Genomic DNA, 56314 nt, shown 5'->3' on the forward strand with positions numbered 1-56314 from the left:
CCGACTGATCGAGATCATGGCAGCGCTGCGGGCGCCGGAAACCGGCTGCCCGTGGGATATCGAGCAGGACTTTTCGACAATCGCGCCGTACACGATCGAGGAAGCCTACGAAGTGGCGGACGCCATTGCGCGCGGCGATCTGGACGATCTGCGGGATGAACTCGGCGATCTCCTGCTGCAAGTGGTCTACCACGCGCAAATGGCCGAGGAGGCCGGCGAATTTTCATTCGGCGATGTGGTCCTGGCCATCACCACAAAACTGATCCGCCGCCACCCCCATGTCTTCGGCGACGACAAGGCGCGCAGCGCCGGCATGGCCAAGGGCATGTGGGAAAAGATCAAGGCAGAGGAAAAGGCGGAGAAGCGCAGTGCGCGCCTCGCCCGAGGGCTCGACCCGGAAGACCATGGCAAGGGCTTTCTCGACAGTGTGCCGGTCGCCCTGCCCGCACTGACCCGAGCGCTCAAGCTGCAGGAAAAGGCCGCCCGCGTCGGCTTCGACTGGAGCGAGGCGGCACCGATCCTCGAAAAGATCGAGGAGGAGATCGGCGAATTGCGAGAAGCGCTGGCCAAAGGCGACAGCGCGCCGATCAAGGATGAGTTCGGCGACATGCTGTTTGCGGTCGTCAATCTCGGCCGGCACCTCAAAATTGATTCCGAAGCGGCACTCAGCGGCACCAACGAAAAATTTCGGTCGCGCTTCCACTATGTCGAGCGGACGCTGCAAGCGTCGGGAAACAGCCTTGAAGAGGCAACGCTGGACGAGATGGAAGCGCTCTGGCAGCAGGCAAAAAGCGCGAAGTAAACGCCTCTACCCGTTGTTTTGACGGCGCAATCGGCTTTCGATCTCCTGCCGAGCGCTGTGTGTAGCCTTGAGCGCGACGGTTACGCTGCCATCCTCATTGTCGTCGCGCGAGACGATGTCGCCGTTGCGGTAAAGCCAGTCGACGACGCCGAGTTGGTCGGGCTTGAGTGTGACGGTGAACGTCTCCAGTTCGCCCGACATCATCGTCTCGATGATCGCCTTCAGCGCATCGATGCCCTCGCCGGTTACCGCCGATATGGCGATCGGCGGTGCCTTCTTGCCGTCAGCACCATCGGCAAGCAGCCGCGCCCGGTTGCCCTCGTCGAGCCGGTCGATCTTGTTCCATACTTCGATGACACGCTTGCTATCGCGGGCATCGACGCCGAGATCGGCAAGGATGCGCTCGACATCTTCGGCCTGCGCGGCCGTATCGGGATCGGAGATGTCGCGCAGATGAATGACGAGGTCTGCCTCGACCACTTCCTCCAGCGTCGCCCTGAAGGCCGCGACCAGATGCGTTGGCAGGTCGGAAATGAAGCCGACCGTATCGGAAAGGATGATCGGCGTGCCGTGCGGCAGGCGCACGCGGCGCAGCGTCGGGTCGAGCGTGGCAAACAGCATGTCTTCGGCCAGCACCCCTGCTCCGGTCATCCGGTTGAACAGAGTTGACTTGCCGGCATTGGTGTAGCCGACGATCGCCACCACCGGAAATGGCACCTTCTTGCGCTTGGCGCGGTGCAGGTCGCGGGTGCGGCGCACAGTTTCGAGCTCGTGCTTCAGCTTGGTGATCTTGTCCTGCAGCACACGCCGATCCGACTCGATCTGGGTCTCGCCAGGGCCGCCGAGAAAGCCGGCGCCGCCACGCTGGCGCTCGAGGTGGGTCCAGCTCCGCACAAGGCGGCCTTTCTGGTAGTTGAGATGGGCAAGATCGACCTGCAGCGTGCCTTCCTTGGTGCGGGCGCGCTCGCCGAAAATCTCCAGGATCAGCCCGGTGCGGTCGAGCACCTTGGCGTTCAACTCTTTTTCGAGGTTGCGCTGCTGTACCGGGGTCAGCGGATGATCGACAATGACCACTTCCGCGTGGCCCTCTTTGACGATCTCAGCGAACTCCGCCACCTTGCCGCTGCCGAGCAAGGTCGCCGGGCGTGGATCGTTGACGGTCACCACCGCCGTGTGGACCAGGTCGAGGTCGATTGCGCTGGCGAGGCCGACGGCCTCGTCGCGACGAGCCTCGGCGGAACGGGTCAGGCGGGGGCGGTTGGTGTCGTCGTCGCCACGAGGCTGCCGGGTAAGCACCGGCACGATAACCACCGCCCGGGTCGGGCCGTTGGCCTCTGTCCCGGTCTGATGTGCTGGTTTTCCGCGAACGCTGCGGTCCGCGTCTTTCTCACGTGCCAATCAGGCGCCCTGGCTTTCCTCACCATCGAACATCTGAACCGGCTGGCTCGGCATGATCGTGGAAATAGCGTGCTTGTAGACAAGCTGGGAATGGCCGTCGCGACGCAGCAGAACGCAGAAATTGTCGAACGAAGTGACCACGCCGGTCAGCTTCACGCCGTTGATGAGAAAGATGGTGAGTGGATTTTTGCTCTTGCGAACTGAATTCAGGAACAGGTCCTGAAGATTTTGCGATCGTTCCGCCATTGTTCTTGTCTTTCGCCGATCCCCTTCGGTTTGCAGGCCAATGCGCCAAATTAGCCGGCACATGTCAAGCACGCAAACACCATCTTGCCGTCAGTAACGACAAGCAGAACGAGATATATTGATGTTCATTCCATCTGTGCGGTTATCAGGCTGGACTTTTTTCCGCAACGTCAAAAAAGGCCTGCCGTAATGAAACTGTTATCGAGCCCGGGTGGCCGTTGGCGACGGGAGCGCCATCGATCGCCACCACCGGCATGGCAATCGTGGTCGCGGAGCTGATGAAAACCTCGCGCGCGGCCTTGGCTTCGGCCACCGAAAAACCGCGCTCCTCGATCTTCAGGCCGAGCTTGGCGGCCACGTCGAACAGCGTCGTACGAGTGATGCCGCGCAGGATGCCGTGCTCGGCCGGCCGCGTCACCAGCACGCCATCCCCGGTGATGATCCAGGCGTTCGACGATCCACCTTCCTTGACGGTGCCGTCGACATCGACGAACCAGGCCTCCTGAGCGCCGGCTTCCTTGGCTTTCTGCTTGGCCAGCACGTTCGGCAGCAGGCCGACCGACTTGATATCGACCCGATCCCACCGGTTCTCCGGCACCGTGATAACCCGGATCCCGCTCTCGGCCCGCTTCGCGGCAGCTGCAGGATCGGCTTTTTTGGCAGTCACCACCAGCGACGGCTTCGTCTCCGCCGGCGGGAAGAAAAACTCGCGGCTGGCGACGCCGCGTGTCACCTGGACATAGACCAGGCCGTCGACGACATGGTTGCGGCGCACCACCTCGCGCATGACGAGCGGCAGCACGCCGCGCGTGATCGGCCAATCGATCGAGAGTTCGGCAAGTGAGCGGTTCAATCGGGCGAGATGGCGGGGCATGTCGACGATGAAGCCTCGTGCCACCTCGCAGACCTCGTAGACGCCGTCGGCGAATTGATAGCCACGGTCCTCGATATGCACGGAAGCTTCGGCGTGAGCGACGTAGCGCCCGTTCACATACGCAATGCGCGGCATGGCTAATCCCTGAGAGAAGTCCAGCTTTCTTATGCGATTCCAAGACCGCCGTAACCGATAATTGCGTGGGCCACGACTGGTTTGGCTGTCAGACGCCCAGCGACTTCAGCTTGCGGTGCAATGCAGAGCGTTCCATGCCGATAAACTCTGCCGTCTTCGAGATGTTGCCGCCAAAACGGTTGATCTGGGCGATCAGATAGTCCTTCTCGAATTGTTCGCGCGCTTCCCGCAGCGGCAGCGCCATTATGTGCTGATCGGATTTGTTTGGAGTGCGCGGCATGACGTCGCCGATCTCGGCAGGCAGGAGATCGGCGGTGATCGGCGCATCGACATCGTCGCCGCGCGCCAGGATCATCAGCCGCTCGACATTGTTGCGCAACTGGCGAACGTTGCCCGGCCAGTTATGCGCCTGCAGCACCGCCAGCGCGTCGTCGCCGATGCGGCGCGGCTTGATGCCGGCCTGGCGAGCGATCTGCTTCATGAAATTGTCGACCAGATAGGGAATGTCCTCGCGACGCTCGGCCAGTCCCGGCACCATGACCGGAACCACGGCCAGGCGATGATAAAGGTCCTCACGGAAACGGCCGTCGGCGATCATGGCTTCCAAGTTCTGCGAGGTCGACGAGACGATGCGCACGTCGACCTTGACCCGCTTGGTGCCCCCTACCCGCTCGAACTGCTGTTCGACCAGCACGCGCAGGATCTTGTTTTGCGTCTCGCGCGGCATGTCGGCCACTTCATCGATGTAGAGAATGCCGCGATGGGCTTCCTCCAGCGCGCCGACCTTGCGTTCGACGCCGTTCGATTCGGTGCCGAACAGCTCGATCTCCATACGCTCAGGCGTGATGTTGGCGGCGCTCAGCGTCACAAACGGTGCACTCTTGCGCGCCGACAGTGCGTGGATGGCGCGCGCCGCCAGTTCTTTGCCCGAGCCGGAGGGGCCAATGATCATGACGCGGCTGTTGGTCGGCGCGACGCGCTCGATGGTCTGGCGCAATTGGCTCATTGCCGACGACATGCCGATGAGGTCGAAAGTCTCGCCGCTGCGCAGCTTGAGATCCGAAACCTCGCGTCTCAATTTGGAGGTTTCGAGCGCCCGTTCGGCAATGAGGATCAGCCTGTCGGCCTTGAATGGCTTTTCGATGAAATCATAGGCGCCGCGGCGGATGGCCGAGACTGCCGTTTCGATATTGCCGTGGCCCGAGATCATCACCACCGGCAGGTTCGGGTGCATCGTCTTGATCTCGTCCAGCAGGGCCAGGCCATCGAGCCGCGAGCCCTGCAGCCAGATGTCGAGGAAGACCAGCCTGGGTGCCCGGTCGGCAACCGCCGCAAGCGCGCTGTCGGCGTCAAACGCCGTGCGTGTTTCGTGACCTTCGTCGCTCAGGATACCGGCGACGAGTTCGCGGATGTCTTCCTCGTCATCGACGATGAGAATATCAGACGCCATTACCGACCTTTTCAGTTTCTTTTTCGTGTTCCGTCTTGTCCTCGCCGCGTACCGGAACGGTGGCGGCAACCGGCAGGATGATGCTGATCATTGCACCCCGCCCATCGTGGAAGTCCGCTGGTGCATCGTGCAATTCGAGTCGCCCGCCATGGTCCTCCACGATCTTCTTGACGATAGCGAGGCCAAGCCCGGTGCCTTTCTCGCGTGTCGTCATGTAAGGCTCGAGCAAGCGCTGCCGGTTTTCGCGCGGCAAGCCCCTGCCGTTGTCGATGACGTCGATTCGAATCGCGCCATTCTGACGCCCGGCTTGAATCCGGATTATGCCGTGCGGTCGATCCTCTGCATCAAGTCCGTCGATGGCTTCGGCAGCATTCTTGATGACGTTGCCGAACGCCTGCGCCATCAGCCGGCTGTCGAACGTGCCTTTGAGCGGCTCATTGCCGAAGACGCGCTCGAAGGTGATGTCGGCGCGGCTCACTTCGACCAGGAACGAGGCCTCGCGCAACGAATCGCGCAGATCGATTGCCTTCATTTCCGGTTTCGGCATGCGGGCGAACGCCGAGAACTCGTCGACCATGCGGCCGATGTCCTCCACTTGCCGGATGATGGTGTCGGTGCATTGATCGAAAACCTCACGGTCCTCGGTGATGACCTTGCCGTAACGGCGCTTGATGCGCTCGGCCGAAAGCTGGATCGGCGTCAGCGGGTTCTTGATCTCGTGGGCGATGCGCCGCGCCACGTCGGCCCATGCAGAGGAACGCTGTGCCTGGACCAGATCGGTAATATCGTCGACTGTCACGACGTAGGATTTATCCTCCGAACCGTCGTCGCCGGCTTCGATCGTGATCTGCACGTTGAAGGTCCGTTCGGTGCCGGCACGATAGAAGGTGACTTGTTCGCGATAGACCGGCTTGCCCGACTTGCGGCCGATCTCGAAGACGCGGCCGACATGCGGCAGCACGGCCGAAAGGTTCTGCCCAAGCGCTGCCGTGGCGGATATGGCCAGCATCGTTTCGGCCGAACGGTTGACGATGGTGACGATGCCATATGGATCGACGCCGATGACCCCGGCGGTGACGCCGGCAAGCACCGCCTCCGAAAAGCGTCGCCGCTCGTCGATCAAATCCTTGGCCGACAGGATCTCGTTACGCTGCGATTTCAGCTCCATCAGCATCTTGTTGAAGGTGTCGCCGAGCGAGGCGACGTCGCCGTCGGAGGGGCGGACTGGCACGGCCACATCGAGATTGCCGGTGGCGACCTCGTCGGCCGCGCCGATGAGCTGACGAATCGGCCGCACCAGGCGGTCGGCCACCGCAATGCCAGTCCAGATGGCGGACAGGATGATGATCAGCGTCAGCGACAGATAGGGAAGCGCGAAAGCCACTTGCGAGGTGCGGCGATTGTCTTCGAGACCGCGATATTCGGCGGTGTTGGATTTGACGATCTGCCGTGCCTTGATCACCTCGGGATCGACGAGGCGGATGGTGTAGAGATAGAGGCCGTCGATCTCGCGCAGCTTGACGATCGCACCCATGATGTTGCGGGTGCGCGGCTCTATCAGCACCGGCTTGCCGTCGGCAGCGCTTGCCACGGCGCCCTCCGGCGGCTCTGGCATGGCAAAGTCCGCGTCGGTCTTGGCGCTCATAACGAAGGAACCATCGGGCTTGATGAGTGCTGCGTGTGCCAGCGAACGTCCCACCGCCTCCTTGTTCATGAGATCGAGGAACCCGGTGCGATCGAGGCCGTAGAGCGTGCGCGAAGCGTCGAGGTCGTAAGCCATCGACAACGTCGTGCCCTGAAGATTTCGCGCGTTTTCCTGCACATAGGCGTCAGCGATCGACAACGACGAATTGACGATCGTCTTGGTGCGGATCTCGAACCAGCGATCGAGGCCGATGTCGAGCGTGATCGACGCGATGATCGCCACCATGATCGCGGGGATGGCGGCGACCAGCGCAAACATCGCCACTATGCGCACATGCAGGCGCGACGCAGCCTTGCCGTGCCGGCGTGCCATCAGGATGCGATGCACCTCGCGGCCGACCAGCAAGATCAGAAACAGGACGAACGCCGCATTAAGCGCAATCAGCGCCAGCGTCGTCCTCGCGTCGGGCGTGATCGGCGTCGCGCCGACCAGAATGGCGAAGGAGATCGCCGCCGTCACCAGCGCACCGGCAACGGCGATCACGCCGGGCAGCGCAAGCAGCCGGCGACCGTCTCGCGCGCCCGTATTGCTGAAAAGCGATTTGCTCAGTGTCGGTGCGTGCAGGGCCATGTCGCCGTCTAGAGCCAGTGATTGCGTCGGATGTATGCAACGCATTGTGGCGATTATGCAACAAGTGTGGCCGAGACGGAAATCTTTCGGCAATCGATCCCCTGGAAAGCGCTCGTAAAGGGATTCGTCTAGACCTGCCTGGACGATTTGTAGACGTTGACGCCGAGTTCGCGAATCTTTTTGCGCAGCGTGTTGCGGTTGAGCCCCAGCAATTCCGCAGCCTTGATCTGGTTACCGCGCGTTGCGGTCATCGAGGCGAGGACCAGCGGGTATTCGACCTCGGAGAGGATTCGCTGATAGAGCCCGGCCGGCGGCAAGTCGCCGGCAAACGAGGCAAAATAGCGCTGCAGGAAATGCTCCACCGCCTGGCCGATGGAAAGGTCGTCGGGAATGAGGTTGCCGCCACCTGGAACGACAGGCCTTTCACCGGTCTTCAACTCCGCCTCGATGATCTCGGCGGAAATCTCGTCCTGCGAATACAGTGCGGCCAGCCTGCGGATGAGGTTTTCGAGTTCGCGCACGTTGCCCGGCCATGGGTAGCGCTTCATCAGCTCGATGCCGCCGGTGGAAATGCGCTTGGTCTGCAGGCCTTCACTGGCGCCGAGCTTGAAGAAGTGGCGGACGAGGTCCGGAATGTCCTCCGATCGCTCGCGCAGCGCCGGCAGCCTGAGCGGCACAACGTTCAAGCGGTAGAACAGGTCCTCGCGGAAAAGCCCCTGATTGATCAGCGTGCGCAGGTCCTTGTTGGTGGCAGCGACGATGCGCACGTCGGTCTTGATCGGCGTGCGGCCGCCGACCGTGGTGTATTCGCCCTGCTGCAGCACACGCAGCAGCCGCGTCTGCGCTTCCATCGGCATGTCGCCGATCTCGTCGAGGAACAGCGTGCCGCCTTCGGCCTGCTCGAAACGGCCAGTGGAGCGGTTCTGTGCGCCGGTAAAGGCGCCCTTCTCGTGCCCGAATAGTTCCGATTCGATCAGGTCGCGTGGGATCGCCGCCATGTTGATGGCGACGAAGGGGCCACCACGACGACGGCCATATTCATGCAGCGCGCGCGCCACCAGTTCCTTGCCGGTACCCGATTCGCCCGAGATCATCACCGTCAGGTCGGTCTGCATCATGCGCGCCAGCATGCGGTAGATGTCCTGCATGGCCGCCGAGCGGCCGACCAGCGGCATCGTTTCAGGCGGCTCGTCGGCACGCGTATCGATCTTGGGCCGCCGCGGCTCGGAAAGCGCGCGGTTGACGATGTTGAGCAGCTCCGTCAGGTCGAACGGTTTCGGCAGATATTCATAGGCTCCGGTTTCGGAGGCCCGGATCGCAGTCATGAACGTGTTCTGCGCACTCATGACGATGACCGGCAGTTCCGGTCGCGCCTTCTTGATGCGCGGCAGCATGTCGAAGGCGTTCTCGTCGGGCATGACAACGTCGGTGATGACCAGATCGCCCTCGCCCGCCGCCACCCAGCGCCACAGCGTCGAGGCATTGGAGGTGACGCGCACGTCGTGGCCGACGCGCGAAAGCGCCTGGTTGAGGACAGTGCGGATGGCCGCATCGTCGTCGGCGACGAGAATATTGCCGCGAACGGTCATTTGCGGTCTCCTTCACCGTCGTCGTCGGTGCCAAACTGAGTTTCTTTCCACGCCGGCATCAGGATGCGGAAGGTGGTCCCGCGCGGCGTCGATTCGCATTCAATGATGCCGCCATGCTCGCCGACGATCTTTGCGACCAGCGCCAGACCGAGACCGGAGCCGTTCGGCTTGGTGGTGATGAAGGGATCGAACAGGATCGGCAGGATATCCTCGGAGACACCCGAACCGTTGTCGCGCACGCAGAATTCCAATGGCAGCGACACGCGGTCCTGCGTTCCGGGCACGGAAACACGGATGCCCGGGCGGAAGGCGGTCGACAGCATGATCTCGCCCTGCGGATCGCTGCCGATCGCCTCGGCGGCATTTTTTACCAGATTGAGGAATACTTGGATGAGCTGGTCGCGATTGGCAAAGACCGGAGGCAATGATGGATCATAATCCTCTAATATCTTGATCCTCTTGGCAAAACCGTTCTTGGCGATTGCTTTGACATGGTCGAGCACGACATGGATGTTGACAGGGTAGCGGTCGATCGGCCGCTCGTCCGAAAACACCTCCATGCGGTCGACCAGCGAGACAATGCGGTCGGTCTCGTCGGTGATCAGCCTGGTCAGTGCGCGATCCTCGTCGGACGCCGACAGTTCAAGCAGCTGCGCGGCACCACGAATGCCGGACAGCGGGTTCTTGATCTCATGGGCAAGCATCGCGGCAAGGCCGGTGACCGAGCGCGCCGCACCGCGATGCGTCATCTGCCGGTCGATCTTGTCGGCCATTGAGCGTTCCTGGAACATTACCACGACGGAGCCTGGAAATTCCGTCACAGGCGCGACGTAGAGATCGACCACCTTCTCGATGCCGAGCCGCGGCGACGACACGTCCACCCGGTATTCGTTGACCGGCGCCCGGCGCTCGCGCACCTGGTCGACAAGCGTCAGCAGCGGACTGCCGAAAGGAATGAGCTTGTGCAGCGTGTTGCGGGCGAGCATCGTGGCGCTCGACCGGAAAAAATCCTCGGCATCGGCATTGGCGAAGGTGATGAAACCTTGCGGATCGACCATGATCACCGGCCGGCGAATGGTGTTGAGCACAATATGCGCGGCGTCCGCCATATCCGTGCTCTGTGTGACGGTGGCGTTCATGCCGCACTCCGCAGGTTCGCCGCTTCGGGAGCGGTTGAAAACATGTCGCGCAGCAACGCAATGACACGCCCAGGCTCGAAAGACGTGAGTATGGCCTTGCGCCGGTCATCGCTTGTGGCGGCGTGGCGGTCGAGATACCAGCCGAGATGCTTGCGCGCCTGGCGCAATCCGCTTTCCACGCCATAGAACGTCAGCATGTCTTCGTAATGGGCAATGACGTAATCGGACAGCGCTTGCGGGCTTTCCGGCATGCCGGATACCGGCTCGGCCAGCGCGGCCGCTACAATGCTGCCGGCGGTCCACGGCGCGCCATAGTGCGCACGGCCGACCATCACCGCGTCGGCGCCGGACTGGTCAAGGATCGACGCAGCCTCTGCCGGCGAGCCGACATCGCCATTGGCAACGACCGGGATCGAGACGGCCTGCTTGACGCGTGCGATGGCACGCCAGTCGGCCGTGCCCTGATAGAACTGGCACCGTGTGCGGCCGTGCACCGTCACCATCATCACCCCGGCCTGCTCGGCGCGTCGCGCCAGCATCGGCGCGTTGAGCGCGCCTTCGTCCCAGCCGAGCCGCATTTTGACCGTGACCGGCACGTCGACCGCGCCGACTACCGCTTCGATCAGCGACAGCGCGTGGTCGAGGTCTCGCATCAGTGCCGAACCGGCATAGCCGCCCGTCACCTTTTTGGCCGGACAGCCCATGTTGATGTCGACGATGTCGGCGCCTTCGCCGACCGCGATTCGCGCGCCCTCGGCCATGTGCATCGCCTCGCGGCCGGCAAGCTGGACCATGTGGACAGGCAGCCCGGAATGACGGATGCGCAGGCCCGAGCCAGCCCTGCCCTTTGCAAGCTCACCGCTCGCCACCATTTCCGACACGACCAGCCCGGCGCCATGGACATAGGCGCGCTGCCGGAACGGCTCGTCGGTGATGCCCGACATCGGCGCGAGAAACACGCGGTTGCGGATTCTCACGCCACCCACATCCAGCGGCGAAGCCAATTTGGTCAGATCAGGCATGCACAAAAACCAAGCACCTTGGGTTGCTGCACATTCTCTAGCCAGAACGACGGCAATGTGCAACGCGCAATGTCGTGACATTAAGGCGCATTTGGGAAAAAAAGGATCGCCGGACAGCATCAATCCTGGGTCTTCCGAAAGCGATACCACTTTTCGGGATCATGCGCTAAGCGTCTCGGCATGAGAGATGTAAGCGAAAAGCAAGCTGCGGACGACAAGGTCGCGGTGGTCATCGTTGCCGCCGGCCGCGGCGCGCGCGCCGGACAGGCCAATGGACCGAAGCAGTACCAGCAGATTGGCGGCGGCGCCGTTATCGCACGCACGCTCGACGCCTTTCTGACGCATCCGAAAATTGGAGCTGTCGTCGTTGCTATACATGCCGAAGACGACGCGCTTTTCCGCCGCGCCGCCGGCGCGAACGCCGACCGTGTCGTCGCGGTGATCGGCGGTACGTCACGGCAGGAGTCCGTCCGGCTTGGACTGCTGGCGTTGAGAAGCCATGCGCCGAGCCGGGTGCTGATCCATGATGCTGCTCGGCCGTTTGTCGACGCGGAACTGATAGACCGCACGATCGCCGCCATTGGCGAGCGCCAGGGAGCACTGCCTGCCTTGCCCGTTGCCGATACGCTGAAGCGCGAAACGGCCGAAGGCATGATAGGCGAAACCGTGTCCAGGGCCGGGCTTCATGCCGCACAGACACCGCAAGGCTTTCCGTTCTGGCCGATCCTGGCTGCGCACGAAAAGGCTCATCATCTGGGCAAAGCGGATTTCACCGACGACGCGGCAATCGCCGAATGGGCGCATATTCCGGTGAAGATCGTTCCCGGCTCGCCGGACAATGTCAAACTGACCTGGGCACGGGATATTGCAATGGCGGATCAGCGACTTTCCAGCGCCCCACGTTTTCCCGACATCCGAACCGGCAATGGCTATGACGTGCATGCCTTCGAGCCCGGCGACCATGTCACCCTGTGCGGCGTCGCCATTCCACACGACAGGAAGTTATCCGGCCATTCGGATGCCGATGTCGGTCTCCATGCCTTGACCGACGCCCTGCTGGCCACCTGCGGCGCCGGTGACATCGGCACGCATTTCCCGCCCTCCGACCCGCAGTGGAAAGGGGCCGCTTCACGCATCTTCGTTGAACACGCGGTGAAGCTGGTGCGCGCGCGCGGCGGGCGCATCGCCAACGCCGACATCACCCTGATCTGCGAGGCGCCGCGCGTCGGCCCACATCGCGAGGCAATGACCGAAGCGCTTTCGGCAATGCTGCGAATTTCGCGCGATCGCATCTCGATCAAGGCGACAACCAATGAGAAGCTCGGCTTCGTCGGCCGTGAGGAAGGCATAGCGGCCATCGCGACCGCCAGCGTTGTGTTTCCAGGGGATGTCCCCGAGTGAGCAATAGCGATCTCGCAGATGCCCTGCTTCAGGCCTGCCAGCAGCGCGGCATCATGCTGGCGACGGCGGAGAGCTGCACCGGCGGCATGATCATCGCCGCGCTGACCGACATCGCCGGCTCTTCCGCGGTGGTCGATCGCGGCTTCATCACCTATTCCAACCAGGCCAAGACCGAGATGCTCGGCGTCTCGGCCGCTACACTCGAGGCGCACGGCGCGGTCTCGCGCGAGACTGCGGTGGAGATGGCGGCCGGAGCCTTGGCGCATTCGCCGGCCGGGCTCGCCCTGGCGGTGACTGGCATCGCCGGTCCGGACGGCGGCTCTGCGGAAAAACCTGTCGGCCTGGTCTGGTTCGGCGTTGCCGTGGCTGGCCGGCCGGCAGTCAGCGAATGCCAGCTGTTCGCCGACAAGGGCCGTGATTTCATCCGCCGGGAGACGGTCCGACATGCGCTTGAACTGGGTCTACGCGCGCTCGCCGCGGATCAGGCTGCCGATGGCGCGCCGTAGATGATTTCGGCACGTTTCTCGAACGCCTCGGAGAACATGCGGAAGGCGCGGTCGAACATGGTTCCCATGAGCGCACCCAGAATGCGGCTCTTGAACTCGTAGTCGATAAAGAAACAGACGTTGCAACCGCCGCCGTCCGCCGGGTCGAAGCGCCAGACATTGCTGAGATATTTGAACGGGCCGTCGATATATTTGACGTCGATGGCGTTCTCGTCAGGCTTCAGCAGCACCTGCGTGGTGAAAGTCTCGCGGATCGCCTTGTAGCCGATGCTCATGTCGGCGATGAGCAAGGTGCGTCCGTTGCGTTCCTTGCGCGAGCGAACCGTAAGTGCCTCGCAAAGCGGCAGGAATTGCGGATAGGATTCGATATCGGCAACCAGAGCGAACATCTGTTCCGGCGTATGCGCAACGCGGCTATGGGCTTCGAATTGTGGCATGAAACCAGTGGGTTAGGCGGACTTTTTGAGAAACGCTTCGCGCGCCGCGCGCAACCTGGCAAAGTCGTCCCCGGCATGGTGCGACGAGCGCGTCAGCGGGCTCGACGCCACCAGCAGGAAGCCCTTGGTCCTGCCGATCGTCTCAAAGGACTTGAATTCCTCCGGCGTGACGAAGCGGATCACCGGATGGTGCTTCTTCGACGGCTGCAGATATTGGCCGATGGTCATGAAGTCGACATTGGCCGAACGCAAATCGTCCATCAGCTGCAGGATTTCGTTCCGCTCCTCGCCAAGGCCGACCATGATGCCGGACTTGGTGAAGATCGAGGGGTCGAGTTCCTTGACCCGCTGCAAGAGCCTGATCGAGTGGAAATAGCGCGCACCCGGCCGAACAGTCAGATAGTTCGACGGAACGGTCTCGAGATTATGGTTGAAAACGTCCGGCTTGGCCGCCACGACGATCTCCAGCGCACCGTCCTTGCGCAGGAAGTCGGGCGTCAGGATTTCGATCGTAGTCGATGGGGTCGCTGCCCTGATCGCACGGATGACATCGGCAAAATGCTGGGCCCCGCCGTCGGCGAGATCGTCGCGATCGACGGAAGTGATGACGACATGGCTCAAGCCCATTTGCTTGACCGCATGCGCGACACGCGCCGGCTCGTCGGGATCGAGTGCGGTCGGGATGCCGGTGGCGACATTGCAAAAGGCGCAGGCCCGCGTGCAGATCTCGCCCATGATCATGAAGGTGGCGTGCTTCTTCTCCCAGCACTCGCCGATATTGGGGCAGCCCGCCTCTTCGCAAACCGTCACCAGTTTGTGAGACTTCACGATTTCGCGCGTCTCGGCATAGCCTTTCGACATCGGCGCCTTGACGCGGATCCAGTCAGGCTTGCGCAGTACGTCCTGATCCGGCTTGTGCGCCTTTTCGGGATGCCGCAGGCGCGGCGCATTGGCAATCGTGTCGAGGACGGTGACCATGTGAAACCCGGCTCATTGGCAAGCGCTTGTCCAGCGCTCGCTCTACCCACGTCATCTAGGACTTTTCGGCGAAAAGAAAAAGGCCGCGATCACGCATGCCGCGGTGGCCTTTTTCGCATAGCAAGTGCCGACAGAGGTTAGCGGCGCACCAGTCGTCCGACCGCAATCAGAATGCAGGCACCGATGAAGCCGGTGATCAGATAGGCGATCCAGCCGACGCCGAAGATGCCGATGTTCAGGGCCTGCAGGATGGCGTTCAACACGATTGCGCCGACAATGCCGAGAACGATGTTCATGAGGATGCCGGTGTTGCTCTTCATGAACATTTCGGCGAGCCATCCCGCCAGGCCGCCGATGATGATGGCTGCAACCCAGCCCACGCCGTTCATTTCCATATGCCCTCTCCTTGTATGATGGATGATGCCTGCGAAACGAATTGCTCTGCCGTCGAGTTCCTTTGTGTCTTCCGTGTGAGACTCGCCCAACTAATTTATCATGCATTCAGTGCGCGGCCATAGGCGTCGAGTACACTCTCCTTCATCATCTCCGACAGCGTCGGGTGCGGGAAGATCGTGTGCATCAGCTCTTCCTCGGTGGTCTCCAGATTCATCGCCACGACGAAGCCCTGGATCAGTTCGGTTACTTCTGCGCCGACCATATGGGCACCCAGCAACTGGCCGGTCTTCTTGTCGAAAATGGTCTTGACGAAGCCTTGGTCCTCGCCGAGCGCAATCGCCTTGCCGTTTGCCGCGAACTGAAAGCGGCCGACGCGGATGTCCTTTCCGTCGGCTTTCGCTTTGGCTTCCGTCAGTCCGACCGAGGCGACTTGCGGATTGCAATAGGTGCAGCCCGGGATCTTCAGCTTGTCGATGGCATGCACGCCGGGGAAATTGGCGATCTTTTCCACACAGACCACGCCCTCATGCTCGGCCTTGTGGGCGAGCATCGGCGGTCCGGCAACGTCGCCGATGGCGTAAACGCCCGGCACATTGGTCTTGCCGTAGCCGTCGACGACGACGCAACCGCGGTCCGTCTTCACGCCGAGCGTCTCGAGGCCGAGGTTCTCGATATTGCCTTGTACGCCGACGGCCGAGATCATGCGATCGGCGGTGATCTTCTCGACCTTGCCGTCCTTCATCTCGACATGCGCGGTGACCGAGTTAGTGCCCTTCTCGACCTTGGTCACCTTGGCTTCTAGGATGATCTTCATGCCCTGCTTCTCGAACTGCTTCTGCGCGAATTTCGAGACCTCGGCGTCCTCGACCGGCATCACAGCCGGCAGCAGTTCGACCACCGTCACCTCGGCGCCCATGGTGCGGTAGAACGAGGCGAACTCGATGCCGATGGCGCCCGAGCCCATCACCAGCAGCGATTTCGGCATCTCTTTCGGCACCATCGCCTCGAAATAGGTCCAGATCAACTTGCCGTCAGGCTCGATGCCGGGCAGCGCGCGCGGCCTGGCGCCGGTCGCCAGGATGATGTGCTTGGCGCTATAGGTGCCCTCGCCCTTGACGCCCTTGGGCGCCGGCGGCTGCGGCTCCATCGGCTTCTTCGACGATTTCGACACGACGATCTCGCCGGGTTTCGTCAGCTTGGCTTCGCCCCAGATGACGTCGACCTTGTTCTTCTTCATCAGGAAGCCGACGCCGCCGTTGAGCCGCAGCGAGACCTTTCGCGAGCGATCGACGACGGCGGCTGTGTCGACGCCGACCTTGCCATCGATCTTCAGGCCGTAGTCCTTCAGATGATCCGAATAGTGCATGATCTCGGCGGAGCGCAGCAGCGCTTTGGTCGGAATGCAGCCCCAGTTGAGGCAGATGCCGCCCAAGTGCTCGCGCTCGACGATCGCCGTCTTGAAGCCAAGCTGGGCCGAACGCACTGCAGTGACATAGCCGCCGGGGCCGGAGCCGATGATGATGACGTCGTAGTTCTCAGCCACGGCTTTCTCCTTCACAATTCCAACATGAGGCGCACGAGCGGCGCCAGCGCTTGCCCGACGTTCCGCGTGTTTTCCGCGTCCAGGTGGACGCCGTCGAGCGGCGTGGTTTTGGCCACCGTGCCGGCATCGAAGAAGCCGCAGCCGGCCTCGTCGGCAAGGGCGGAATATTGCGGCGCCAGCCGCTTTGACGCGTCATCGCCGCCGGCGAACATTTCCTTGAACTCGGCGTTTTCCGTGCGGCTGACTACGGGCGGCGCGACGATCAGGATCTGCGGCGCCGGCCAATCGAACGGGTAATCGTGACCGCACACGATGTCGATCAGGCGTTGCATGCCTTGTTTGGCCGCGACCGGATTACCGTGAATCCACGGCTTCATATCGTTGGCTCCGAGCATGATGACGATCAAGTCGATCGGTGCGTGCGTCGTCAGGATTGTTGGCAACAGCCTTGCGCCATTGCGGTCCGCCCCGGCCAAGTGATCGTCGAAGGCGGTGGTTCGGCCATTCAGGCCTTCGGCGATGACCTCGACGCCGCTGCCCAATGCTGCCTGCAGCACGCTCGGCCAGCGATCCGCCGGCGGATGACGGCCGAGGTTTGCCGCGTCATAGCCCCAGGTCAGCGAATCGCCGTAGCAGAGGACCGTCTTCATGTGCCTGCCCCGCCGAAACCTGGTTGCGAGCGCGCCAATCGCCAGCGCACGAAAAGCCACTGGACCAGCACTGTAGCGATGCCCGGCAGAACGAGACCGGCGACTATGGGAAGATCGCCCGACCACTGGCTCTTGCCTGGGGGCTGGGAGAAAGTCCAGCCGATCAGGGCAACTCCAACGAGCACAAAAAACGCTACCCCTATGATCGCGGTCAGTTTTGTTGCCCGTCGTGGGTCCGACATGAATTGTGCGATGAAGAATGCGAGCGTCGCGAAGATGGTGACGAGAGCCGAGATCATGAGTACAAGGATGTACTCCACGTCGGCCTTGGTGGCGACGGCGAGCCACTGCGCCACCAATCCGCCCGCCAAACCGGAAAGAAAGAAGGCAAAAAGGCTGGTGAAGAATTTCCGCACCGCCCTGTTCCCTTCTCTTAAACCAGCATGCCCATCGGGTTTTCGACCATGCGTTTGAAGGCGACGAGCAGCTCGGCGCCGAGCGCACCGTCGACGGCGCGGTGATCGGTCGACAACGTCACCGACATGATCGTGGCGATCTTGATCTCGCCGTTCTTGACCACCGCGCGTTGCTCGCCGGCGCCGACCGCCAGGATCGTCGCATGCGGCGGGTTGATGACGGCAGAAAAATCCTTGATGCCGAACATGCCGAGATTGGACACCGCCGTGGTGCCACCCTGATATTCTTCCGGCTTCAGCTTGCGGCTGCGGGCGCGGCCGGCAAGATCCTTCATCTCGTTGGAGATGACGGACATCGTCTTTTCGTCAGCACGCCGGATGATCGGGGTGATCAGGCCGCCGGGGATCGATACGGCAACGCCGACATCGGCGTGCTTGTGCTTGATCATGGCGTTTTCTGTCCATGACGCATTGGCATCCGGAACCGCCATCAGCGCCATGGCAAGAGCCTTGATGACCATGTCGTTGACCGACAGCTTGTAGGCCGGCGTTTCGCCCTTCTCGGTCTTCTTCACCGGCGCGGCCGCATTGATCTGCGTGCGCAGGGCCAGAAGTGCGTCGAGCTCGCAGTCGAGCGTCAGATAGAAATGCGGGATGGTGGTCTTGGCTTCGACCAGCCGCCTCGCAATGGTCTTGCGCATATTGTCGTGCGGGATCAGCTCGTAGGAGCCTTCGGCAAACAGTTTGAGCACCTGCTCGTCCGACATCGCCTTGGGTGCTGCGGCCGCAGGTGCCGGAGCGCCGGCGGGCGCCGCTTTTGCTGCTGGTGCCGCCTTGGCGCCGCCACTGGAAATTGCGGCATCGACATCGGCCTTTACTACGCGGCCGCGGGGGCCGGAGCCTGTCAGCGCCGCGACATCGACGCCGGCTTCCCTGGCAATGCGCCGGGCCAGCGGCGAGGCGAAGATGCGCTCACCGCTTGCGTGGCCGTTGGCGACCGGCACCGCTTCCGCCTTAGGCGCAGGTGCGGCAGGCTCCTGCTTCGACGCTTCGGGCTTTGATGTTTCAGCTTTGGGGGCTTCCGCTTTCGGAGCCTCAGCCTTGGCCGGCGCAGCGCCATCACCGCTTTTGGCGGCAGAAGCAGCATCCTCGCCCTCGGCAGCCAGCACCGCGATCAGCGCATTGACCTTGACGCCTTCTGTGCCGGCCGGAACCACCAGCTTGGCGACCGTGCCCTCGTCGACGGCTTCGACTTCCATCGTCGCCTTGTCGGTCTCGATCTCGGCAATCACGTCGCCGGGCGAAACTTTATCGCCTTCCTTGACCAGCCACTTGGAAAGATTGCCCTCTTCCATTGTGGGCGACAGCGCCGGCATGGTGATGTTGATCGGCATTTTGTCCTCCCGCCCTGCTCAGCGATACGTGACGGCTTTGACCGCCTCGACGACCTCGCCGACATTGGGCAGCGCCAGCTTTTCGAGGTTCGCCGCATAGGGCATCGGCACGTCCTTGCCGGCAATTGTAATGACCGGTGCATCGAGGAAATCGAAGGCGCGCTGCGAGACCTGATTGGCGATATGGTCGCCGACCGAGTTCTGCGGAAAGCCTTCCTCGACCACCACGAGGCGATTGGTCTTTTTGACCGAGGCGATGATCGTGTCGAAGTCGAGCGGGCGGATGGTGCGCAAGTCGATGATCTCGGCATCGATGCCCATGCCGCGCAACTCCGCCTCCGCCTTGAGCGCGTAGGTCATGCCGATGCCGAACGAGACGATGGTCACGTCCTTGCCGGATTTGTGAATGCGCGCCTTGCCGATCGGCAACACGAAATCGTCCATCTTCGGCACGTCGAAGGAGTGGCCGTAAAGGATTTCGTTTTCGAGGAAGATGACCGGGTTCGGATCGCGGATCGCCGCCTTGAGCAGACCCTTGGCGTCGGCGGCGGTATAAGGCATCACCACCTTCAATCCAGGAATATGGCTGTACCAGGCGGCATAGCACTGCGAATGCTGCGCGGCGACGCGGGCAGCAGCGCCGTTCGGACCGCGAAAGACGATCGGGGCGCCCATCTGGCCGCCGGACATGTAGAGCGTCTTGGCGGCTGAATTGATGATCTGGTCGATCGCCTGCATGGCGAAGTTGAAGGTCATGAATTCGACGATCGGCTTCAGGCCGGCCATCGCCGCGCCAACACCAACGCCGGCAAAGCCGTGCTCGGTGATCGGCGTGTCGACCACGCGTCTCGGACCGAATTCCTGCAACAGGCCCTGTGTGATCTTGTAGGCGCCCTGGTACTCGGCGACTTCCTCGCCCATGACGAAGACGTCGCCGTCGCGGCGCATTTCCTCCGCCATTGCGTCGCGCAAGGCTTCACGCACTGTGGTCGAGACCATTTCGGTGCCGGCCGGGATGTCCGGATCGGCGGCAATTTCCAGCTTGGGCGAGGCGGCAACAGGTGCTGCCGCTTCGTTCTTGGCCGGAGCAGCCGCGGGCGGCGGAGCCGCCGCGGGCGCTTCCGCTTGCGACTCAATAGCCTCCTCGCCGATACCTTCGCCTGCCTCGTCGATGTCTTCGCCATCGACGGCCAGCACAGCGATCAGTGTGTTGACCTTGACACCCTCGGTGCCGGCAGGAACCACGATCTTGGCAAGCGTGCCGTCGTCCACGGCTTCGACTTCCATCGTTGCCTTGTCGGTCTCGATCTCGGCAATGGCGTCACCGGCCGCAACCTTGTCGCCCTCTTTCTTCAACCACTTGGAAACGTTACCCTCTTCCATGGTCGGCGAGAGGGCGGGCATGAGAATTTCGATCGGCATGTCCTTGCCCTCTCGTTAAAGTACGATGTCGGTCCAGAGCTCGGACAGATCCGGCTCCGCGTCGTTCTGGGCAAATTCTGCGGCGTCGGCGACAACGTCGCGGACTTCCTTGTCGATGGCCTTGAGCTCGTCCTCGCTTGCCCATTTCTTGTCGAGCAGCCGCGCTTTGACCTGCTCGATCGGGTCACGTTCGGAGCGCATTTTCTGCACTTCTTCCTTGGAGCGGTATTTTGCCGGATCCGACATCGAATGGCCGCGGTAACGATAGGTCTGCATTTCGAGAATGAGCGGCCCGTTGCCGGCGCGGCACCATTCGGCGGCGAGGTCGCCGGCTGCCTTTACAGCGCGCACATCCATGCCGTCGACCTGGATGCCTGGAATCTTGAAGGACGCGCCGCGGTGCGAGAAATCCGTCTCGGCCGACGAGCGCGAGACCGAGGTGCCCATGGCGTAGCGGTTGTTCTCGATAATGTAGATCACCGGAAGCTTCCACAGCGAGGCCATGTTGAAGCTTTCGTAGACCTGGCCCTGGTTCGCCGCGCCATCGCCGAAATAGGTCAGCGTCACATTGTTGTTGCCGCGATAGCGGTTGGCGAAGGCAATGCCGGTGCCGAGCGACACTTGCGCGCCGACGATGCCGTGGCCGCCGTAAAAATGCTTCTCCTTGGAGAACATGTGCATGGAGCCGCCCTTGCCTCTCGACAGGCCGCTACGGCGCCCGGTCAGTTCGGCCATGACGCCGCGCGGTGACAACTCCATGGCCAGCATATGACCATGGTCGCGATAGGCGGTGATCATCTGGTCGCCGTCGATCAGCGCCATCTTCATGCCGGTAACGACCGCTTCCTGGCCGATGTAGAGGTGGCAGAAACCGCCGATGAAGCCCATGCCGTAAAGCTGGCCGGCCTTTTCCTCGAAGCGGCGGATGAGCAGCATGTGCCGGTAGGCGGCAAGCTCCTGGTCTTTGGTGAATTCAACAGGCTTCGGGGTGGAAAGGCCCGGCATCTTGCCGTCTGATTTGGATTTGGCAGGCGCTTTTCTGGTGGCGGTGGCCATGCATCACTCCCTGTTGGCGTCTCTTGGCGGACAGCGAGGGAGATCAGTTCTCCCACCGATTTGAGACAGGCTAACATGCAGGGAAGGCTTTCGCCATGCCGAAAACGCATGGCTGTCATGCATCTAAGCAGTTAAAATCATTGCAAATATCGCTGATTAACTGAGATCAGGTTATCTTGCGACCGGCAGCATGATGGTGATCTCGTCGGCGTGGGACAGATTAAGCGCCTTGCGCGCCTGCTCGTCCAGCATGTCCTTCTCCAGCGTGCCCTCATGCATCAGCTGAACGCGGCGCTCGAGATCGATCCGGCGCGCCCTGACGGCATCGAGCCTGCCCTGCAATTCGGCAGTCTCAGCTTCGAGCTGATACTTGGAATAGATGCCGAACTCGCCATGATAGGCATGGAAACCGAAATAAGTCAGGAACACCACGCAGAGCGAGGGGATGATCAGCCGGCCGGTGTTTCTTTGCTTGTGCTGGCGTGTCCACATGGTCCGAATCCTCTACGCCGCCTTTGTCGCCCGATTGTGCTTAATGGACGGTTACAGCCTGTTGGATTCAGAGCCTGGAAGCAAAAAAGGGCGGGAATGTCCCCGCCCTCGTCGCCACGGTTTTTCTCTCGAAATCAGATTTTCACGATCGACTTGCCGGCATATCGCGCCTGCTTGCCGAGCTCCTCCTCAATGCGGATGAGCTGGTTGTACTTGGCCATGCGATCCGAGCGCGACAGCGAGCCCGTCTTGATCTGCCCGCAATTGGTGGCAACGGCGAGGTCGGCGATGGTCGAATCCTCGGTCTCGCCCGAGCGGTGCGACATCACCGCGGTATAGCCGGCCTTGTGCGCGGTCTCGACGGCGTCGAGCGTTTCGGTAAGCGAGCCGATCTGGTTGACCTTGACTAGGATCGAATTGGCGACACCCATGCGGATGCCGTCGCGCAGCCGCGCCGTGTTGGTGACGAACAGATCGTCGCCAACCAGCTGCGTTTGCTTGCCGATGAGATCAGTCAGTATTTTCCAACCGTCCCAATCATCCTCGGCCAGGCCGTCCTCAATGGTGATGATCGGGTAGTCTGCAGCGAGTTTGGCTAGATATTTGGCCTGCGCCTTCGGGTCGCGGGTTTTCCTCTCGCCTTCATAGACGTAGTTGCCATCCTTGAAGAATTCGGTCGCCGCGCAGTCGAGGCCTAGCGCAACCTCCTCGCCGGGCTTGAAGCCAGCCTGCTCGATCGATTCCATGATGAAGTCGAGCGCGGCCGGCGCGCTCTTCAGGTTGGGGGCAAAGCCGCCCTCGTCGCCGACATTGGTGTTATGGCCGGCGTCCTTCAGCTTCTTTCGCAGCGTATGAAAGATCTCCGAGCCCCAGCGCACGCCGTCGCGCAGCGTCGGCGCGCCGATCGGCAGGATCATGAATTCCTGGAAATCGATCGGGTTGTCGGCATGCGCGCCGCCATTGATGATGTTCATCATAGGCACCGGCAGCACATGGGCCTTGGTGCCGCCGATATAACGATAGAGCGGCAGGGCGGCCGCTTCGGCCGCTGCCTTGGCCACAGCCAGCGACACGCCGAGGATGGCATTGGCGCCGAGCCGGCTCTTGTTGGGCGTACCATCGAGCTCGATCATGGTCTGGTCGATATGGATCTGATTCTCTGCCTCCATGCCGCCGATCGCCTCGAACAGCTCGCCGTTCACCGCCTCGACCGCCGTGAGCACGCCCTTGCCGAGATAGCGGGGGCCGCCATCGCGCAGTTCGACCGCCTCATGCGCGCCGGTCGAGGCGCCGGACGGCACCGCGGCGCGACCCATCGAGCCGTCTTCGAGCACGACGTCGACCTCGACGGTCGGATTTCCGCGGCTGTCCAGGATTTCACGCCCGACAATGTCGATGATGGCCGTCATTGCGATGTCCCCGATTGATCGATTGAAGCGTCGCGCACCTCTTAGCCAAAGCGCCGCAAAACGCAATCGGGGCACTTGCAAATATTGCCCGTGCGCTACGGATTCACGAAGCACGAAGCGCTGTCATCATTTGTCATACGCGGCATGCCGATTTCTGGTTTATGGCTGTTGTCGCGCGGGGCGAAACAGGAGGAGTTTCGCCATGTCCCAGTTGAGCGGTATTGTGAGTTTGTTCCTGATCGCGGCTGCGTTCCTGACGTCGTGCGACAATCAGCAACCCCCGCAGGGATCGTCGCCTTTGCAGGCCCTGCAGATTGCGCAGTAGCATCCCGCCACATCGAAAGGCCCCCGATTTCCCGGGGGCCTTTTTGATTCCAGGAGACTTAGTCAGTGCCAGTAAGGCTCGACCTTGTAGTAGTTGTATGAGGCGTCACGCGCGGCCTCGCCGTCGGCGCCGGTCAGCTCGTTGATCGAATAGGAAGGAGCGGCCATCAGCTGGTCTTTGGTGAACGGCACCACATAGCCGCCCTTGTTCTCATCATAGTCAAGGCTCGCCCACGGAATGGCGTGGTATTTCTCGCCGATGCCGAGAAATCCGCCAAAACCGATCACGGCAAACATGATTCCGTTCGACAGTTTGTCGAGCATGACGTCCTCGATGTCGCCGATATGAGTGCCTTCCGTATTGTAGACCGATGTGCCGATAACCCGCGAAGCGGCGATGGCTTCGGTGTGTCCCGTCTGGGTCGTCATGGTGTGCTCCTCGTCGTCGTTGACATTAGATTTTGACAATGAGGGCCGCGGGCTAAGGTTCCAGGCGGGTTCGAAATTCTTCAAAGTTTTCTTGGCGGCGCTGCTGTGGCGCAACTGCTGGTTCAACTCACGCTTTTGGCAATGCGATCGAACGCCATCAGCCGTTCAAGCAATGCGGGAAGATCCTTTAGCGGCACCATGTTGGGACCGTCGGAAGGCGCGTTGTCGGGGTCCTGGTGCGTCTCGATGAAGACGCCGGCGACGCCAACCGCGACGGCCGCGCGCGCCAGCGTCTCGACAAAGCGCCGGTCGCCTCCAGACGAACCGCCCTGCCCACCCGGCTGCTGCACGGAATGGGTGGCATCGAAAATCACCGGCGCGCCGATCTCGGCCATGATCGGCAGCGCCCGCATGTCGGACACCAGGGTGTTGTAACCAAAGGATGCGCCGCGCTCGGTGACCAAGACATTGGCGTTGCCGGAGCCGATGATTTTGGCGACGACGTTCTTCATGTCCCACGGCGCGAGGAATTGCCCCTTCTTCACATTGACCACCTTGCCGGTTTTTGCCGCAGCAATCAGCAAATCGGTCTGGCGGCTGAGGAAGGCAGGAATCTGCAGGATATCGGCATGAAGCGCGACGATCGCGCATTGTTCCTCAGTGTGGACGTCGGTCAGGATCGGCAGCGAAAAATTCTCGCGCAAGTCGTCGAAGATCGGCATTGCCGCTTCAAGTCCCGCACCGCGCGTGCCGCCAAGCGATGTGCGATTGGCCTTGTCGTAGCTGGTCTTGTAGACGAGTCCGATGCCGAGCCTTTCAGTCAATTCCTTTAGCGCACCAGCCATGTCGAAAGCGTGCTGCCGCGATTCCAGCTGGCATGGACCGGCGATCAGCGACAGGGGCGCGCTGTTGCCGAAAATGACTTTGCCGACCGCAACGGAAGAGTTCGGCATCAGTGGATTGAGCTTGTTCATGCGATCTCCCGGAAAATGAAGGCTGCGCCCTGCCCTGGCGCCGGCGGCACGATGGTATCACCGCCGCGCATGTCGTGTTCGACGGAATTGGCTGCAAGCAGCTTTGCGACGGTGTCGCCGTGCCTAACCGAAAAGACGATCCCAGCAAAGCGGAGTTCAGACGGCGCGCCGGCAGGAATGCCGAAGCGTGCCGAATAGGCTGCAGGATCCAGAACGGTCACGACGGCATTCGGCAGCTCATAGACAGTGCCGCTCTGCGCCTCCATCCCGGCTGCGATCGAAATCACATGGCGTTGTTCGGAAGGTGCTCGGCTGACTGTCACGACTTCGACAATGCCGGTTGCGCCATTAGCGTGGGCCTGCAACGCAGTGCGGTCGACGTTCGGCGCATTGATCCGCTCGCAGGCGAAGAGAAAAGCGTCCGTTGCCTTGCCTGTAGCCGCAAAGGCCAGTTTGAACGATGCGGTGTCGCTCTTTCCCGTCGCATCGGTGAAGGCGCGCGAAAAGCTTAGCGCGTCTCCCGCCGACAGACCGGCTTCCATGTAGCGCGCGTGGTCCGCGGCGGCGCTTTCGGTGCCCAGCGCCACGGCAGAAAATCCTTCATCGCCGTTTTCTTCGCGATACGTGCGATCACGCACGACAAAGACATTGCGGTTCGCGATCGCCGTTGCCGCGGCCTGCCGGTCAGCGACCGCGAGCGGCTCGAGATAGGTGCCGTCGGTGAGGAAGACACAGCAGTTTTCGGTTCCGAAAGGGTGGATACCTGTCGGCGCAACGGTAAAGCCGAGCAAGGTCAAGCGCGCCCGCGCAACATCGAGGCTCGCGGTCGGCAACACCAGGTGATCGAGCGGATGAGGGCTTGCGGAGGTGTTCTCGGTCATGTCTCGCGCGATGTGCCTCATTCCTGAAAATGGTTCAAGGGCTTGGCCGGTGCCTCAGCGGCGATCGCAGGCCTCGGCCGCGAGGAGCCGACTTGCCGCCCGCAAAAATCATCCTAGCTCATTGCCATGGGAAGAGACCTTTTCATCGCCCTAGCCGTTATTGCGATAGCAGTTATCGCAGTGCTGATCTGGAACGCGCCAAAGCGGCCGGGCGTCGATCCGACCGAAACCTCCGCAGCTCAGACGGAGTGAAGCGGGCTACGGCGCGGAGCCCCTCCGCGACGTCAAATCTGCCTTGGGGGCGGTCAACTTGCAACGATGTCGGCCGAATAACGCAATTCGCGTAGCGGTTTGACCCGGCTGGTCGTCTCTGCATAGAGCGGATGCGCCTTGTAGGCGGCGAGCGCCGCTTCGTCCTCGAACTCGGCGTAGACGACCACATCGATCTCATCCGAGAGCGGGTCGACCTTGGTGTTGAGCGTTACCTCGAAATGACGCGAATGAGGTATCTTGCCAAGCGCCAGGAGGCCCGTGCGCACTGCCTCGACATCCGCTTTATGCCGTGCGCTGAAGAAAACGATATGCCGGATCAACCCAGCCTCCTCGACCGTTGGACCGGCGTTCTTTTGTGTCAGCGGCAGCGTGCCGTCAATCGGCAGGTTTGTCGCGTCTGCGAACCATAGCTGCGAAGAGAAACTACACCATGCTCGTTACATAGTGCACGATGCGGGTCACCTCCCTGACCGTCCTGTCGAGGTAGCGGCCCTGGTTGTAAATGCCGTCCCAGATCAGGAAAAAGGTGACGGTCGTGATGACGATGACATAACGCATGACTAAAACTAGCGCATATGGACGGTTGCAACCATAGCGATTCCAACGCTGCTGGGGACCCTCCCCGAATCTTAATGGCCTTTGTGGTCTGTCTGCTGCGATGCTTGCTGGCCAGAATGGCGCTACCGCCACAGGGCGCCTTGGAAAGATAACCCCGCTCGGCTTCGACGACCGCTTCCCGCCTCGATCGACCAACTGCCACACCATTATTCCGGCGGGATTTCGACGGACGCGCTGGATCCGGTCATGCCGCCGTCAAGCGGCGTTTCGCACCACCTGCTTGAACAGAGGCCCCCTGTCTCAAACGGATTGGCCGTATCGGGGCAGTATCTTAACGCTGAGACAGTTTCGAGCCGACGTTCAAATCCTCGCCTCAAAGAGTGATGCGGTATTTTGCAAAGCCCGCTTCGCCCTCGCCCGCCGGCTCGATCTTCAGCGACTTCACTTGCGCAATAAACTCCTTCGCCTTGGCGCCGGTCTCGAATACGACGCGGGTTCCCGGCAGTGGCGCAAACGACCAGTTGGCGTCCGCCGACGGGTTGATGGTGCCTTTGCTGACGATATAGCGCACGATCACATCGCGGTTGGTGTCGGGCGCTTCGTAGATGATCTTCGAGGCATTGATCTCCGGGAAATTGCCCCCGCCGCCGGCTCGGTAGTTGTTGGTGGCGACGACGAATTTCCGCTTGGGGTCAATCGGTTTGCCGTCGAACATCAAGTCAATGATGCGGGTCGAGCCAGCATTCACCAGCCCGCCCTTCGAATCATATTTCGGTGGCTGCGACAGATCGATCTTGTATGTGACGCCGTCGATCACGTCGAAATTATAGGATGGGAAGTCAGTGTTGATGAGCGCCTGGTCGGCTTTGCCCGGTTCGATCCGGTTGAAGATGCCGGCCGACATTTCCAGCCATTCCTTCACCTCTGCCCCGGTGATTTCAACGGCGCGCACCGTGTTTGGATAGAGGTAGAGATCGGCGACGTTCTTGATGGCGATATCGCCCACCGCCACGTCGGTGTAATAGTCGGCGCCGTTGCGCCCGCCGGCCTTGAACGGTGCCGCCGCCGACAACAGCGGCATATCCTTCCACTCTGTGTTCTTCAGGATGTCCTTCAAATACCAGGTCTGCGCCTGGCTGACGATCTGCACCGATGGATCATCGGCGACCAGCGCAAAATAGGAATAGAGCGGCGCCGAGGTTTTGCCGACCGGCCGGCGCACATAGGCAAGCGTCGCCTCGTGGTCCTGTTTGAGCGCGTCGATGATGCGCTGGTCGTCCGCGACGGTCGGCTTGTTCGTTTTGTCGACCCGCTCAAAGATCGGCCTGGCCTCAGAGGTCGCCGAGACGATTTTCCACGTCGATCCGTCGCGCTCCAGCAACAGATCGATCAGCCCCATGTGCGAGCCCCAGAAGCCGGCCATGACGGCGGGCTTGCCTTGCAACGTGCCTTTCGCCGTATCGACGGCTTCCAGCGACTGAAAGTCCTTCTTGCCGGGGAAGACCAGATGCTGGTGACCGGTGAACACCGCATCGATACCTTCGACACCGGCAACGAAGAAGGAGGCGTTCTCCATCATGTCACTTTGCTTCACGTCGATGCCGGAATGGGAGAGCGCAATGACGATGTCGGCGCCTTCTTCCTTCATTTGCGGCACCCACGCCTTGGCCGCCTCGACGATGTCGCGTGTTTTGACGCTGCCCTCGAGATTTTTCAGGTCCCAGACCATGATCTGCGGCGGCACGAAGCCGATGATGCCGATCCTGATCGGTTGCTCGGCGCCCGACCCGTCTTTGATCTTCCTGTCGAGGATGACGTAAGGCTTGAGATAAAGCCTGTCGTCACGCGGGTTCGCGGCGAGCTCCGTGCCGCGGATCAAATTCGCGCAGACAAACGGGAAATTGGCACCGGCCAGCACCTTGTCCATGAACGACAGGCCGTAGTTGAACTCGTGGTTGCCGAGCGTCGAGCATTCGTAGCCGAGCAGGTTCATGCCCTTCATAACCGGATGCAGATCGCCATCCTTCATCCCCCTCTCGTAGGCGATGTAGTCGCCCATCGGGTTACCTTGCAGAAGGTCGCCATTATCGATCAGCATCGCGTTGGTTGCTTCCTTGCGCACGGCTTCAATCAACGATGCCGTTCGCGACAGCCCCATCGTGTCGTTAGCTTTGTCGGCGTAGTAGTCGTAAGGCAGCACATTCACGTGGATGTCGGTCGTCTCCATAATCCTCAGATGCGCCTGATTGGCTTGAGCCCGGGCGGAGAACGGGTGCAGCATGATCAGCGCTCCGCTGGCGGCGACGCTGGCGAGGAAATCGCGGCGTGAGACGAGGTGGCGCAATTGGGACATTCGTTTTCTCTTTCTTCCACGACGTGACAAGTCCTGCCCGAAGCAAAGCTTCGCGCCGAAATCCAGTCGAGTCCAGAAGCCGATTCCATCAAGAGGAGGTGACGCGCCGATGAATGTCCGGCAGCGAACAATCAGCCCTTGTCGTCGTCGCCCTGCGTGATCAGCCGCGCGCTGCGCTGACCGGTGAAGTAGATCCATAGCCAACTCAGGGAAACCGCAAGCCGGTTACGAAAGCCGATCAGGAAGTAGATATGCGCCAAGCCCCATAGCCACCAGGCAAGCCGGCCGGTAAGCTTGATCCAGCCGAAATCGATGGCCGCGGCGCGCTTGCCGATCGTCGCCAGGTCGCCGTCATGCCTGTAGCTGAAAGGACGCGGTGTCGTGTCACCGGTAAGCCTTGCCTTGATCGTCGCGGCGACGTGCCGTCCCTGCTGCTTGGCGGCGGGCGCGACGCCCGGCACCAGCCGGCCATCCGGCCGCAGGACGTGCGCTGCGTCACCGATGACGAAAATCTCCGGGTTTCCCGGTACAGTGAGGTCAGGCTCGACAAGCACCCTGCCCGCGCGGTCCGCTGCCGCGCCGAGCCATTCGGCGGCCGGCGAAGCGGCGACGCCCGCCGCCCACAGGATTGTCCTGGCCGGCAAATGTGTGTCGCCGAAGACGACACCCTCGGCATCGCAGCGCGTAACCGCCCGGCCGAGTTCGACGGTCACGCCGAGCCGTTCGAGCGCCTTCGTTGCATAATCGGAGAGTTCCGGCGCGAAATTGGCAAGGATGCGTTCGCCGGCCTCAATCAGCACCACACGCGTCTCGCGCGTGTCGATGTTGCGGAACTCGCCGCGCAGCGTGTCATGCGCCAGTTCGGCAATCGTGCCGGCCAATTCCACGCCGGTCGGCCCGCCGCCGACGATCGCCAGGGTCAGCAATGCCTGGCGCTGGGCGGGATCGGTTTCCCGCTCGGCCTGCTCGAAAGCCAAAAGAATACGCCGTCGAATGGTGGTGGCGTCCTCCAGTGTCTTCAGGCCCGGCGCGAACGGCTCCCATTCGTCATGGCCGAAATAGGCGTGCCGCGCACCGGTGGCCAACAGCAACGTGTCGTAGGCGACCGCTCCGCCATCCTGCAGCAGCACGCGCTTGCCGGTGCGGTCGATGCCAGTCACAGTGGCAAGCAGCGTCGTCACGTCCTTGCGTTTGCGCAGGAGATGGCGGATCGGCCAGGCGACTTCGGAGGTTGCCAGCGCCGTCGTCGCCACCTGGTAGAGCAGCGGCTGAAAGAGGTGATGATTGCGCCTATCGATCATGGTGATGCGCACCGGCGCGCTGGTAAGTGCGCGGGTGAATTCGAGGCCGCCGAAACCGGCGCCTACGACGACGACGTGATGGTTGGCTGTATTCATCTCACTCATCCCTCTCGCCAAGGGTGATGTAAGTATCCTTGTGCAGTGCAGCAATGCCTGCGCTGCAACTGCGTGGGAGTCGTCGCTTGATGTCGTGAATACGCATGCTGCAGACTCATTCCCGGATATAGCCTACGTCCCGGATATGGCTTGGTCGGAATAGTATATTGCAGGTGAAGCATGGCTAAGAATGAAGACGAAAGCTCAGCGCAATACGCCTCGCCGCCTTGTTTTATGCACGAGCTCGATCCGGAGTTCCAAGCGCCGCTATCCGACTGGACCGACGTAAGGCGCTGGCGCAAGGCCGAGCGCGAGCGGTTGATCGTATCCCGCCTTGTCGTTTCGGCCGACACGCGCGCAGCCATGTCGCAGCGCATTGCCGAAGGGCTCGACGCGGTGATCGGCGACATCGCCGGCCGCATGGTCAGCCTCTATTGGCCGTTTCGCGGCGAGCCGGACCTGCGCCCGTGGATGGAAACCGTTAACGCGCGGGGCGGGCGCACGGCGTTGCCCGTCGTTGTCGAGAAAGACCGGCCGCTTGTCTTTCGCGCCTATACCCACGGAGACGGGCTGGAGAAGGGCGTCTGGAATATCCCGATACCGGCCGACGGTGATCCGGTGTTGCCCGACATCGTCATTTCGCCGATTGTCGGCATCGATCCTGGGCAGTTTCGCCTGGGTTATGGCGGCGGCTTCTTCGATCGCACGCTTGCCGCGATGCCCTTCAAACCGCTGGTCATCGGCGTCGGCTACGAACTGCAGCGCATCGCCACCATCTACCCGCAGCCGCACGACATTCCGATGGACCGTGTGGTGACCGAGGCAGTCAACACCTAGGCGAGTTCGGGCCTAGGCGAGTTCAGGCTTCATTCCCACGGCCGTGCGATCGACGATTTCGCGCAAGGCAAAAGACGAATTGATCTTCGTCACATGCGGCATTGCCGACAGCCACTCCTTGTGGATACGTTCGTAGTCGACGAGATCCTTTGCCGCTATGCGCAGGATGTAGTCATATTCGCCCGACATCAAATGGCAGGATAGGACGTTCGGGCAGCGCTTTATCGCTGCCTCGAAATCCGACAACGTCTTCTCGAATTGCCCGGACAGCGATATATGCACGATCGCCGTCATCTGGTGCCCAAGTGCAGCGTTGGACAGCCGTGCGTGATAGCCGCGGATGGTTCCGGATTTCTCCAGATTGTCCAGCCGCCGCGAACAGGCCGACTGCGACAGGCCAACCTTCTCGGCGAGCGCTGCGTTGGGTATCCGCCCGTCTTTCTGCAGCGTCTCGAGAATGGCGATATCAATCCTGTCGAGCGGCATTTTTGCGGGTTCCTGCGATAATTCTAATGTTTTGCGCAACGATTATCGAACAGTGGACTCTCTGGCAAGCGCATTCGCAAACACTTACCGAACGATTCGTGGTTCACTATCTCTAGACAGGGAACGAGCCCCAAAGGGCCGGATCAGGAGAAAACAATGCGCGTCGGTTGCCCCCGGGAAATCAAGAACCATGAATACCGCGTCGGCCTGACACCGGGTTCGGTCCGTGAATATGTCGCGCATGGCCATGAAGTGCTGATCGAGACCGGCGCCGGCGCCGGCATCGGCGCCGATGACAACGCGTATCGCGCCGCCGGCGCCACGATTGCCAAAACGGCCGCCGACGTTTTTGCCAAGTCTGACATGATCGTGAAGGTCAAGGAGCCGCAGCCCAACGAATGGGTTCAGCTCCGCGACGGCCAGATCCTCTATACCTATCTGCATCTTGCCCCGGATCCGGAGCAGACCAAGGGTCTGCTGGCCTCCGGCGTGACCGCAATAGCCTACGAGACCGTCACCGACGAGCGCGGCGGTCTGCCGCTGCTAGCACCGATGTCGGAAGTCGCCGGCCGCCTGTCGATCCAGGCGGGCGCAACGGCGCTGCAAAAGGCCAATGGTGGCCGCGGCGTGCTACTTGGCGGCGTGCCCGGCGTGCTCCCCGGCAAGGTAACCGTGCTCGGCGGCGGCGTCGTCGGCCTGCATGCTGCACGGATGGCCGCCGGCCTTGGCGCCGACGTCACCATCATTGACCGCTCGATCCCGCGCCTGCGTCAGCTCGACGACATCTTTGGCGGCCGCGTCCACACCCGCTACTCGACCGTAGAGGCGCTGGAGGAAGAATGTTTTTCGGCTGACATCGTCGTCGGCGCCGTGCTGATCCCGGGGGCAGCAGCGCCCAAGCTGGTGACGCGCGAAATGCTGTCGGGCATGAAGAAAGGCGCCGTGCTGGTCGACGTCGCCATCGACCAGGGCGGCTGCTTCGAGACCTCGCACGCCACCACCCATGCCGAGCCGACCTATGAGGTCGACGGCGTCATCCACTATTGCGTCGCCAACATGCCGGGTGCGGTGCCGGTCACCTCGGCCCACGCGCTCAATAATGCGACGCTGCATTATGGCCTGCAGCTCGCCGACAAGGGCATAAAGGCGCTGGTAGACGACCACCATCTGCGCAACGGGCTGAACGTCCACAAGGGCAAGATCACGAATCGCGCAGTGGCCGAAGCGCTCGGTTACGACCTGGTCGAGCCGAAGGCCGTTCTCGCCGCCTGAGCTGTCCGAATCTGCCTCTCCAGTGCCCGTCGGATTCGTCCGACGGGTTTTTTCTTATGTCGAAAAACTGAAAAGTGTCGGGCGCGCGGAATAACCGGACAACAAAAAAGCGGAGCCAAAGCCCCGCTTCCTCGGTTGTCGAAAATTCCCGCCGGTTCATCCGCGGTCGGCAAATCGATCGACAGTGTCTTTCTACCGCTTGTATGCGACGGGAGTACGACAGCCCCAAGCCGGTGCAGCCTGTCCGGTTACGCGCGGTCGATCCGGCACTGATAACAATTGTTGCGCGCCGAGCGGATGTGGACGTAAGCGATGTCGTCGCGTTCGAACAACGTCTCTGCCCGTGCGGCAATGGCGTCGGTCGGAATGACGCCGCCGCTGCCGTAAACGATGCGGTCGTCCTTGCCATAACCGCGCACAATGTAATCGCTGCTTTCGAGCATTTCGGGAAGCATTTTCCCCTCGGCGGCGCGTTCGCATTCTTTCGCATGCAGAAAGATCGGCCCCGTTTCGGCATAAGGCTGCAGCTCCGGAAAAGGCCGATAGGCCAAAACAAGATAGGCTTCTCCCACAGCAATATTTTTCAAGCAATGACGGCAAGGCACGCCGTCGCCATCCGAAAGTTGCCGCTCTGGCTTCAAGCCATAAGCATCCGGCCCGCCGCGCTGAAGTGCCCGGACAGCATTGGTTGGCAAGGCTTTGAATTTTAGCGTCATGGCAAAATCTCCGGTGTCGTCGACCGGAAATTATGCTCGCAAGGCAGAGCTTCCCACCCGATTCCTGCCGAAATGGATCAATCCATCAGCGCGTCGAGACCACGAACCAGACCTTTGATCTGCTGTACCCGTCTGATGGCGAGCAGCGTGCCCGCCACGTAAGGCGCCGCGGACGAGCCGGCGTCGTGGCGTATGGTCAGCCGCTCGTCTGGCAGACCGAACAGCGCCTCGCAGGACAGGATGTAGGACGGCAGGCGAAGCGCGTGCACTTGCACCCCCTCGCCTGCGCCGACCGCACCACCGCGTGTGGCCGGCACGCCGGAGACCTCGGAGACCGGCTTTGCCGTTGAGGCCTTGCGGATGTCGGCCAGCGCTTCAGCAAGCTCTCGTGCGGTTCCGGAGGGCGCGTCGGGCTTCTTTGCACTAGCATAATCGATGACCTCGACATCCGGCACGTATTTTGCCGCCATAAGTGCAAACCGCTTCATCAGCGTGGCGGTGATGGAAAAGTTGCCGGCGGCAACGACGCCGACGCCATTAGCGCGCGCCGCGGCGTCGATCTCGGCATAATCGGCAGCTCCCAGTCCCGACGTGCCGATCACCGTATGCCGTCCGTTGTCGATGGCGAGCAGCACATGGTCTTTCACGACATGCGGCTTGGTGAAGTCGACCAGCACGTCCGACGGCGCCTCCAGCGCCTCGGCCAGCGAGGCCGAAACGGCAATACCATTAGCCGGCATACCAACCAGCAGACCGGAATCCTGCCCCGCGCCGCTGCGTGATACAGCCCCGGCCAGCGCCATGTCGCCCTGCGCCCCGATCGCCGGAACCAGCGCTTTGCCGACCCAGCCGGTCGCGCCGGCCATTACCACGCGTATTGCCATCGTGCGATCCTCCATCACCCATCGGGTTTTTAGACGATAGCGATATGGAAAGAGCCAAGCTCATTCAAGTCGAGCTCGCCTTTGAGTGTTGATCCAGAGACTCTGGGACATTGCAAAGACAAGCTGAAGCGCGGATGAACGGGCCTGAAAATCAGGGCCGCATGACGCTGGCCGCGCGCTCGGCAAAAGACATCGGATGTACGACCTCCTTTTTTTGCGCCACTGGCGTAAAGCCGAGTTTTTGATAGAGCGGCAGTGCTGCTGGGTGATCGAGGGTGCAGGTCTGCACCGTCACCCGCTTTGGCCCGTGCGACCATGCCGCGGCGATTGCCGCACCGAGGAACCAGCGGCCGATGCCTTGCCCGGTCGCGTGCTCCATCATTCCGAAATAAGCGAGTTCCACTTCCTCCGGCAAATGCGGCTTGAGGTCGAAGAAGCCGGCCGGCGCACCATCCAGATAAAGCACCCTGATGTCGCGGTCCTCGCGGTGGATGCCCGCCGCAAGCTCCTCGTCGCTCAGCCTCAGCACATTGACCCAGTGCCATTTGCGGCCCACCCGATCCATCAAATAGCGGTAGAAATGCAGCGGAATGTCTTTGGTCTTGAGCAGCGCGATCTGGCGGTTGTACGGCAGCGGCGGCGAATACGCAGGCGGCACATGCATTTCGAGAAACGTCACGGTGACGTCGATGTCTTCCAGCGATCCGTCTTCCATCCCCGTCAGTCCTTGCCCGTCACGACGGGCGTGTCGGAAAGCCCGCCCCATTCGGTCCATGAACCGTCATAAAGCCTGTTGTCGGCATGGCCAAGCGTCTCCAAAGCCAGCGTAACAGCTGCCGCGGTGACGCCCGACCCGCAGGAGGTGACGACCGGCTTCGACAGGTCGATGCCGGCTCCTTCGATCACTTTGCGCAGCCTGTCCTTCGGCAACAATTCGCCGTTTTCCGAAAGCGCCGAAAATGGCACGTTGTGCGCGCCCGGCATATGGCCGGAGCGTATGCCGGGGCGCGGCTCCGGCTCGGTGCCGGCAAAACGGCCAGGCGAGCGCGCGTCGGCGATCTGGCTTTCCCCCGTCTCGACGATCCGGCGCATGTCGGCAAGGCTGGCGACGCGGGCGGCATCGAAGTTGGCATAAAACACGCAAGGCGCGATCTTCGTCGGCTCCGCCGTCACCGGCCGTCCGGCGGCTTTCCAACGATCGAAGCCGCCGTCGAGTATATAGACCTGGAACACGCCCATGACGCGAAACAACCACCAGGCGCGCGGTGCAGAAAAGAACCCTGGCCCGTCATAGACAACAATCGTGTCATCGGCCGAAATACCCATCGCGCCGACATATTGCGCGAAATGCTGCGGCGACGGCAGCGTGTGCGGCAGAGCCGCGTCAGGATCCGAAACCGCATCCTGGTCGAGGAAGCGGGCGCCTGGAATATGCGCTACGTCGTACTCGGCGCGCGCGTCACGCTTTTGCGCCGGCAGATACCAGGACGCGTCGACAATCGTCAGGCCGGGTTCGCCGAGCCGCTTCTGTAACCAATCGGCATCGATGGTGAAAGGACTGTCGTCGGCCATCTTTTCTCTCCTGTCCCGTCCGTCGCAGTCCTATATCAGGCTGGCGGCATAGGACCAAAGCGAATGCGGAAGCGCCGGTTCTCGCGGCCCTTCTTCTCGATCTTGCCGATATGGATCTCGCCGATTTCGCTGGTGCTCTTTACATGGGTGCCGCCGCAAGGCTGGCTGTCGATCGAAGCGTTCTCGCCGATGCAGACCAATCGGATCCTTCCCGTGCCGGCCGGGGGCCGCACATTCTTGGATTTCACCAAGCCCGGATTGGATGCCAGTTCCTCGTCGGAAATGAGCCGGGTGAAGATCGGGTGGTCGGCTCGCACCAGCTCCATCAGTCTGGCCGTCACGTCTTCCTTGGTAAAGCCGGCGTCCGGGATGTCGAAATCGATACGGCTGTCGTCCTCGGAAACCGCGGCGCCGGTGATCGGGAACGGACAGACGACGGTAAGCAGGTGGCAGGCAGAATGCATGCGCATCAGCAACTGCCGCCGCGGCCAGTCGATGGCGAGCCTCATGCGCTCGCCCACCTTTGGAACTGCCTGCTCCGGCGCCGGCACATGGATGATCTCGTCCTTGGTTTCGCCGGTGATCGTAGCGGCAATCGCTATGCCGGTGCCGTCGGCGCGTTCGAGGCTGCCGGTGTCGCCCGGCTGCCCGCCCGATGTGGCGTAAAACACCGTCCGGTCCAGAATGATGCCGCCGCGATCATTGACTGCGACGACGGTGGCGTCGGCCGTTCCCAGATAGGCGTCGTCACGAAACAGCGCTTCGGTCTTGTGCGCCATCACGTAACCCTTTCGAACGGTACCGAAATCGTGCGCTGTTGCTCCATCCAGCCCGGCACCGGCAGCTTCTTTTCGCGCAGGAATTCAGGATTGAACAGCTTCGACTGGTAGCGCGTGCCGTAGTCGCAAAGCATGGTCACGATGGTGTGGCCGGGGCCTAGCTCGCGCGCCAGGCGAATGGTGCCGGCAATGTTGATGCCCGTCGAACCGCCAACGCAAAGCCCCTCCTCCTGGATCAGGTCGAATACGATCGGCAGCGCGTCCTCGTCGGGGATCTGGAAGGCAAAATCGGGTGTAAAGCCTTGGAGGTTGGCGGTGATCCGCCCCTGCCCGATGCCTTCGGTGATCGAACTGCCCTCGGATTTCAGCTCGCCGCTGGTGTAGAAGGAATAGAGCGCTGCCCCCAGCGGATCGGCCAGCGCGATCTTGACCTGGTTGTTTCTGGCCTTCAGCCCGAAACCGACGCCTGCCAGAGTGCCGCCGGAACCGACCGCCGACACGAAACCATCCACCTTGCCGTCGGTCTGGTTCCAGATTTCTTCGGCCGTGGTGCGGATATGGCCGTCACGGTTGGCGACATTGTCGAACTGGTTGGCCCAGATCGCGCCGTTCGGCTCGCTCTTCGCCATCTGCTCGGCCAGCCGGCCCGACAGCTTCACGTAATTGTTCGGGTTCTTGTAAGGCACGGCGGGCACTTCGATCAGCTCGGCGCCGAGCAGTTTGATTGTATCCTTCTTCTCCTGGCTCTGGGTGTCGGGAATGACGATCACCGTGCGGTAGCCGAGCGCCTTGGCAACCAGTGTCAATCCGATGCCGGTGTTGCCAGCCGTCCCCTCGACGATGACGCCGCCGGGCCGCAGCAGCCCGCGCTGTTCCGCATCGCGGATGATAAACAGGCCGGCGCGGTCCTTTACCGACTGCCCGGGATTCATGAATTCGGCCTTGCCCAGGATCTCGCAGCCGGTTGCTTCCGAGGCCTTGTTGAGGCGGATCAGGGGCGTGTTGCCGATCACGTCGATCACAGAACGGGGCATGGAGATTCCTTTGTGGGTGCGGCGAAACCCTAGAAACCCGAAGCTTCGGTTTCAAGGCAAGAATTTGCCTGGTCCAGTCGCATTTCGCACACTGCAATTCCTGCAGCCAGGAGCGCCCGACCGGTATTCATTTCAACCATGTACCGAAAAGCACTCTTTTCATTCGATTTCTTCACCGGTAGAGCACAGGCTAAGAAGAGCCGGCGGGGCGCAACATGACACTCTATCGGGCCAATCCGAAGCATGGCGTCGCCTGGATTACGGGCGGCAGCAGCGGTATCGGCCGTTCGCTGGCCAAGGATCTTGCCGCTCGGGGCTATGTCGTCGCGGTGACTGCGCCAGATGACCATCCGATCGATACGCTCATCGTCGAAACGGCGCAGATGGCGGGCCGTGTCGCAGCCTATCCTTGCGACGTGACCGACGAAAAACGCATGGCGAAGACGGTTGCAGCGATCGAGAAAGATCTCGGTCCGATCGTGTTGGCAGTGTTCAACGCTGGAAGCTATATCGCAACGCCGGGCGAGGATCTTGTGGCGCGCAATTTCCGTCGGTCTTTCGAAGTCAATTATTTTGGCATCATCAATGGCCTGCTGCCGGTCATCGAACGCATGCGCGTGCGCTCGCGCGGCCATGTCGTGCTGATCGGTTCGGTTACCGCCTATTTCGGCTGGCCCACCACCGCCGCCTATGGCGGCACCAAGGCGGCAGTCAATATCCTGGCCGAGTCGCTGAAATACGATTTCGACAAGATGAACGTCCGCATCCAGGTGATTAATCCGGGCTTTGTCGACACGCGGCTGACCGAAAAGAACTTCCTGCCGATGCCGGGCTTGATGCCGGTCAATCTGGCCTCGCGCCGCATCGCGCAAGGCATCGAATACGGCGGCTTCGAAGTCACTTTCCCACGCCGCCTGAGTTGGACGCTGAAGCTGCTCAGGATGCTGCCGAGACCGTTCTGCCGATGGGTGATCAGCACGGTCACCCGCTGGAATGCGCGGCCGCTGAATTTCGACCGCAAGCCGCCAGTCGAGTAGGATCGGTGATGGGCGAGCGATCGTGTTTGCGGGTCGCTGGGGCGCCGCACATGAATTGGTGCCGGTCGACGATACCGGCGACCCGGACAACCACGCCATTGCCGGCGACGCGCTGTCGCCATCGACCACGGTTTTCCTCGCGCAGCGGATCGTCGTGTGGATCGAGGCGGTGGTAAAGTGAACCAAAGGCCCCCAAAGCAAGAGAGCGACCGAAGCATCGCTCCGGTCGCTCTCTTCAATCGTGTGTGACCAAGCCAGGCTTGGCCGACCGCAACACGGTCAGATTATGCGGCCCGCGCTGCTGGCCGCTTGCCGCCGAAGCGGCGCTTGTTATTGCCCTTGAAGGGCTTGGCGCCTTCCGGCTTGCGCTCGCCCGCAAAGGCCGGCTTGTCGCCGAACCGCTTCTTGCCGAAGCCGTTGTTTGCGCCGCCGGGCCGCCTGCCGTCGCGACGGCCATTGTGGTCGTTGCGATCGTTGGCCGGTTCGAAGCTGCGCTCGTTCTTCTCGGCGGGATTGCGCTGCGGATCGGGGCTGCCGAGATGGTCGGCAACGATCGGCAGCTTGGTGCGGATGATGCGCTCGACCTGACGCAGCTTGCTGTTTTCAGACGGGTCGCAGAGTGTGATGGCGATGCCGTCCATGCCGTTGCGGCCGGTGCGGCCGATGCGGTGGACATAGCTCTCCGCCTCGTCCGGCAGGTCGAAATTCACCACATGGCTGATGCCGGGCACGTCGATGCCGCGTGCCGCAATGTCGGTCGCCACGAGAATGCGCACCGAACCCTCACGGAAATCGTTGAGTGCCTTCTGACGGGCATTCTGCGACTTGTTGCCGTGGATGACGGCGGCCTTGAAGCCGTCGCGCTCGAGATCCTTGGTCACCCTGTCGGCGCCATGCTTGGTGCGCGAGAAGATGATGACGGACTTCATCGCCTCACCGGCAAGCATGTTGGCCAGCACCTGGCGCTTCTGCTTGGTGCGGGCAAAGACGACGCCCTGCACGATCTCGGCTGCCGCGGTGCTGTGAGGAGCGACTTCGACGCGGATCGGGTTCTTCAGCAGGCCTTTCGCCAGTTCGGCGATCTCGGCCGGCATAGTCGCCGAGAACAGCACCGTCTGACGGTCCGGCGCCGTCGCCTTGGCGATGCGCTTCACGTCGTTGATGAAGCCCATGTCGAGCATGCGGTCGCCTTCATCGAGCACCAGCCATTTGGTGTCGGCAAGCATCAGGTCGCCTTCACGCACAAGGTCGGTCAGCCGACCGGGCGTTGCGATCAGGATGTCGACGCCGGGCGCGACCTTCTTCACCTGGCTGAAGCGCGAGACGCCGCCCAGCACGAGCGCGGTCGATACATGCGCGCCCTTGGCGAGCAGCTTGATCATCTCCTCGATCTGCACCGCGAGTTCACGTGTCGGCGCCAGGATCAGCGCTCGGGCCGTCTTCGGCCGGCGCTTGGTACCAAGTGCGATGATCTTCGACAGGATCGGCAGCGCGAACGCCGCCGTCTTGCCCGAGCCGGTCTGGGCGATGCCGAAAATGTCGCGGCCTTCGAGCTGCGGCGGGATCGCCTGGGCCTGGATCGGCTTCGGATCGGTAAAGCCGGCGGCATTGGTGGCCTTGAGCAGTGCGCCGGTGATTCCAAGTGCGGCGAAACCGTTCGGTTCCGCAGTGTCCTTACCGGTCAAAGTGTTTTCATTGGTCAAAATATTCTTCTTTCATGCGGCTCCTGGCCGCAAACATCGATGGCGGCAGGGCGCAACCTGCCGTCGAAAATTGTCATGAAACGACAAGGCGGGCGGACGTCATCGTCCGCACGGCTGCGCTGTCGTGCCCGCAGGCTTCATGCCACGGGGCTTTTTCGCCACCTTGCCGATATGTCGGGAAGAGGGAAAACAGACGCAACCAGTCTCATTCATCGAGAAGGCCGGAGTGTCCCGGCCCAAGCGCCTATGCCGCCGCATATGGCCCAGTTCGCATCGAAATGCAAGGGGCCTGATGTTGCAGCGCAGCAAAAGCCATGAGGAAGCGGCGCTTGCGCTCTCTCGCGGGCATGATTACCACAATGCAGCTTTCCGTTTCGGGGACCGGTCATGAAGGACGTGCTGAAGGAACTCGAGCGCCGCCGCGAGATCGCCCGCATGGGCGGCGGCCAGGCCCGCATCGACGCCCAGCACAAGAAGGGCAAGCTGACCGCCCGCGAACGCATAGACGTCTTTCTAGACGAGGGCTCGTTCGAGGAGTTCGACATGTATGTCGAGCACCGCTCGACCGACTTCGGCATGGAGAAAACCAAGATCGCCGGCGACGGCGTCGTTACCGGCTGGGGCACCGTCAACGGTCGCCCGGTCTATCTTTTCGCCAAGGATTTCACCGTGTTCGGCGGCTCGCTGTCCGAGGCGCATGCCGAAAAGGTGGTGAAGGTGCAGGAGATGGCACTGCGCAATCGCGCGCCGATCATCGGCCTCTATGACGCCGGCGGCGCCCGCATCCAGGAAGGCGTGGCAGCCCTCGGCGGCTACGCCGAGATCTTCCAACGCAATGTACTTGCCTCCGGCGTCATTCCGCAGATTTCACTGATCATGGGCCCTTGCGCCGGCGGCGACGTCTATTCGCCGGCGATGACCGACTTCATCTTCATGGTCCGCGACACCTCCTACATGTTCGTCACCGGGCCGGATGTAGTGAAGACCGTCACCAACGAGACGGTCACCGCCGAAAGCCTCGGCGGCGCTTCCGTCCACACGACGAAGTCCTCAATCGCCGACGGAGCCTACGACAATGACGTCGAGGCGCTGCTGCAGATGCGCCGGCTGGTCGATCTGCTGCCCGCATCCAACACGGCGGAAATTCCCGAGATCGAATGCTACCAATCGGTCACCGATCACGATCTGTCGCTCGACAGGCTGATCCCCGACAACGCCAACAAACCCTACGACATCAAAGAGTTGATCCTTAAAGTTGCCGACGAGGGTGACTTCTTCGAGATCCAGCAGAATTTTGCGAAAAACATCGTCACCGGCTTCGGCCGTATCGAGGGCCGCACAGTCGGCTTCGTCGCCAACCAGCCGATGGTGCTGGCCGGCGTGCTCGATTCGGATGCCAGCCGCAAGGCGGCTCGTTTCGTGCGCTTCTGCGACTGCTTCTCGATCCCGATCGTCACCTTCGTCGACGTGCCGGGCTTACTGCCCGGCACCGCGCAGGAATATGGCGGGTTGATCAAGCACGGCGCCAAGCTTCTGTTCGCCTATGCCGAAGCGACCGTGCCAAAGATCACCGTCATCACCAGAAAGGCCTATGGCGGCGCCTATGACGTCATGGCGTCAAAGCATCTGCGCGGCGACATGAACTATGCCTGGCCGACGGCGCAGATTGCTGTGATGGGCGCCAGGGGGGCGGTCGAGATCATCTACCGCAAGGACATCGGCGACGCGGAGAAAATTGCAGCGCACACAAAAGCTTACGAGGATCGTTTCCTGTCCCCCTTCGTTGCCGCCGAGCGTGGCTATGTCGACGAGGTGATCATGCCGCACTCGACCCGCCGCCGCATCGCCCGCGCGCTCAGGATGCTGCGCAACAAGGATATGCAAAATCCCTGGAAGAAGCACGACAACATTCCGCTGTGAGGGGTTGATGTCGCGCCTGGTCCTCTATGTAGGAGCGCGTTTCGGCAGGTTTGCCATCCTGCTCTTCGTCCTGCCGCTGTTTTGCCCAATACTCCTGTGGTTCTGGTTCCTCGATTGCTATCCGCTCGCTGTCATCGCGACTGGCGTTGTTGCAATCCCGGCCGCGATGCTGGCCATCGTTCTGTTGATCGGGACATTGTTCGCCGGTTTTCGACCCAGCAAGGTGGACGGGATTACTCGGGAATCAGCCCCGAAATTGTGGGCTGTCTGGGAGAGTATTGCCGGCAAACACCGCGCCAGCCGCACGAACATCATCCTGAGCGACGATCTCAACGCTAGCATCGGTGAAGAGCGGCCGTTTCTGGGCCTGCTTGGTCGCAGGGCAATTCTCACCGTGGGCCTGCCGCTGCTCGCAGCGACCGACCAAAAGGGGTTTGCGGCGATCTTGGCCCATGAGGACGCCCATCTGAAAAATAAAGATACAAATGGCGGGCTCAACCTGGCCGAACTCGAAATGAGCTTCGATCTAATCTTCGACTTCGCCCCACCGGGAAAAACCGTTTCGGGCAGCCTGTTCTACTGTATGCTTGGCCCGCTGTCGCGCACGCTGGAGCGCGAAGAAATACGGTTGTCGCGGCGGGCGGAAATTGACGCAGATCGTCATGCAGCGATGTCCGGCGATGCACATGAAACGGCGCGCGCCATGCTGCTGATCGGTGCCGCCAGTGCGTTCTTCGATGACCAAGTGTATATTCCGCTTAAACGTGAACTGCTTGGCACCATGGTACCGCCTCGTCCACCACTTGAAAGAGTTCTGGCGGCCGCCAGTCACCTGTCGAGGCTTCCCATCCTGCAAGAATATGCGCAAAAGGCCTGGGACGCGCCAGATAACGAAAGCGCGGATCATCCGCCCTGGTCCGAACGTTTGACTGCTCTTGGATTTAGCTCGGCTCCAGAGATAGAACCAGTTCTGGTTTCCGCCTTGTCGAGCCTGCTGAGCGATGAGATCGTCGCCGAACATGTCCGGCATTTCGACGGCGAATGGACATCGAAGATCGCCGACTATCTCGATCGATAGCTATCCACCTGAAACTATAGCGGCTAATGCCCAGTCGGCGCAGGCTATTCCGCTTCCGCCGCGCCGAACCCGGCTCCCATCGTCGCGCGGACGGCGCCCGACCATGGCGTGGCGTGATTGTCGATGCGCATCTGGAAGATAAAATAGGTCGGCGAGCAGAAGCCGATGCCTTTCACCTTGCCGAGGCCGGGCGTATCGGGCGGCAGCGACTGGCACATGTAATCTTCGCGGCAGAAATGGTCGGCCGAGCAGGCAGGACGATTGCCGCGATTGACAGCGCCGCCGAGGCACTGGTCGAAATTATTGGTCGCCACGCAGGTGTCGAATTTCTTGCCGCCGACGAGCCCGCAGATCTCGTTGGGCATCGGCTTGCCCGTCTTGAAGGCGGCAAAGCTGCGATCCCGGTCGTCGCAGCCGCGATAGGCGATACCCGCCGGCACACCGATCTTCGGCGGTCGGCAGGTGTAGGCGGCGCGCGAAATGCCTGGCGCGAACGCCGCGAACTGACCGGTGATGGTATACCGGTCATTGAAAGGCTGTGCCGGGTTGCTGGCGATGGATCCCGTTAAACAGGGGTGGCCGGAAAACATGTCTTCGCTGTCCTTGGTCAACAGGCATTGCGCCAGCTTGGTGCGTACGCCGGACGAGGTCGCCAGCTGCGTGCAGACCGTGCCGCCGCCGCACTGCCATGTCGCGCCGAAGCGGGCCGCATCCTGTGGCATTAGGCACGGCATCGCCATTTCGGCCGGCGAATAGGCGATTTCGCCGGCATCGTTCCAGGTCGCCGGCGGCGCGAACGATAACGGGCGAAAGCGGTTCGGTTCCTTGCCGTCGGCAGTCGCGCGCAGCCAGGCGACGCGGCGCGGGATGTCGGCGTGGAGATGCGGGGAGATGCCGACCTCAATGCGGTTGAGCGGCGAGGTCGTCTTGTCGTCAAGTCCGATGAAATGGAAGCCGGCGGTCGAGCCCGCCTGATGGCAGCCCTGGCAGGCGCCGTTGTCCAGCCGCTCGACCAATGCCTCCGGCGTGCGCACCAGCTTCAGCGCGGAGAAATCGACACCAGCGAAATCCGCGGGCTGGAACAGTGGCGTGAACGGGTGGTTGGCCTGCCTTGCACTGCCGAAGGTCGACCACGAAATGACCTTCCTTGCCAAGAATTCATCGGGGATTTGGTAGACGCCGAGATCGACCGCCGCGACATTGGTGCGGACATAGTCGGCAAGTCTTGCTTTCAGCGCAGCATCTTCGGCGAGACGTGCCGTGTCGGGCGTGTTTTCCAGCGGCTTTTCGCTGACAGCCGCTCCGTCGATGCCGAAAATTCGCATGAGATAGGCAGCCTGCCCGCCGAATTCGGTCTCCTGGCCGGAGGGGAAGCGCACCACTTGCGCATTGAGCTCGAGCTGCTTGAAGGTGAGCGCCGTCCTTTCCAGCGGCCCACCGGTCAGCCAGCCGGCATCGACGCTCTCGTCGAGTTGTGGTGCCCAGCGTCCGGCGACGCCGACACAACCGCCGTCGGCATCCGGCGCGGCATCGTAGACGGCACTGAAATTGAACGGCAGGCGCGAGGCCAGAACCTTGCCGTTTTTCTTGAAACTATAGGATAAGCGATAGACGAAGCGCACTTCGCCGCAACTCGTATCGCCTTGCAGCGCGGCGAAGTCGCGCCGGTCGAGCCGGTTGACGATGCCGACGAGGCGGAAGCGCGCGGCATCGGTCCTCAGCCAGCGCATGTCCATGACACGGCCAACATTGCCGTCGGTCACCTCGTAGAGCGGCCGACCACCGGCCTTCATCTCGGCCCGCAATGCCGCGACGTCGCTTGCAATCGTTTCGACGATCGCGTGATAGGCCGGCGCCTTGTCGTAAAGCGTCTTCAAATCGGCCTTGCCATCGACGCCGAAAATGCGGGCCAAGCCAAAACCCTTGGCGTCGAGGGTGGCGAGAACCGAGGGATCGTCGACGATGGTCACTGGCTGCTCAGCGGCATTCGCCGACTGTGCAACCAATGCGGCCATGACGAGCGTGGTGAGAAGGAGAACAAGGCGTCTCATAGAAGGTCCGGTTGGCTCTCGACTAATTCGCGCAACACCGGCACCAGAGCCAGCGGCAAATCCCCAGCGATCAACCCTGGACCGAAGCGCCTGCCGGCCTCGGCATGGATCCAGACCGCGGCGCAGGCGGCCTGGAAAGCCCGCATCCCCTGCGCCAGCAGCGCGGCAACGATGCCCGCCAGAACATCGCCTGTCCCGGCTGTTGCCAGCCAGGGCGCACCGTTGGCGTTGATCGCCGCCCGGCCGTCCGGCGCCGCGATCACCGAGTCGGCGCCCTTGTAGACAATGACTGCATTGGCACGCGCTGCGGCGGCGCGGGCCTTGGCGAGCTTTGACTGCTTCTTCGATTTGGCAATGTCGGGAAAAAGCCTGGCGAATTCGCCTTCATGCGGCGTCAGCACCAGACTTGGTGCGAAGGTTCGATGTGCTGCTTCAAAGAGAACATCTGGAGCGTCGCGAAACGAAGTCAGGCCATCGGCATCAAGCACAATGCCTCCAAACAGGCCCATGCGTTTGAAATCATAGACCTCGTCCTGCTCGAGCAACCGCAAGGCGAAGTCGCGGGCTTTTTCGCCGACTCCGAATCCGGGGCCGAGAACGAACGCAGTATGCTGCCTTTCGCTAATGAACTCGCCTGCGTCCGCCACCGTATCTACCGCACGCAGCATGATCGAGGTCAGATGCGCGGCGTTCACCTGCATGGCATCGCTAGGCGAAAGCACGGTCACTGCCCCTGCTCCGCTTCTGGCCGCGGCCATCGCTGACAATCTTGCCGCACCAGTCGCATTCGGCCCGCCCGAAAAAACGCCGACTTGGCCGCGTTTGTATTTGTGCGTATCGGCAGACGTTCTCGGAAACTCCCATCGTAGCCAGAGGTCCGGCGTGTTCTCGAACGTCTTGATCTTGAGTTGGTCGACGATCCCATCCGGAATCCCGATATCAGCGACAATGATTTCGCCGCACATACTGCGTCCTGGCATCAGTAGATGGCCTGGCTTTTTCCGCACGAAGGTCACAGTCACCGCAGCGTCGAAATAGGCATTGGTCAATCCGCTCTCGCCCGACACGCCGGATGGCAGGTCGATTGAGACGACTGGCACTTTCTCCGCTGCGCTGCGGCCCGAGACGGCTGACGCATGTAGGGAAATATCCTTCGACAGACCTGCACCGTAGAGCGCGTCCACGACCACTTCACCCGCTTCTGGATAACAATGGGCAATATGGTTCACCGGCAGGTCGCAAGCTTCGGCCGCCAACGCCGCATCGCTCCCCGCTTTCTGCTTGCCTTCGGCCCAAACGGCGACCTTCATCCCGGCCTCTGCCAACAACTGCGCCACGACATAGCCGTCGCCGCCATTGTTGCCGGGGCCGCAAAGCACATGGACGCGCGTTGCGTTCGGGTAGCGCTTGAGCACCACGGCAGCAACCGCAGCGCCGGCATTGCGCATCAGGCCGATGCCGTCGAATGGACCAGCGGCAATCGCCAGCCGGTCGGCCTCGGCCATGTCGGACGGAGACAGAAGTTCATTGCTCATGCGGGCGACATGCACATCATTTCCCCAAGCATTGTCCAGTTTTTGATCCGACGCAAACAACGAAGGTCCCCAAGCAATTTGGCGGCGTACATCGTTCGGGACGACGGCGCGCAGCTGCCCATGAAATACCCGATCTGCCCAATTTTTGTGCGGACGGCAGGACCGGCGGTGTGTAGGCTCGCGGCATTCATGGCGCATCCAACGCTGCGAATGACGCGAATGTACATTCCCGCGTGGCATGGTATCCAAATCATGTGAGGCCGTTCGGCGCCCCATCAATTGGCACAGTTCGTGCTTGATTGAGGCGCAAGCGGGGCTCACAACCCGTCTTTTTTGGCAGTGGAGGCCACTTTTTACATGAAAAAGATCGAAGCGATCATCAAGCCGTTCAAGCTAGACGAAGTGAAGGAAGCGCTTCAGGAGGCAGGCCTGCAAGGTATCACCGTTACCGAGGCCAAAGGGTTTGGCCGCCAGAAGGGCCATACCGAGCTTTATCGCGGCGCCGAATATGTCGTCGACTTCCTGCCGAAGGTGAAAATCGAAGTCGTGCTCGGCGACGATGCGGTCGAAGCCGCGATCGAAGCCATCCGCAAGGCGGCCCAGACCGGCCGCATCGGCGACGGTAAGATCTTCGTCTCCAACATCGAGGAAGTGGTGCGCATTCGCACCGGCGAAACCGGCATGGACGCCGTCTGAATTTTCCCGTTAAAAGGCCATGTTCAAAACGTCATCACATAGGGAAGCAGGGACATGACGACAGCCAAAGACATCATGAAGCAGATCAAGGACAACGACGTTAAGTTCGTCGATCTGCGCTTCACCGATCCGAAGGGCAAACTGCAGCACGTTACGATGGATGTCGTCGAGGTCGAGGAAGACATGTTTGCCGATGGCGTCATGTTCGATGGTTCCTCGATCGCCGGCTGGAAGGCGATCAACGAGTCTGACATGGTGCTGATGCCGGATTCCGATACGGTGCATATGGACCCGTTCTTCGCGCAGTCGACCATGGTCATCCTGTGCGACATCCTCGATCCGATCTCGGGGGAATCCTACAACCGCGATCCGCGCGGCACCGCCAAGAAAGCCGAGGCCTACATGAAGGCCGAAGGCATCGGCGACCAGATCTTCGTCGGCCCGGAAGCCGAGTTCTTCGTCTTCGATGATGTCAAGTATAAGGCCGACCCCTACAACACCGGCTTCAGGCTGGATTCGACCGAACTGCCGTCCAATGACGACACCGACTACGAGACCGGCAATCTCGGTCACCGGCCGCGCATCAAGGGCGGCTATTTCCCGGTGCCGCCGATCGATTCGGCACAGGACATGCGCTCGGAAATGCTCACCGTGCTCGCCGAAATGGGCGTGCGCGTCGAAAAGCACCACCACGAAGTGGCCGCCGCACAGCACGAGCTCGGCATCAAGTTCGACACGCTGGTCCGCAACGCCGACAAGATGCTGATCTACAAATATGTCGTGCACCAGGTCGCCAATGCGTATGGCAAGACGGCCACCTTCATGCCGAAGCCGGTGTTCGGCGACAATGGCTCGGGCATGCACGTCCACCAGTCGATCTGGAAGGAAGGCAAGCCGACCTTTGCCGGCAACGAATATGCCGGCCTGTCCGAGAGCTGCCTGTTCTACATCGGCGGTATCATCAAGCATGCCAAGGCGATCAACGCCTTCACCAACCCGCTCACCAATTCCTACAAGCGCCTGGTGCCGGGCTATGAAGCGCCGGTGCTGCTCGCCTATTCGGCCCGCAACCGCTCGGCCTCCTGCCGCATTCCGTTCGGCTCGTCGCCGAAAGCCAAGCGCGTCGAGGTCCGCTTCCCCGATCCGGGCGCGAACCCCTATCTCGCCTTCGCCGCCATGCTGATGGCCGGCCTTGACGGCATCAAGAACAAGATCCACCCGGGACAGCCGATGGACAAGGATCTCTACGATCTGCCGCCGAAGGAATTGAAAAAAATCCCGACCGTCTGCGGCTCGCTGCGCGAAGCCCTGCAGAGCCTCGACAAGGACCGCGGCTTCCTGAAGGCCGGCGGCGTCTTCGACGACGACCAGATCGACAGCTATATCGAGCTCAAGATGGCCGAGGTGATGCGCTTCGAAATGACCCCGCATCCGGTCGAATACGATATGTATTATTCCGTGTGATCCGGATTGTTGCAGCCAATAGAAAAAACCCCGGCAGAGACGCCGGGGTTTTTTATTGCGATGCGATTGGAGAGAAAGTCACAGCGCAGACCTGAGGTCCACGCCGTGACGAATGCTCAAGCCGCGGCCGAAACCTCGGCGCTGGTCGGGACGGAGGCGATCGTCTTCAATATCTGCGAGGCGATCTGGTAGGGGTCGCCCTGCGAGTTCGGCCGGCGATCCTCGAGATAGCCCTTGTAGCCGTTGTTGATGAAGGAGTGCGGCACGCGGATCGAGGCGCCGCGATCGGCGATGCCGTAGCTGAACCTGTTCCACGGCGCAGTCTCGTGCTTGCCGGTCAAACGCTTGTCGTTGTCCGGCCCATAGACGGCGATGTGATCCATCAGGTTTTTGTCGAAGGCTGCCATCAGCGCCTCGAAATAGCCCTTGCCGCCGACTTCGCGCATATAAGCGGTCGAGAAGTTGGCATGCATTCCCGAGCCGTTCCAGTCGGTGTCGCCGAGCGGCTTGCAGTGGTATTCGATGTCGATGCCGTACTTCTCGGTCAGGCGCTGCAACAAATAGCGCGCCATCCACATCTGGTCGGCGGCCTTCTTGGAGCCCTTGCCGAAGATCTGGAATTCCCACTGGCCTTTGGCCACCTCGGCGTTGATGCCTTCATGGTTGATGCCGGCGGCAAGGCAAAGGTCAAGATGCTCCTCGACGATCTGCCTGGCGACGGAGCCGACATTGCTGTAGCCGACGCCAGTGTAGTACGGGCCTTGCGGCGCCGGATAGCCGCTCTCGGGGAAGCCGAGCGGGCGGCCGTCCTTGTAGAAGAAATACTCCTGCTCGAAGCCGAACCAGGCGCCCTCGTCGTCGAGGATGGTGGCGCGCTTATTGGAGGCATGCGGCGTCACGCCATCGGGCATCATGACCTCGCACATAACGAGCGCGCCATTGGTGCGGGCCGGATCCGGGTAGACGGCGACCGGCTTCAGAACGCAATCGGAGCTGTGGCCCTCGGCCTGCATGGTCGAAGAACCGTCGAAACCCCACAGCGGAAGCTGGTCGAGCGTCGGAAACTCGGCATAGTCCTTGACCTGCGTCTTTCCGCGAAGATTGGGAACCGGGGTGTATCCATCGAGCCAAATGTACTCGAGCTTGTATTTCGTCATTCTAGCCTCTCGTTGCTTGATCACCGAACCCTGGATGGCGCCGGGGCGAGCCGGCCTATCCAGCAGCCGACCTGCCGGATTACTAAAATGCAATTCGTGTGCCATTCTCGCCGGCGATGGATGCGGCAAAAGAGAGGTTGTATCCGCCCAAAATCGCTGGTCCGCCGTCATGCTGCGTTCGGATCATCCACAAGCACATTTTGCACAAATAATGTGCAAGTACTGATCTTTTCGTAATCATGTTGCCTATTTTGGTTGCTGAACCTATGTTGGGGAAAGGTTGAATCGGCAAGGTTCTGTCGAAGAAAGGAAACCGACAATGGAAATCACTTCCACTCGTCAGTCGGCCAAAATCCTGGTGTTCCCGGTGGCAGCGCGCGCTTCTGCCTCAAATTTAAGCGGAAAGGCTAAGTTCGCGGCAGAACTTGCTTCGTTGCGCAACCGAACGGATTTCGGAAGTGCCTGGTATCATGAAGCAGCGATCGAGGAAGCGAGCCAGGATCGGAAGAGCTAAGCCCTTCCCCTCCATGCACTCGATAGATTGGAAAAGCCCGGCGCGATCACTCGCGCCGGGCTTTGCTTTGAACCGGACAGGCCGGCTACTGTTTGGTGTGCAGGTCCGTTCCGAGCGTATCCCTGACAAAGATCATGCCGATGATCAGCGACATCGCCGCGATCACCACTGGGTACCAGAGTCCGTAGTAGATATCGCCCTTGTAGGCGCTGAGCGCGAACACCGTCGCCGGCAGCAGCCCGCCGAACCAGCCATTGCCGATATGGTAGGGCAGCGACATGCCGGTGTAGCGGATGCGGGTCGGGAACATCTCGACCAGGATCGCGGCAATAGGCCCGTAGACCATCGTGACGAAGATCACGAGGATGAGCAGGATGCCGATCGTCATCGGCCAGTTGACCGCCGCCGGGTCGGCGAACATGGCAAAGGGACCGCCGCCTGGTACGGTGTAGACGGTGACCTCGGGAGCTCCCGCAGCCTCATCGGCAGTCAGCAGCTTGTCCTTGATCGCCTGGTCGGTCGGAACCATGGCCTTCTCGCCGGCGCGGATCGCGGCCGCATCGAGCTTCAGTTCGGGATTGGCCGCGATGAAGGCTTCGAGCTTCTGATTCGGCACCTTCGCCGCTGCCCGTTTCAGCGGATAGCCGCCGTCCTGAAGCGCCGTGTTTACCGCCTTGGCGAAAGCAGCGTCCTTGGCCTTGGCTTGATCGCCGGCTGCGGTGGCGTCATACGACTCAACCGTCTCGTTGCCGATTTTGACCGACGCAGCAGTGCCGGGCGCTGCCGTGGCCACTACGTCATAAGGCACCGAGTTCTTGGTCAGAAACGAGGTGGCGATATCGCAGGACGTGGTGAACTTCGCCGTGCCCACCGGGTTGAACTGGAACTTGCAGTCTCCCGGTGCCGCGGTCACCGTCGCACGGGTGTTCTGCTGCGCTGTGGCGAGCGCCGGGTTGGCTGCCCAGGTCAGCGCCTTGAACAACGGGAAGGTGCAGACGATCGCCAGTGCAAGGCCGGCCATGATAATCGGCTTGCGGCCGATCTTGTCGGAGAGCCAGCCGAACACGACGAAGAAGATCGAGCCAACAGCCAGAGCAATCGCGATCATGATGTTGACCGATTGCGGATCGACCTTGAGCACGTTCTGCAAGAAGAACAGCGCGTAGAACTGGCCATTGTACCAAACTACGGCCTGACCGGCTGTGAGGCCGAGCAGCGCCAGCAGCGCGATCTTGGCGTTCTTCCACTGACCGAAGGCTTCTGACAGCGGCGCCTTGGAGCCTTTGCCTTCGTCCTTCATGCGCTGGAAGGTCGGCGATTCAGAAAGCGACAGCCGGATCCAGATCGAAATGCCGAGGAGGAGGAAGGAAACGATGAACGGAATGCGCCAGCCCCAGGCGGCGTAGGTTTCCTTGGTCATCGACCCCTGGACGATCAGGATGACGATCAGCGACAGGAACAGGCCGAGCGTTGCCGTCGTCTGTATCCACGACGTGTAGTAGCCGCGGCGATCGTCGGGTGCATGCTCGGCGACATAGGTGGCGGCACCGCCATACTCGCCACCGAGCGCCAGGCCTTGCAACATGCGCAAGATGATCAGGATCACGGGAGCGGCGATGCCCAAAGTCGCATAGCCAGGCAGCAAGCCGACCAGGAAGGTCGACAGGCCCATGATCGTCATGGTGACAAGGAAAGTGTATTTACGGCCGACAAGGTCGCCGATGCGGCCGAACAGCAATGCGCCGAACGGGCGCACGAGGAAGCCAGCGGCAAACGCCAGCAGCGCGAAAATATTGCGCGTCGCTTCCGGAATGGTTGGACTGAAAAAAGTCGAACCAATGAACACTGCCAGCGAGCCGTAGAGATAAAAATCGTACCATTCGAAAACGGTGCCGAGCGAGGAAGCGAAGATGACCTTCTTCTCCTCGCGCGTCATGCCGCGGCTTGTTTTGCCGGCGGTCGATGCCATTGCCATGAGCGTATCCTCCCGTGTGATTCCGTCAGTCCTCGATGCTGCGCGTCATCGTCCGCGTTTCCTCGGAACGCAGACTCAGTGCAGCCACCAGTACAAAAAATGACAGAAAGCGCCGTCCAGAGGCAGACCGTCTTTGGGATTATGACTTTGGTCTAATGTGCAGTGCGAAATAGAAACGACGGTGCGGTCAGCCTTTGAGAGCTTCGAGCAGCGTGACTGCCGCCATCATGTCGCGCTTGCGGGCCGCGCGGTGCGCGACGGCCTCGGCATCATGGCCCCATTGCTCGGCCTGCCAGTCCTCGTCGACATGACCGGCAGCCCAGGCCGCCTCGCCGTCGAGCTCGCCGAAGTCGACGGCCAGCGCCAGCAGCGCCGATCCGGTCAGCGACGTCATGACGTGGATGGCGGCAAGGCGCAGCGGATCGGCACGTTGGGCAAGATGCTGGCCAAGCAGCGCGATACTCTCGCGCGGCTGTTCGACATGGATCACGCCTTCGGCAAGATGGAACCGGGCGCCGAGCGCGCTGCGCACCCAGTCGATGACCGGATCCCAATGCTCGTTCTGCCGGTCGACGAGTCCTTTGGGCGCATCGGCGCGGTAGCAGAGCAGATCGGACGAGGCAAAGCGCAGGATGTCCTCCAGCACGGCCTGGGGATCACTGGCGACGCCATCGATTGCCGTATTGACCAGACGCATCACCGGCATCGTCACCGGGTTGATGGTCTCCTCCTGTGCGGCGAATTCCTCGGCGACGAGAGCAGCCGCCTTTTCGGTCGGCAGCTCCAGCAGCGCCTTGGCCGGCGTGCGGACGGGCTTGCCATCGAGATGGACGGCAAAACCGTCTTCGACCGGTGCTACCGCGACGGTCTTGTAGAAGCGCTTCGGCAGCGGCGTCTTCATCTGGATCTGGGCGCGACGCACCGGGTCCGGATCAGAGAGCAGCTTTCCAGCTTCGAGGTCGTTCAATATATCGCGCATGCTCATCCGGGACTTTGTTTTCGGGCCGGCCGGTTGACGATGATGAGTCCGGCGGCGATCAGGGCGAGTGCCAGGAAGATACGAACGGTCAGCGGCTCGTTCAAGAACACGGCGCCGCACAGCACACCAAATACCGGCGACAGGAAAGTGAAGCTCGACAGTCCAGATGCAGGGTAGCGCCGCAGAAGCCAGAACCACAGCACATAGGTGAAGGCGACGACATAGACGGCCTGGAACAGCAGAGCCAAGGTCGGCAGAAGAGTAAAGCTGCGGACGGGCGGCCCGGCAAAGGGCATCACCAAAATGCCGACGACAGCGGCTCCGGCCAGCTGATAGAGCAGCAGCTTTTCGGCGCTGGCCGTCACCAGCTTCGACCGCTTGATGACGATATTGGTCACGGCCCACAGAATGCCGGCACCGAGACTGAGCAAATCGCCACCCAATGTTGCGCCGCCATTGGCGCTCAGTTTATCGGAAAACACCGCGATCAATCCAGCGAAAGCGAGCAGAAGACCAACGAGCTTGCGTGCCGTGATGCTTTCGCCCAGCAGGAAATGACCGCCGACCAACATCCAGAACGGCATGGTGTTGACCAGCAAAGTGTTGCGCACGACAGTGGTATGCTCGAGCCCGACATAGAGAAACAGGAACTCGAGACCGAAAAGCGCGCCTGCCAGAATGCCGGCGACGAGGGTCTTGTCGGGCGTGAACAGCGCAATGCCGCGCCAGCGGCACCAGCCGAAAACACACAAGCCGCCGATCACCGAGCGGGCGATCGACAGGAAAACGGGATCGTAGCCGGCATAGGAGATCTTGGCGGCGACGTAGTTCAGCCCCCAGGAAAAAGTCAGCCCAACCATGATGGCGGCTGCCGCCAGATCGACCGCGTCACGGCGGTCGAGGGTTTCTGTGGCGACGCCCACCAGCGCTAGTCCTCGGCACTCTGCTCGTCGAAACCGAGCAGGTTCCAGCTCTGGCGCATATGCGGCGGCATCGGTGCGGTGACGTCGACAAAGCCCTTGTCGGGATGCGGGATAACGATGCGGCGCGCGTGCAGATGCAGCCGGTTCTGCATGCCGCCTGGAAAATCCCAATTGGTGTCGGCCTCGAAATATTTGGGGTCGCCGATGATCGGGCAACCGATATGGGCGGCATGGACGCGAAGCTGGTGGGTGCGCCCGGTGTAGGGTTCCATTTCCAGCCAGGACAGCGTCTGCGCCGCCTGCTCGACTATGCGGTAATAGGACACGGCGTGATCGGCGCCCTTTTCGCCGTGCTTGGCTATGCGCACACGATCGCCGTCGGGCGTCGGTTCCTTGATCAACCAGGTCGAGATCTTGTCCTCGCGCTTCGGCGGCACGCCCTTGACCAGCGCCCAGTAGGTTTTCTTCGTCTCACGCGCCCGGAACGCTTCGGCGAGCTTCATGGCGGCGAGCCTTGTACGGGCGACAACCAGCACACCCGACGTATCGCGGTCGAGCCGGTGCACCAGGCGCGGCTTCTCGCCCTTCTGGTTGCGCCAGGCTTCCAGCATGTCGTCGACATTGCGGGTGACGCCCGAGCCGCCCTGCACTGCCAGGCCGGCCGGCTTGTTGAAGACGAAGACCTTCGGGTCCTCATGGATCAGCATCTTTGCCAAAACGTCGGCGTCGCCCTGGTTGCGGATCGAATGACCGGTGAGCGGGCTTTCGCCTTTCTTGTCCACTTCGAGAGGCGGCACACGCACCGTCTGGCCGGCTTCGACGCGGGTATCGGCCTTCACCCTGCCGCCGTCGACGCGGATCTGGCCGGAACGCAGCAGCTTCTGCAGATGACCGAAACCGAGACCGGGGAAATGGCTCTTGAACCAGCGATCGAGCCGCATGCCCGCCTCGCCGGCGTCCACTGTGATCTGTTCAACGCCTGCCATGATTCCAATCGCCGTTTTGCAGGCATGCAACGGCATTCGCCGGTACCCGCAATCTCACTCGCTTATTCGTTGTCGGTTCCATATTGCAGAACCTGAACTTTCTCCAGCGTAATCAAACCACTTGTCATGATTGTTTCAAGCACGGGCAGGAAAGCGGCCAATTTTTCCTCGTCATCGACGATCTCGATGACGAGTGGCAGATCCTCCGATAGGCGGAGGATCTTCGTGGTGTGAAGCCGGCTGGAATGGCCGAACCCCATCGCGCCGCGCAGGACGGTCGCGCCGGCTATCTGCATTTCGCGGGCCCTCAGCACAATAACCTCATACAGCGGACGGCCATCTGCCCTGTCGTTTTCGCCGATAAAGATGCGCAGCAATTGTGCCTGTGTTGGTATCTTCATTGCCTGGACCCTCTCAGCCGGTTGAGCCGAACTGCAAAGATGTGGCCAAGCCAGACGGCGGCAAGCCAGGCCACCACGGAGATCGCGATATTGAGT

At 61.6% G+C, this 56314-nt stretch carries 56 protein-coding genes (2 of these 56 cut by a window edge); 13 read left to right on the forward strand and 43 right to left on the reverse strand.

Annotation, left to right across the window (positions count from 1 at the left end):
* Positions 1–802 carry the 3' portion of a nucleoside triphosphate pyrophosphohydrolase gene (mazG, locus tag NKI97_RS06445; RefSeq protein WP_352750104.1) on the forward strand. It extends 23 nt beyond the left edge of the window, so only the last 802 of its 825 coding nucleotides appear in the window; the start codon falls outside the window, past its left edge; it ends in the stop codon at positions 800–802.
* A gap of 6 nt (positions 803–808) precedes the next feature.
* Here the strand turns inward: mazG and hflX are convergent, their stop codons facing one another.
* The 8 genes from hflX to dusB all read right to left on the reverse strand — a co-directional run bounded on the left by hflX (position 809) and on the right by dusB (position 10930).
* Positions 809–2200, reverse strand: a complete 1392-nt coding sequence (gene hflX, locus NKI97_RS06450) for a GTPase HflX (protein WP_352448932.1) — start codon at positions 2198–2200, stop codon at positions 809–811.
* Positions 2201–2446, reverse strand: coding sequence for an RNA chaperone Hfq (hfq, locus tag NKI97_RS06455; RefSeq protein ID WP_006202172.1), 246 nt, complete (start codon positions 2444–2446; stop codon positions 2201–2203).
* Positions 2447–2591: 145 nt separating this feature from the next.
* A complete protein-coding gene (locus NKI97_RS06460) occupies positions 2592–3455 on the reverse strand; it encodes a D-amino-acid transaminase (RefSeq protein WP_352448933.1) in 864 nt (287 codons plus the stop codon).
* Positions 3456–3543: 88 nt separating this feature from the next.
* Entirely contained in the window at positions 3544–4905 is a 1362-nt protein-coding gene (ntrX, locus tag NKI97_RS06465) for a nitrogen assimilation response regulator NtrX (protein ID WP_023675072.1), read from the reverse strand.
* On the reverse strand, positions 4895–7180 hold the full coding sequence (locus NKI97_RS06470) for a sensor histidine kinase NtrY-like (RefSeq protein WP_352833156.1): 2286 nt from the start codon (positions 7178–7180) through the stop codon (positions 4895–4897). Before NKI97_RS06470 ends, ntrX begins: the two co-directional genes overlap by 11 nt.
* A gap of 128 nt (positions 7181–7308) precedes the next feature.
* Positions 7309–8769, reverse strand: coding sequence for a nitrogen regulation protein NR(I) (gene ntrC, locus NKI97_RS06475; RefSeq protein ID WP_023675074.1), 1461 nt, complete (start codon positions 8767–8769; stop codon positions 7309–7311).
* Positions 8766–9908 (reverse strand): two-component system sensor histidine kinase NtrB, encoded by a 1143-nt coding sequence (locus NKI97_RS06480; protein ID WP_023675075.1) that lies wholly within the window; start codon positions 9906–9908, stop codon positions 8766–8768. Before NKI97_RS06480 ends, ntrC begins: the two co-directional genes overlap by 4 nt.
* A complete protein-coding gene (gene dusB / locus NKI97_RS06485) occupies positions 9905–10930 on the reverse strand; it encodes a tRNA dihydrouridine synthase DusB (protein ID WP_352833159.1) in 1026 nt (341 codons plus the stop codon). The genes NKI97_RS06480 and dusB overlap by 4 nt, the downstream gene beginning before the upstream one ends.
* Positions 10931–11110: 180 nt before the next feature.
* Here dusB and NKI97_RS06490 point away from each other — a divergent pair, with 180 nt between their 5' ends.
* Both NKI97_RS06490 and NKI97_RS06495 read left to right on the forward strand, forming a co-directional pair.
* Complete coding sequence (locus NKI97_RS06490; protein WP_352750108.1) at positions 11111–12331, forward strand: bifunctional 2-C-methyl-D-erythritol 4-phosphate cytidylyltransferase/2-C-methyl-D-erythritol 2,4-cyclodiphosphate synthase; 1221 nt, start codon at positions 11111–11113, stop codon at positions 12329–12331.
* On the forward strand, positions 12328–12837 hold the full coding sequence (locus tag NKI97_RS06495; RefSeq protein ID WP_352448937.1) for a CinA family protein: 510 nt from the start codon (positions 12328–12330) through the stop codon (positions 12835–12837). Before NKI97_RS06490 ends, NKI97_RS06495 begins: the two co-directional genes overlap by 4 nt.
* Here the strand turns inward: NKI97_RS06495 and NKI97_RS06500 are convergent.
* The 11 genes from NKI97_RS06500 to eno form a co-directional block, all read right to left on the reverse strand.
* Complete coding sequence (locus NKI97_RS06500) at positions 12813–13274, reverse strand: type II toxin-antitoxin system RatA family toxin (RefSeq protein ID WP_023675079.1); 462 nt, start codon at positions 13272–13274, stop codon at positions 12813–12815. The genes NKI97_RS06495 and NKI97_RS06500 overlap by 25 nt on opposite strands.
* Before the next feature lie 12 nt (positions 13275–13286).
* On the reverse strand, positions 13287–14252 hold the full coding sequence (gene lipA, locus NKI97_RS06505; protein ID WP_352448938.1) for a lipoyl synthase: 966 nt from the start codon (positions 14250–14252) through the stop codon (positions 13287–13289).
* A gap of 137 nt (positions 14253–14389) precedes the next feature.
* Positions 14390–14647: a GlsB/YeaQ/YmgE family stress response membrane protein gene (locus NKI97_RS06510; RefSeq protein WP_352448939.1), complete on the reverse strand. Its 258-nt coding sequence runs from the start codon at positions 14645–14647 to the stop codon at positions 14390–14392.
* Positions 14648–14745: 98 nt separating this feature from the next.
* The gene (gene lpdA / locus NKI97_RS06515; protein ID WP_352507415.1) at positions 14746–16191 is read right to left on the reverse strand and encodes a dihydrolipoyl dehydrogenase; all 1446 of its coding nucleotides are present in this window, start codon (positions 16189–16191) and stop codon (positions 14746–14748) included.
* 11 nt (positions 16192–16202) lie between these two features.
* On the reverse strand, positions 16203–16841 hold the full coding sequence (locus tag NKI97_RS06520; protein ID WP_352750109.1) for an SGNH/GDSL hydrolase family protein: 639 nt from the start codon (positions 16839–16841) through the stop codon (positions 16203–16205).
* Positions 16838–17257: a hypothetical protein gene (locus tag NKI97_RS06525; protein WP_352833164.1), complete on the reverse strand. Its 420-nt coding sequence runs from the start codon at positions 17255–17257 to the stop codon at positions 16838–16840. Before NKI97_RS06525 ends, NKI97_RS06520 begins: the two co-directional genes overlap by 4 nt.
* A gap of 17 nt (positions 17258–17274) precedes the next feature.
* The gene (locus tag NKI97_RS06530) at positions 17275–18651 is read right to left on the reverse strand and encodes a pyruvate dehydrogenase complex dihydrolipoamide acetyltransferase (protein WP_352448943.1); all 1377 of its coding nucleotides are present in this window, start codon (positions 18649–18651) and stop codon (positions 17275–17277) included.
* Between the two features lie 18 nt (positions 18652–18669).
* Positions 18670–20073: a pyruvate dehydrogenase complex E1 component subunit beta gene (locus tag NKI97_RS06535; RefSeq protein ID WP_352448944.1), complete on the reverse strand. Its 1404-nt coding sequence runs from the start codon at positions 20071–20073 to the stop codon at positions 18670–18672.
* A gap of 15 nt (positions 20074–20088) precedes the next feature.
* Entirely contained in the window at positions 20089–21078 is a 990-nt protein-coding gene (gene pdhA, locus NKI97_RS06540) for a pyruvate dehydrogenase (acetyl-transferring) E1 component subunit alpha (RefSeq protein ID WP_352448968.1), read from the reverse strand.
* A gap of 222 nt (positions 21079–21300) precedes the next feature.
* Positions 21301–21621, reverse strand: a complete 321-nt coding sequence (locus NKI97_RS06545; RefSeq protein ID WP_023675088.1) for an FtsB family cell division protein — start codon at positions 21619–21621, stop codon at positions 21301–21303.
* Between the two features lie 134 nt (positions 21622–21755).
* Positions 21756–23030, reverse strand: coding sequence for a phosphopyruvate hydratase (gene eno / locus NKI97_RS06550; protein WP_352833167.1), 1275 nt, complete (start codon positions 23028–23030; stop codon positions 21756–21758).
* Positions 23031–23232: 202 nt separating this feature from the next.
* Here eno and NKI97_RS06555 point away from each other — a divergent pair, with 202 nt between their 5' ends.
* Positions 23233–23355, forward strand: a complete 123-nt coding sequence (locus tag NKI97_RS06555) for a hypothetical protein (protein WP_352833170.1) — start codon at positions 23233–23235, stop codon at positions 23353–23355.
* Between the two features lie 62 nt (positions 23356–23417).
* Here the strand turns inward: NKI97_RS06555 and NKI97_RS06560 are convergent, their stop codons facing one another.
* From NKI97_RS06560 to NKI97_RS06590, 7 genes are all read right to left on the reverse strand, one after another.
* The gene (locus tag NKI97_RS06560) at positions 23418–23783 is read right to left on the reverse strand and encodes a PRC-barrel domain-containing protein (RefSeq protein WP_023675091.1); all 366 of its coding nucleotides are present in this window, start codon (positions 23781–23783) and stop codon (positions 23418–23420) included.
* Between the two features lie 122 nt (positions 23784–23905).
* Entirely contained in the window at positions 23906–24757 is an 852-nt protein-coding gene (gene kdsA / locus NKI97_RS06565) for a 3-deoxy-8-phosphooctulonate synthase (protein WP_352833173.1), read from the reverse strand.
* Positions 24754–25638 carry a VOC family protein gene (locus tag NKI97_RS06570; RefSeq protein ID WP_352471832.1) on the reverse strand — a complete coding sequence of 295 codons (885 nt, stop codon included), beginning with the start codon at positions 25636–25638 and terminating at the stop codon, positions 24754–24756. The genes kdsA and NKI97_RS06570 overlap by 4 nt, the downstream gene beginning before the upstream one ends.
* A 305-nt stretch (positions 25639–25943) precedes the next feature.
* Positions 25944–26231: a Dabb family protein gene (locus NKI97_RS06575; RefSeq protein WP_254817185.1), complete on the reverse strand. Its 288-nt coding sequence runs from the start codon at positions 26229–26231 to the stop codon at positions 25944–25946.
* A gap of 103 nt (positions 26232–26334) precedes the next feature.
* Positions 26335–26469 carry a hypothetical protein gene (locus NKI97_RS06580; protein ID WP_292655342.1) on the reverse strand — a complete coding sequence of 45 codons (135 nt, stop codon included), beginning with the start codon at positions 26467–26469 and terminating at the stop codon, positions 26335–26337.
* Positions 26470–26842: 373 nt separating this feature from the next.
* Positions 26843–28822 (reverse strand): bifunctional 2',3'-cyclic-nucleotide 2'-phosphodiesterase/3'-nucleotidase, encoded by a 1980-nt coding sequence (locus NKI97_RS06585; RefSeq protein ID WP_352815526.1) that lies wholly within the window; start codon positions 28820–28822, stop codon positions 26843–26845.
* 131 nt (positions 28823–28953) lie between these two features.
* Positions 28954–30219 (reverse strand): NAD(P)/FAD-dependent oxidoreductase, encoded by a 1266-nt coding sequence (locus tag NKI97_RS06590; protein ID WP_352833176.1) that lies wholly within the window; start codon positions 30217–30219, stop codon positions 28954–28956.
* Positions 30220–30399: 180 nt separating this feature from the next.
* Between NKI97_RS06590 and NKI97_RS06595 the strand changes: the two genes are divergently transcribed.
* Positions 30400–31056 (forward strand): 5-formyltetrahydrofolate cyclo-ligase, encoded by a 657-nt coding sequence (locus tag NKI97_RS06595; protein WP_352833179.1) that lies wholly within the window; start codon positions 30400–30402, stop codon positions 31054–31056.
* Between the two features lie 12 nt (positions 31057–31068).
* Here the strand turns inward: NKI97_RS06595 and NKI97_RS06600 are convergent, their stop codons facing one another.
* The gene (locus NKI97_RS06600) at positions 31069–31542 is read right to left on the reverse strand and encodes an Lrp/AsnC family transcriptional regulator (protein WP_023675099.1); all 474 of its coding nucleotides are present in this window, start codon (positions 31540–31542) and stop codon (positions 31069–31071) included.
* A 156-nt stretch (positions 31543–31698) separates the two neighbouring features.
* Here NKI97_RS06600 and ald point away from each other — a divergent pair, with 156 nt between their 5' ends.
* Positions 31699–32814 carry an alanine dehydrogenase gene (ald, locus tag NKI97_RS06605; protein ID WP_352747277.1) on the forward strand — a complete coding sequence of 372 codons (1116 nt, stop codon included), beginning with the start codon at positions 31699–31701 and terminating at the stop codon, positions 32812–32814.
* Between the two features lie 248 nt (positions 32815–33062).
* On the opposite strand, the gene NKI97_RS06610 is transcribed toward ald, so the two are convergent.
* From NKI97_RS06610 to NKI97_RS06635, 6 genes are all read right to left on the reverse strand, one after another.
* Complete coding sequence (locus NKI97_RS06610) at positions 33063–33530, reverse strand: DUF1203 domain-containing protein (protein WP_023675101.1); 468 nt, start codon at positions 33528–33530, stop codon at positions 33063–33065.
* A gap of 77 nt (positions 33531–33607) precedes the next feature.
* A complete protein-coding gene (dapB, locus tag NKI97_RS06615) occupies positions 33608–34414 on the reverse strand; it encodes a 4-hydroxy-tetrahydrodipicolinate reductase (RefSeq protein ID WP_352448952.1) in 807 nt (268 codons plus the stop codon).
* A 151-nt stretch (positions 34415–34565) separates the two neighbouring features.
* Positions 34566–35129, reverse strand: a complete 564-nt coding sequence (locus NKI97_RS06620; protein WP_352448953.1) for a GNAT family N-acetyltransferase — start codon at positions 35127–35129, stop codon at positions 34566–34568.
* Positions 35130–35134: 5 nt separating this feature from the next.
* On the reverse strand, positions 35135–35986 hold the full coding sequence (gene sseA / locus NKI97_RS06625; protein WP_023675104.1) for a 3-mercaptopyruvate sulfurtransferase: 852 nt from the start codon (positions 35984–35986) through the stop codon (positions 35135–35137).
* A 35-nt stretch (positions 35987–36021) separates the two neighbouring features.
* A complete protein-coding gene (locus NKI97_RS06630; protein WP_023675105.1) occupies positions 36022–36765 on the reverse strand; it encodes an alanyl-tRNA editing protein in 744 nt (247 codons plus the stop codon).
* Positions 36765–37799 carry a cysteine synthase A gene (locus NKI97_RS06635; RefSeq protein ID WP_352448955.1) on the reverse strand — a complete coding sequence of 345 codons (1035 nt, stop codon included), beginning with the start codon at positions 37797–37799 and terminating at the stop codon, positions 36765–36767. The genes NKI97_RS06630 and NKI97_RS06635 overlap by 1 nt, the downstream gene beginning before the upstream one ends.
* Positions 37800–38014: 215 nt before the next feature.
* On the opposite strand from NKI97_RS06635, the gene NKI97_RS06640 reads away from it, so the two are divergent.
* Together NKI97_RS06640 and NKI97_RS06645 are read left to right on the forward strand one after the other, a co-directional pair.
* Positions 38015–38836 carry an SDR family oxidoreductase gene (locus tag NKI97_RS06640; protein ID WP_352457508.1) on the forward strand — a complete coding sequence of 274 codons (822 nt, stop codon included), beginning with the start codon at positions 38015–38017 and terminating at the stop codon, positions 38834–38836.
* A gap of 22 nt (positions 38837–38858) precedes the next feature.
* Positions 38859–39017 (forward strand): hypothetical protein, encoded by a 159-nt coding sequence (locus NKI97_RS06645; protein WP_502893806.1) that lies wholly within the window; start codon positions 38859–38861, stop codon positions 39015–39017.
* 103 nt (positions 39018–39120) lie between these two features.
* Here NKI97_RS06645 and NKI97_RS06650 read toward each other — a convergent pair whose 3' ends face one another.
* Positions 39121–40539: a DEAD/DEAH box helicase gene (locus tag NKI97_RS06650; protein WP_352833182.1), complete on the reverse strand. Its 1419-nt coding sequence runs from the start codon at positions 40537–40539 to the stop codon at positions 39121–39123.
* Between the two features lie 387 nt (positions 40540–40926).
* Here NKI97_RS06650 and NKI97_RS06655 point away from each other — a divergent pair, with 387 nt between their 5' ends.
* Entirely contained in the window at positions 40927–42459 is a 1533-nt protein-coding gene (locus NKI97_RS06655; RefSeq protein WP_352833185.1) for an acyl-CoA carboxylase subunit beta, read from the forward strand.
* A 7-nt stretch (positions 42460–42466) separates the two neighbouring features.
* A complete protein-coding gene (locus NKI97_RS06660) occupies positions 42467–43537 on the forward strand; it encodes a M48 family metallopeptidase (RefSeq protein WP_352833187.1) in 1071 nt (356 codons plus the stop codon).
* Between the two features lie 44 nt (positions 43538–43581).
* On the opposite strand, the gene NKI97_RS06665 is transcribed toward NKI97_RS06660, so the two are convergent.
* Positions 43582–45588 carry a hypothetical protein gene (locus NKI97_RS06665; RefSeq protein WP_352833190.1) on the reverse strand — a complete coding sequence of 669 codons (2007 nt, stop codon included), beginning with the start codon at positions 45586–45588 and terminating at the stop codon, positions 43582–43584.
* On the reverse strand, positions 45585–47123 hold the full coding sequence (locus NKI97_RS06670; RefSeq protein WP_352833193.1) for an NAD(P)H-hydrate dehydratase: 1539 nt from the start codon (positions 47121–47123) through the stop codon (positions 45585–45587). The genes NKI97_RS06665 and NKI97_RS06670 overlap by 4 nt, the downstream gene beginning before the upstream one ends.
* Positions 47124–47480: 357 nt before the next feature.
* Between NKI97_RS06670 and NKI97_RS06675 the strand changes: the two genes are divergently transcribed.
* Together NKI97_RS06675 and glnA are read left to right on the forward strand one after the other, a co-directional pair.
* The gene (locus NKI97_RS06675; protein ID WP_019857988.1) at positions 47481–47819 is read left to right on the forward strand and encodes a P-II family nitrogen regulator; all 339 of its coding nucleotides are present in this window, start codon (positions 47481–47483) and stop codon (positions 47817–47819) included.
* A gap of 54 nt (positions 47820–47873) precedes the next feature.
* A complete protein-coding gene (gene glnA, locus NKI97_RS06680) occupies positions 47874–49283 on the forward strand; it encodes a type I glutamate--ammonia ligase (protein ID WP_352784983.1) in 1410 nt (469 codons plus the stop codon).
* A 116-nt stretch (positions 49284–49399) separates the two neighbouring features.
* On the opposite strand, the gene NKI97_RS06685 is transcribed toward glnA, so the two are convergent.
* Positions 49400–50440: a glutamine synthetase beta-grasp domain-containing protein gene (locus NKI97_RS06685; protein ID WP_254817165.1), complete on the reverse strand. Its 1041-nt coding sequence runs from the start codon at positions 50438–50440 to the stop codon at positions 49400–49402.
* A 319-nt stretch (positions 50441–50759) separates the two neighbouring features.
* On the opposite strand from NKI97_RS06685, the gene NKI97_RS06690 reads away from it, so the two are divergent.
* On the forward strand, positions 50760–50954 hold the full coding sequence (locus NKI97_RS06690) for a DUF2735 domain-containing protein (RefSeq protein WP_352772917.1): 195 nt from the start codon (positions 50760–50762) through the stop codon (positions 50952–50954).
* Between the two features lie 85 nt (positions 50955–51039).
* Here NKI97_RS06690 and NKI97_RS06695 read toward each other — a convergent pair whose 3' ends face one another.
* The 6 genes from NKI97_RS06695 to NKI97_RS06720 all read right to left on the reverse strand — a co-directional run.
* Entirely contained in the window at positions 51040–52929 is a 1890-nt protein-coding gene (locus NKI97_RS06695; protein ID WP_352748805.1) for an MFS transporter, read from the reverse strand.
* A gap of 187 nt (positions 52930–53116) precedes the next feature.
* Complete coding sequence (locus NKI97_RS06700) at positions 53117–53908, reverse strand: ATP12 family chaperone protein (RefSeq protein ID WP_352451034.1); 792 nt, start codon at positions 53906–53908, stop codon at positions 53117–53119.
* Between the two features lie 2 nt (positions 53909–53910).
* On the reverse strand, positions 53911–54768 hold the full coding sequence (locus tag NKI97_RS06705; RefSeq protein WP_502901504.1) for a DMT family transporter: 858 nt from the start codon (positions 54766–54768) through the stop codon (positions 53911–53913).
* A 68-nt stretch (positions 54769–54836) separates the two neighbouring features.
* On the reverse strand, positions 54837–55817 hold the full coding sequence (locus tag NKI97_RS06710) for an RluA family pseudouridine synthase (RefSeq protein WP_352451037.1): 981 nt from the start codon (positions 55815–55817) through the stop codon (positions 54837–54839).
* Positions 55818–55879: 62 nt separating this feature from the next.
* Positions 55880–56218, reverse strand: a complete 339-nt coding sequence (locus tag NKI97_RS06715; RefSeq protein WP_352451038.1) for a DUF190 domain-containing protein — start codon at positions 56216–56218, stop codon at positions 55880–55882.
* Positions 56215–56314 carry the final stretch of a CrcB family protein gene (locus NKI97_RS06720; RefSeq protein ID WP_352451039.1) on the reverse strand. Its footprint extends 272 nt past the window's final position, so only the last 100 of its 372 coding nucleotides appear in the window; the start codon falls outside the window, past its right edge; it ends in the stop codon at positions 56215–56217. The genes NKI97_RS06715 and NKI97_RS06720 overlap by 4 nt, the downstream gene beginning before the upstream one ends.

It is taken from the genome of Mesorhizobium sp. M0296 (assembly GCF_040321675.1).
Lineage (GTDB): Bacteria > Pseudomonadota > Alphaproteobacteria > Rhizobiales > Rhizobiaceae > Mesorhizobium.

Bases quoted from the DNA above. Each gene is read 5' to 3' on its own strand.
- hfq (WP_006202172.1), bottom strand. From the start codon at position 2,446: ATGGCGGAACGATCGCAAAATCTTCAGGACCTGTTCCTGAATTCAGTT.
- NKI97_RS06460 (WP_352448933.1), bottom strand. From the start codon at position 3,455: ATGCCGCGCATTGCGTATGTGAACGGGCGCTACGTCGCTCACGCCGAA.
- ntrX (WP_023675072.1), bottom strand. From the start codon at position 4,905: ATGGCGTCTGATATTCTCATCGTCGATGACGAGGAAGACATCCGCGAA.
- NKI97_RS06470 (WP_352833156.1), bottom strand. From the start codon at position 7,180: ATGGCCCTGCACGCACCGACACTGAGCAAATCGCTTTTCAGCAATACG.
- ntrC (WP_023675074.1), bottom strand. From the start codon at position 8,769: ATGACCGTTCGCGGCAATATTCTCGTCGCCGACGACGATGCGGCCATC.
- NKI97_RS06480 (WP_023675075.1), bottom strand. From the start codon at position 9,908: ATGAACGCCACCGTCACACAGAGCACGGATATGGCGGACGCCGCGCAT.
- dusB (WP_352833159.1), bottom strand. From the start codon at position 10,930: ATGCCTGATCTGACCAAATTGGCTTCGCCGCTGGATGTGGGTGGCGTG.
- NKI97_RS06490 (WP_352750108.1), top strand. From the start codon at position 11,111: ATGAGAGATGTAAGCGAAAAGCAAGCTGCGGACGACAAGGTCGCGGTG.
- NKI97_RS06500 (WP_023675079.1), bottom strand. From the start codon at position 13,274: ATGCCACAATTCGAAGCCCATAGCCGCGTTGCGCATACGCCGGAACAG.
- lipA (WP_352448938.1), bottom strand. From the start codon at position 14,252: ATGGTCACCGTCCTCGACACGATTGCCAATGCGCCGCGCCTGCGGCAT.
- NKI97_RS06510 (WP_352448939.1), bottom strand. From the start codon at position 14,647: ATGGAAATGAACGGCGTGGGCTGGGTTGCAGCCATCATCATCGGCGGC.
- NKI97_RS06520 (WP_352750109.1), bottom strand. From the start codon at position 16,841: ATGAAGACGGTCCTCTGCTACGGCGATTCGCTGACCTGGGGCTATGAC.
- NKI97_RS06530 (WP_352448943.1), bottom strand. From the start codon at position 18,651: ATGCCGATCAACATCACCATGCCGGCGCTGTCGCCCACAATGGAAGAG.
- NKI97_RS06535 (WP_352448944.1), bottom strand. From the start codon at position 20,073: ATGCCGATCGAAATTCTCATGCCCGCCCTCTCGCCGACCATGGAAGAG.
- pdhA (WP_352448968.1), bottom strand. From the start codon at position 21,078: ATGCCGGGCCTTTCCACCCCGAAGCCTGTTGAATTCACCAAAGACCAG.
- NKI97_RS06545 (WP_023675088.1), bottom strand. From the start codon at position 21,621: ATGTGGACACGCCAGCACAAGCAAAGAAACACCGGCCGGCTGATCATC.
- eno (WP_352833167.1), bottom strand. From the start codon at position 23,030: ATGACGGCCATCATCGACATTGTCGGGCGTGAAATCCTGGACAGCCGC.
- NKI97_RS06555 (WP_352833170.1), top strand. From the start codon at position 23,233: ATGTCCCAGTTGAGCGGTATTGTGAGTTTGTTCCTGATCGCGGCTGCG.
- NKI97_RS06560 (WP_023675091.1), bottom strand. From the start codon at position 23,783: ATGACGACCCAGACGGGACACACCGAAGCCATCGCCGCTTCGCGGGTT.
- kdsA (WP_352833173.1), bottom strand. From the start codon at position 24,757: ATGAACAAGCTCAATCCACTGATGCCGAACTCTTCCGTTGCGGTCGGC.
- NKI97_RS06570 (WP_352471832.1), bottom strand. From the start codon at position 25,638: ATGACCGAGAACACCTCCGCAAGCCCTCATCCGCTCGATCACCTGGTG.
- NKI97_RS06580 (WP_292655342.1), bottom strand. From the start codon at position 26,469: ATGCGTTATGTCATCGTCATCACGACCGTCACCTTTTTCCTGATCTGG.
- NKI97_RS06585 (WP_352815526.1), bottom strand. From the start codon at position 28,822: ATGTCCCAATTGCGCCACCTCGTCTCACGCCGCGATTTCCTCGCCAGC.
- NKI97_RS06590 (WP_352833176.1), bottom strand. From the start codon at position 30,219: ATGAATACAGCCAACCATCACGTCGTCGTCGTAGGCGCCGGTTTCGGC.
- NKI97_RS06595 (WP_352833179.1), top strand. From the start codon at position 30,400: ATGGCTAAGAATGAAGACGAAAGCTCAGCGCAATACGCCTCGCCGCCT.
- NKI97_RS06600 (WP_023675099.1), bottom strand. From the start codon at position 31,542: ATGCCGCTCGACAGGATTGATATCGCCATTCTCGAGACGCTGCAGAAA.
- ald (WP_352747277.1), top strand. From the start codon at position 31,699: ATGCGCGTCGGTTGCCCCCGGGAAATCAAGAACCATGAATACCGCGTC.
- NKI97_RS06610 (WP_023675101.1), bottom strand. From the start codon at position 33,530: ATGACGCTAAAATTCAAAGCCTTGCCAACCAATGCTGTCCGGGCACTT.
- dapB (WP_352448952.1), bottom strand. From the start codon at position 34,414: ATGGCAATACGCGTGGTAATGGCCGGCGCGACCGGCTGGGTCGGCAAA.
- NKI97_RS06620 (WP_352448953.1), bottom strand. From the start codon at position 35,129: ATGGAAGACGGATCGCTGGAAGACATCGACGTCACCGTGACGTTTCTC.
- sseA (WP_023675104.1), bottom strand. From the start codon at position 35,986: ATGGCCGACGACAGTCCTTTCACCATCGATGCCGATTGGTTACAGAAG.
- NKI97_RS06630 (WP_023675105.1), bottom strand. From the start codon at position 36,765: ATGGCGCACAAGACCGAAGCGCTGTTTCGTGACGACGCCTATCTGGGA.
- NKI97_RS06635 (WP_352448955.1), bottom strand. From the start codon at position 37,799: ATGCCCCGTTCTGTGATCGACGTGATCGGCAACACGCCCCTGATCCGC.
- NKI97_RS06640 (WP_352457508.1), top strand. From the start codon at position 38,015: ATGACACTCTATCGGGCCAATCCGAAGCATGGCGTCGCCTGGATTACG.
- NKI97_RS06655 (WP_352833185.1), top strand. From the start codon at position 40,927: ATGAAGGACGTGCTGAAGGAACTCGAGCGCCGCCGCGAGATCGCCCGC.
- NKI97_RS06660 (WP_352833187.1), top strand. From the start codon at position 42,467: ATGTCGCGCCTGGTCCTCTATGTAGGAGCGCGTTTCGGCAGGTTTGCC.
- NKI97_RS06665 (WP_352833190.1), bottom strand. From the start codon at position 45,588: ATGAGACGCCTTGTTCTCCTTCTCACCACGCTCGTCATGGCCGCATTG.
- NKI97_RS06670 (WP_352833193.1), bottom strand. From the start codon at position 47,123: ATGAGCAATGAACTTCTGTCTCCGTCCGACATGGCCGAGGCCGACCGG.
- NKI97_RS06675 (WP_019857988.1), top strand. From the start codon at position 47,481: ATGAAAAAGATCGAAGCGATCATCAAGCCGTTCAAGCTAGACGAAGTG.
- glnA (WP_352784983.1), top strand. From the start codon at position 47,874: ATGACGACAGCCAAAGACATCATGAAGCAGATCAAGGACAACGACGTT.
- NKI97_RS06685 (WP_254817165.1), bottom strand. From the start codon at position 50,440: ATGACGAAATACAAGCTCGAGTACATTTGGCTCGATGGATACACCCCG.
- NKI97_RS06690 (WP_352772917.1), top strand. From the start codon at position 50,760: ATGGAAATCACTTCCACTCGTCAGTCGGCCAAAATCCTGGTGTTCCCG.
- NKI97_RS06695 (WP_352748805.1), bottom strand. From the start codon at position 52,929: ATGGCAATGGCATCGACCGCCGGCAAAACAAGCCGCGGCATGACGCGC.
- NKI97_RS06700 (WP_352451034.1), bottom strand. From the start codon at position 53,908: ATGCGCGATATATTGAACGACCTCGAAGCTGGAAAGCTGCTCTCTGAT.
- NKI97_RS06705 (WP_502901504.1), bottom strand. From the start codon at position 54,768: ATGGTTGGGCTGACTTTTTCCTGGGGGCTGAACTACGTCGCCGCCAAG.
- NKI97_RS06710 (WP_352451037.1), bottom strand. From the start codon at position 55,817: ATGGCAGGCGTTGAACAGATCACAGTGGACGCCGGCGAGGCGGGCATG.
- NKI97_RS06715 (WP_352451038.1), bottom strand. From the start codon at position 56,218: ATGAAGATACCAACACAGGCACAATTGCTGCGCATCTTTATCGGCGAA.